The following is a 57671-nucleotide window of genomic DNA, read 5'->3' as shown; positions in this document are numbered from 1 at the left end:
TCGGTTGACGACATGCTGAACGCGCTTGAAGCCCAGCAGCCGCTGACCGTGCACGGATCTTCCAGCGCGGAAGCGGGTCAGACCGTGACCGTGACGCTGGGCGGCAAATCCTACACCGCCACCGTCGCGAACGACGGGACGTGGACGCTGGATGTTCCGGCAGCCGATCTGGCTGCGCTGAGCCAGGGTGCGCTGACGGTGACCGCCTCGGTGAACGACAAAGCGGGTAATAACGGCCAGACCACGCACACCTTAACGGTCGATACCGTTGCGCCAGCCGTGACCATCAGCACCGTGGCCGATGACGATATCGTCAACAACGCGGAGCAGCTGGCGGGCCAGACCATCAGCGGCACCACTACGGCGGAACAGGGCCAGACGGTGACCGTCTCCTTCAACGGGCACAGCTATCAGGCGACCGTCGGGGCGGATGGATCGTGGTCGGTCTTCGTGCCGGGCCGGGATTTCCTTGGCCTGAGCGACGGGGATTACACCATCACCGCTTCGGTGAACGACAGGGCGGGCAACCCGGGCAGCGCAACGCACGACGTGACGCTGAACGGCGATGTTCCAACCATCACCATTAACACCTTTGCGCAGGACGATATCGTCAACGCCGCCGAGCACGGCACGCCGCTGACTGTCAGCGGCACCACCGACGCCCCGGCGGGCCAGACGGTGACCATTACGCTGAACGGTAAAACCTACACGGCGACCGTTCAGAATGACGGCACCTGGAGCTACACGGTGGGCAGCGCAGACGTGGCCGCGCTGGCGGACGGCGGTTCGTACGTGATTAACGCGCAGGTCAGCAACACCATCGGCAACAGCGGCAGCGATAACCACAGCGTCACCGTGGATCTCACCGCGCCGTCGATGGGGATTAGCATTGATTCGCTGCAAAATGACACCGGCCTGAGCGCGAGTGATTTCATCACCAACGACGCTCAGGTTGTGGTCAACGGCTCGCTGACTGCGCAGCTCGGCAATAACGAGAAGGCGCAGATCAGCCTTGACGGCGGTACCACCTGGATTGACCTGACCGTGACCGGCACCACATGGCGCTACACCGATGGCCGCACCCTGACGGACGGTACGTATCAGTACCAGGTGCGCGTGATCGATAACGCGGGCAACGTGGGGGCGACGGACAGCCAGGACGTGGTGATTGACCTGACCATGCCTGTGGCAACGACGATTACGGTCGATTCCATCACCCAGGATACCGGCCTGTCCGGCAGCGACTTTATCACCAGCGATAACCAGATCAGCCTGAAAGGGACGCTCGGCGCGGCGCTGGGCAGCGGCGACCACGCGCAGATCAGCCTCGACGGCGGCGTCACCTGGATCGACGTCAGCATCAGCGGCCTGAGCTGGACGTACGTTGATGGCCGCACGCTGGCCGACGGCGATTACAACTACCAGCTGCGCGTGATTGACGACGCGGGCAATATCAGCGCCACCGCCAGCCAGGTGGTGACCATTGATACGGTTGCACCGGACGCGAGCAAAACCATCGCCATCGACAGCATCAGCGACGATACCGGCCTGAGCAGCAGCGACTTTATCACCAACGATACGTCCCTGACGCTGCACGGCTCCCTCGGCGCGACGCTGGCCGACGGCGAGTATGCCCAGATCAGCATCGACGGCGGCGTCACCTGGCAGAACGTGATTGTCACCGGCAACAGCTGGTACTACGTGGACGGCCGCACGCTGGGTAACCAGACCTATGACTACTACGTTCGCGTGGTGGATGCCGCCGGTAACGTGGGCGCCAGCGCCCATCAGCAGGTGACAGTCGATACGGTCGCCCCGGACGCGGCGATTACGGTGACCGTGGATAACATCACCGTGGATACCGGCTTTGATAATAACGACTTCCTGACCAGTTCGACCTCGTACACGCTGCACGGCACGCTCGGCGCAGAACTCGGCGCGGGTGAATTCGTGCAGGTGAGCATGGACGGCGGCAGCACCTGGGTATACGCCACCGTCAGCGGTACGCAGTGGAGCTACAGCGACACCCGTACCCTGACCGACGGCAGCCATAACTACCAGGTGCGGGTCGTTGACCAGGCGGGGAACGTCGGGGCCACGACCTCGCAGGCGGTGACGGTGGATACCCACGCGCCGCAGTACGGCGTCACCATCGACAGCATCAGCGAAGATACCGGCCAGTCCGGCAGTGATTTCATCACCATGGACACCACGCTGACCATCAACGGTTCGCTGGGCAGCGCGCTGGCAAGCGACGAGCGCGTACAGATAAGCCTGGACGGCGGAAATACCTGGCTCGATACCACGGTCACCAACCAGCGCTGGAGCTACACCGATACCCGCGATCTGCCTGACGGGGATTACACCTACCAGGTGCGGATTATCGACCAGGCAGGTAACGTCGGCTCCACCGCTTCTCAGGTGGTGACGGTGGACACTACGCCGCCAACCACGGTGGGCACGGTAGTGAGCTATACCGACGGCGAAGGCGAGCGTCAGGGGACCTTTGGCAGTGCGGTGGCAACGGACGATAACTCGCCGCTGATCAACGGTACGCTTAACCGCGCCCCGGACGACGGTGAAATTGTGCAGCTCTATCGTGACGGGGTCCTGCTCGGCCAGGTGACCATGAACGGCAGCGCAAGCTGGTCCTTCCAGGACAACGGCCTCAGCGACGGCAATCACACCTACATTGTGCGCGTCACCGATAAGGCCGGTAACTACACGGAGTCGGACGGCTTTGTGCTGAACGTTGATACCAGCATCCCGACCACCACGGCGGCGATTACCGCGCAGACCACGTCGGACACCACGCCGATCGTCAGCGGGACCGTCTCCGCCGATCTGGTGAACGGTGAATACCTGGTGGTAACGGTGAACGGGAAAACCTATACCTCCCAGACGGGCGGTGCGGTGGTGGTCGATCCGGATCACAACACCTGGTATCTGCAGATCCCGGACGGCGATGCGCTGAGCGTGTCGAGCTACAGCGTGACGGCGCAGGTGAAGAGCAGCGCGGGTAACGGCAATACCACCGGTACGGCGACCGGCAGCCTGGTGATTGACACCACCTCGGTGAATACCGACTGGGCGACTACGGCGGGGAACAGCAACAACTCCACCATGACCCTCGGCATGAACAGCAGCGGTCTGTGGAATATCATTGCTAACGGCCAGTCTTACTCCAGCAGCGATAGCTCGACCTATGCCGGAAATACGCTGACCAACACCCGCAGCTACTACGTGGTGAGCCAGACCGCCGCCGACTTTGACCGTAACGGCACGCAGGATATCTTCGCGACGGAAACCACCTACTCGGGCTCTACGCAGGTGATGTGGACCTATGATGGCAGCACCTATAACGCCAGCCAGCTGGCGATGGGGACCACCATCTGGTACGGCGGCGTGATTGCGTACGATAAAACCGGCGATGGCTATCTGGATCTGGCGTACGGCGATGCCGGCATGGACTCACTGACCTACCTGGTGAACAACAACGGCGTTCTGTCGCCGGACGGCACCGGTGGCGAAGGCGGTTTCTACGGTCAGTTCGATTCCGGACGCGAAATCTCCGGCGTCGACCTGAACAACGACGGCACGGTAGATATTGTCCAGCACACCAACCGCAGCGGGGCGTACTCGTTAACCGTGATCAACAACAACGGTAACGGCACGCTCTCTATCGGTCAGAACCTGACCAACGTGTTTGTGGCAAACGCCTCGAATACCACCACGGCGGCGTCCATGACGTGGGCGGACTTCAACGGCGATGGCTACATGGATCTGTACCTGGGCAGCAGCTACAACAACAACGGCGGGGTGATTTACTACAACGACGGTACCGGGAAGCTCTCTGCCACCAAGAGCGCGGTGGAAGCCTCTAACGCCACGGCGGGCTATCTGTCAGTGGCGGTGGACTGGAACGGCGACGGGCAGATGGACATCATCAAGCTCAGCACCTACGGCGGTTCGCAGACGGCGACCCTGTTCACCAACAACGGTTACGGCTCCACCTGGACCTCAAGCCAGCTGGCTTCGGGCCTGGCGAACGTCACCGGCGTGGCGGCAGTGGACTACAACTGGGACGGCGCGCAGGATCTGCTGGTCTCTCAGCAGAACGGCAAGGTGGTGCTGGTGCAAAACAGCAAAACCATTGCTGACGGCACCGCGATGCACCTGCACATTGTCGACAGCGAGGGCATCAACGCCTACTACGGCAACACGGTCAATCTGTACAACGCCGCGGGCGTGCTGGTGGCCTCGCAGATCATCAACGCCCAGTCCGGTATCGGTTCGAACGATACCTCTGCGCTGGTGAGCTTCTACGGACTGGATCCGAATGAAACCTATTCGGCCGAGATCCTGAAAATCACCAACGGCGTGTCGGATAACGTCACCTGGAGCGGTCTGGAAGCGGGCAACGGCAAAGAGGGCTATGTCCTCACCGCCGAAGCAGCCACCGGCGGCCACAGCGGGACGATCACCGGGACCGGGTATAACGACACCTTTATCGCTGAGGATGGCACCTATACCTACAACGGTTCCGGCGGCTGGAATACCCATTCCGACTACGACACCTGGAGCAACACCGGTGGGATGGACGTGGTGGATTACCGCAATGCGACCTCCGGCGTGACCGTTGACCTGCGCCTCTCTACCGCGCAGAACACCGGGTTCGGTACGTCACGACTGCTCAACATTGAGGGGATCAACGGCTCGGACTTCGACGACGTCATTACCGGCAACAGCGGTGATAACCAGTTCGAAGGCCGCGGCGGGAACGACACCTTCAACATCGGCAGCGGCGGTCACGATACGTTGCTCTACAAGCTGATCAACGCGTCTGACGCAACGGGCGGTAACGGTCACGACGTGGTGAACGGCTTTACGGTCGGCACCTGGGAAGGGACCGCGGACACGGATCGTATTGACCTGCGCGATCTGCTCTCCGACAGCGGCTATACCGGCACGGGCTCGGCGAGCTACGTGAACGGCGTGGCCACGCTGGACAGCAGCGCGGGCAATATCAGCGATTACATCCGCGTGGTGCAGAACGGCAGCAATACCGAGATCCAGGTTGATCTGGACGGTACGGGCGGTCAGTTCTCGCCAACCACTCTGGTAACGCTGAACGGCGTGCAGACGGATCTGGCGACGCTGCTGGCGAACCATCAGCTGTTAATTGCGTAGAACAACGCCGCGGGGAGCAATCCTCGCGGCCTTTTGCGTTTCTTTACACGAATAGTCATAACCCTATATTTCACAAGATTATTTTGCGGGCTCGTTTAGAAAGCGTTCGATTTTTAATCATCCCGTAAAGGTATCATTTCAGTGCGAAATTATCGCCCTGGACAGGACGTAGCAATATGAAGACACATCCACAGTACGAACCCTGGCTGCAGGGCATGCTCATTATCGCAAAACACTATCGCCTGGATTTCTCGGCGGAGCATGTTCGGGTCACGATTAACCATGAAAGCCAGTCTCCGCGCCAGCTGGTGCTGGAGGAGATGGCGCGTCAGCTTGGGCTGGGGATGCGTATGGTGGCGGCTGAAGCGGTATCCCTCGATCCGTGGCGCCTGCCGCTGCTGGCGGAATTCACCGGCGGACAAATCGCGGTCATTAACCGCATGGACAGCGAAGGCAACGTCAGCCTGCAGTTTAGCGGCGACGCGGGGCTTGAGACGACGCTGACGCGTGACGAACTCGGGGCGCGGTTAAAGGGGCTGATGGTGTTGCGCCCGCTCGAATCCACGCCGGACGCGCGCGTGGACGATTACATCAAACCCTATGAGAAAAACTGGTTCTGGCAGCTGGCGCTGAAAGACTGGCGACGCTATAGCGACATAATGCTGGTGGCGCTGGTGGCCAACGTGCTGGCGCTTTCCGGCATGGTCTTCTCCATGCAGGTCTATGACAGGGTGGTACCGTCGCAGTCGGAAGCCACGCTGTGGGTGCTGTTTGGCGGCGTGATGATTGCCATCGTGTTCGAATTCATCATGCGCATGCTGCGCGTGCATATTTCTGACGTGGTGGGGAAACGCGCCGACCTGCGCATCTCCGAACGCGTTTTTGCCCACGCGCTGCGGATTAAAAACGGCGCACGCTCCAAATCAACCGGATCGTTTATCGCGCAGATCCGCGAGCTGGAGTCGGTGCGGGAGCTGATCACCTCGACTACCATTGCGGCCATCTCCGATCTGCCGTTCTTCCTGCTGTTCGTCTTTATTCTCTGGATGATTGGCGGCCCGCTGGTGCTGGTGGTCCTGCTCGCCGTGCCGCTGCTGCTCATCCCCGGCCTGCTGGTACAGCGCCCGCTGGGGAAACTCTCCAGCGAAGGGATGCGTGAATCCGCCATTCGTAACGCCACGCTGGTGGAAGCGGTGCAGGGCATTGAAGACATCAAGCTGATGCGCGCCGAACAGCGTTTCCAGAACCAGTGGAATAACACCAACGACGTCGCCGCCAGCGTCGGCATGAAGCAGCGCTGGCTGACGGGCCTGCTGCTCACCTGGACGCAGGAGGTGCAGTCCATCGTCTATGCGGTGGTGCTGCTGGTGGGCTGCTACCTGGTTATCAGCGGCGACATGACCACCGGTGCGCTGGTAGGGACCTCAATTCTGGCATCGCGCACTATCGCGCCGCTGTCGCAGATCTCAGGTGTGCTGTCGCGCTGGCAGTCGGCAAAAGTGGCCCGCAAGGGGCTGGACGACCTCATGCAGCGCCCGATTGACGATCCGCAGCACGGCAAGAAGGTGCACAAAGCCCACCTGCGCGGCGACTATAGCCTTGAGGACGTCGGGTTTTATTACGACGAGGAAGAGAAACTCACCGTGCTCAACATCAGCAGGCTGCAGATCCGCGCCGGAGAGCGCGTGGCGGTGCTCGGGCGTAATGGCTCCGGTAAAAGCACGCTGTTACAGCTTCTGGCGGGCATGCAGGAGCCGCAGCAGGGCAGCATCCTGCTCGACGATATTGCCCTCAATCATCTGGACCCGGCCGACGTGCGCCGCGACATGCAGCTGCTCGGCCAGCAGGCCAGGCTGTTCTTTGGCTCCGTGCGGGACAACATCCTGATGGGGAACCCGTTAGCCACGGACGACGAGATTCATCAGGCGCTGGTCAACAGCGGCGCGCTGGAGTTTGTGCGCAAGCAGAAAATGGGGCTGAACTACATCATCAACGAAGGCGGGGCTGGCCTTTCCGGCGGACAGCGTCAGGCGCTGCTGCTGGCGCGTGCGCTGATCACTTCCCCGAATATCCTGCTGCTGGACGAGCCTACCGCCTGGCTGGACGAAATGAGCGAGAAGCAGTTTATTCAGCATCTCCACAAATGGCTGGGTAAACGCCGGACGCTGGTCGTGGCGACGCATCGTCTGCCGATTCTTGATTTGGTTGACCGCATCATCGTGCTGGAGAACGGCAAGGTGGTGATGGACGGCCCGCGCGATGCGATCCTGCATCAGCACGGTATGGCGCCGCAGAAAGCCGCACAGCGCACCGTGACCATGAAGCCGGCGGCGGTTGCCGAGGAGGGCGCGGCATGAATGATTTGTCTCGTTTCAATAGCCGACTGAAGGAGCCACGCCTGCCGCGCTCGTCACTGGTGGCATGGTCGCTGTTTGCCCTGCTGGCGGTGTTTATCGCCTGGGCAAGCCTGTTCCATCTTGATGAAGTGACGACCGGCAGCGGCAAGGTCATACCGTCTTCTCATGAGCAGGTCATTCAGTCTCTGGAAGGCGGCATTATCCACAGCCTGATGGTGCGCGAAGGTGACATTGTGGAACGCGGCCAGCAGCTCGCGCAGCTAGACCGGACAAAAACCGAGTCGAGCGTGCTGGAGAGCGAGTCTCGTCTGAATGCGGCGCTGGCAACGGCTGCTCGCCTGAAGGCCGAGGTCAACGATACGGAACTTGTGTTCCCGGAAGAGCTGGATGACGACGTTGAGCTGGTTAAACAGGAAACGGCGCTCTACCAGTCCCGTCGTGAAAGCCTCGAAAAAGGGCTGGCCGGACTGCGTCAGGGTGCCGAGCTGGTGCAGCGCGAGCTGTCGTTAACCCGTCCACTGGTGACCCAGGGGGCAGCCAGCAAGGTGGAGGTGTTACGTCTTGAGCGTCAAAAAAATGAGCTTGAGAATAAAATCACCGAGATGAAAAACCAGTATTACGTTCGCGCCCGTGAAGAGCTGGCGAAAGCCAATGCCGAGATTGAAGCCCAGCGTTCGGTAATGAAAGGGCGTGAGGACTCCCTGACCCGGCTGACCTTCAATGCGCCGGTTCGCGGGATCGTCAAGGATATTGACGTCACGACCGTGGGAGGCGTTATCCCGCCGAACGGCAAGCTGATGAGCCTGGTCCCGCTTGACGATCAGATGGTGGTCGAAGCGAAAATCTCGCCGCGCGATGTGGCGTTTATTCATCCCGGCCAGAAAGCGCTGGTGAAAATTACGGCCTATGACTACTCCATTTACGGCGGGCTGGAAGGGGAAGTGACCATGATTTCGCCGGACACTCTGCAGGATGAGGTGAAAAGGGATGTTTACTACTATCGCGTCTATATTCGTACCGACAGTAACCATCTGACCAACAAGCAAGGTCAGGAATTTCCGGTCTTTCCGGGCATGATTGCCACTGTTGATATTAAAACCGGCAGCAAAACCATTCTTGATTATCTGTTGAAACCGCTGAACAAGGCAAAAGAGGCGCTGCGGGAACGATAGGGGAATGGCGTTCGGGACACCGAACGCCTGTTGGATTATACGGTTGACGTCACGTTGTGAGCGTGGCGTCGCTCTTTAGGCACAACGTTAATGTAATGCGTAACATAGGCAAAATATAATCCGGCATAATTTTCGACAAGTTCGATAAACGCCGGGTATATCGACATCCGACCGTCACCACGATCTTTAAGATAACCCGCCTCTTGTGCCGATTTGATAATTCGGTTGACGTGGATACGTGAAACAAAAAATTCTTTTGCGAGCGTGCTGGCTGAGTACTCAATGACTGCGCCGTGAGCGGATTTGTTTTTCATGGCCTGCAAATAAATATAAAGCATAATCATGCGCCCGCCATCCTTATCGATAAATAACCCCACTTCAGGCAAAACCTTTCTGAACGTTAATCCCCGAAACAGATATTCTGCCGCGCGGCGGAAGAAGTTGTTTCTCAAAATATCATTATCCAGCAGGTTAACATTAATATTAAATGCCGGATAAAGAATGCTGACGGGTAAAAAGGCGCCGGACATATATCGCTTAAGTTCATTCAAACCTTTTTCGGTAGGCGCGATTCTCGTTTTGCGTCTGTCTTCCGTGCAGCGCCAGGTCCTGATGCGCCCGGTGGTTCTCAGTATCGTAATGATCGCAATAACGCTGTTGGGGCTGGCTATCTTATATCGAGAGCATAATTCTTTAATTTCTGAAACTGACTCGGCCTGATTTCCAAAAACAAAGCAGCACATGGAGAGGATAATGTTAAATCGTGATTCCTGCAGCATTGTCTTGTAGAACAAAGGTTGTTTTTTGTAGATGGTGTCATTAATTGTGTAGTGCTCTAATATTGCCTCACCGAATCGCGGATTGTTCTTTATAACATCCCTTCGATGTAGCAAGGCCCTGGATGAGATATGATTATCCATAGCGTTTTTCTCGTATTTAAATGAGCCGATAGATGAAGTATCCAGTCTTCTTTTTCGGAATTCTCATTATACCCTGAGAATAAGATGTTTGCCGTTGTTATTTGAAAATAAAAGTATATTTAAATGTCGGTGATTAACGCAAAGATGTTCCTGTGAGTTTGGCTGATAACTGTTTCTTAGCCTGAGGGTCTACTGTAAAATTAATGTTTATAACAGGTGCGTTAAATTTTACGTATTCACAAATGGGAATGGCGCTTTAGTGCCCAGGAGCAGGTTATGACCCACAAAATTTCTCTCAGAAATGGGGCGTGCGATGAACAAAATTTTGTCATCTCCGCCTGCGGTTTTACGTTCCAGGGATATCGCCTGATCCTTAACCAGTACGGTATACAGGCTTCGCATATTCACTTTAACGGGGATGAGGTATCCCAACAGGATGTGGAAAATATCCTTATAAATCAGAACGCTCATATTGTTGTGTTTCTCGGAAAAGGTGTCGTCAATCTCCTGGAGAGCCTGAAGCGCCTGGCATCCGTGCTCAATACTCTTCCCGTTGTTCGACGCGTCACCCTGTATGGTGACATACCGGATGGCTGGCTGTATCGCACCCTGGGCAGTCTTTTAAATAACAGCTTTCAATTATCATTAATTCGTATAGCCCGCGTTTCAGATGTCATAACCTGTTCTCATACGCAACATAACGTTTTTAAGGATCGTTCGTACCTATTACGCGATCGCTGCAGGGATAATTCTTCGCAAGAAAACCTAAAGTGGCTAACAAAAAGAGAGATTGACGTTTTATTAAATTTCTACCGCGGTATGTCCGTAAAAGAAATGTGCGACGAAATGGGGCTTTCTAATAAAACGATTTATACCCACCGTAAAGAAGGCGTATTGAAATTACGCTTGATTAAGCGATGGCTAAACGATCCGCATAATTTTAAAGCGGAAGGGGGGATTAAACACCAGCGTCAAAAACAAGAATTGACGGATAAAGAAACAGAAATATTTAATGCGCTACTTAAAAGAGAGATCTTCCCTGCCTATCAAATTATTACCGATCGTGACAAAAAGGGCGTAGGTTTTGAGGTACTGATCCGCTGGAATAAAAACGGTAAAATTGTCAAGCCAGCCAGCTTTCTCACGGATATCTCAAATCATGAAATATGGTTAAAAATTACCGCATTAGTTATTCATGCCGCCGTGTCGGGGATCAATAAGTATAATGGTAAATACTATTTTTCTGTGAATATTCCACCTCGCCTGGCGTCCGGAAATGCATTGCCTGATATGGCCAGGAAAGCTATCGACATGCTGCTCAAACCGCAGTGGGCCGAAAAGCTGGTCTTTGAATTTGCAGAGGATATTGACGTGACGAAGGACAAAAGGATCCCTGAAACCATGCGGCATTTACGCAATACGGGGTGTCGATTGTTTCTGGATGACTGTTTCTCTAATCATCAAACCATGTTCCCGGTGCGGCAGGTGCATTTTGATGGACTTAAGCTGGATCGTGACATCGTTGAGCATTTTGTGGCAAACGACAATGATTATAACCTGATTAAAGCGATTCAGCTTTATAGCGACATGACCGGAACGGACTGTATTGCGGAGGGGGTTGATAGTGAAGAGAAGTTTGAGAAATTAGTCGCGCTGGGCGTCAAAAACTTTCAGGGATATTATTTATCACGTGCCGTGAAAGAGGAAGAGTTAGACCGTATGGTGAGGTTGTTCAGTTAAGAAAAAATAAAGCCCCGAAGGGCCTTTTATTATTTTCGACCCAGCAACAGGCCGAGAACAATACCGACCGCACCCGCTGCGACGAGGCCGGTGAGGGGGTTATTTCTGACAGCTTCAGTCACGTCGGAAACCGCATCGCTGGCCTGCGCGGCATATTTTTTAGCCGCACCTTTGACCTGATGCTTTGGTGAATCTACGAATTCACCAAACTGCTGCTGCGCTGAGCCTGCGAGTTCATCAAATTTATTTTTTGCCTTGTCTTCAGCAAACTGGGTGTTTTTATCAGTACCGAGATCGGACATTTTTGCCTCCTTTTGTTGATAATTAAAGGATAGCCGCTCTTTGCAGATGTGGGAGACGAAAGGTTAATTTCGGCACCCGACAGGGCTGTTTTCGGATATATCTCTGTGCGGGGGGCTCGCACAGAGAGACGCCGTTATTGGGGTCAGTTTGGATATCGAAAATTATGATAGCGGCACAGTTCGGTTAAATGTTCGCGCCGCGCGGTTTCCCTGTCGGAAAGGTAAGCAGGCCAGAGATCCCCGGTATGTCTTAGCCTGATGGCGATATGCTTCAACAGCGCATCAGAGGGGGAGATTTTTTTATCAGGTGCAAAGCCGACATTTTTCAGATAGCAAAGCAGGACGGCAAAACCAAAACGGCTGGCGGTTTACGGTGGGCATGATAAGTGCCAGATCATGTTCACTAAAATACGCTATTCGTGTCAGCGTTAACTCATCGTCCGGTAATGCAAGTAATGATTCTCTTTCCGATAGAGAAAGAATCTGCCTCCTTGCCATATAGTTTCCCTTATAAATTATTCGGTGCGGTATTTTTAACAAAAATGCTTATCGCATAAGGGTACACCCTGACGCCATAACCAAACCGTGACGGCACACGATGACCTGATGGCCGCGGTGTCGCATAAGGACTGGCTGAGCCGCCGCCAGCGCCAGAAGCAGGGAATTGAGCGGGCGCATACACTGAGTAAATATCGGGGAAAATAGGTCGATCAGGAACGGCATCAGAAAGTCCTGTACTACTGGCAGGTCAAGAAACTGAGCATCCGTGAAACGGCAGATGCGACAGGGTACAGCCCCTCCCATATATGCCGCATTCAGGCACTGTACCGGCAATCAGAAACGGTAAATTTTTGTTAAGTTCTGACTGATGTATGATGGTCCGGTATTTAACCAGAGAAACTAAAAGGATTTTAGTCCATGGCAGACGAGACAGACAATACGACAGTGACCTGTCTGAGTCACAAAGCGAAGTACAAAGAGGTTCCCTGCGGGGAGCAGCTGAAGTACTGGCTGGAACTACAGTTTGTGGATGAGAACAACAACCCGGTTACGGGCCTGAAGGTGCAGTTGGAATATCATCCGCTGGCAACAGCGGCAGAGCTGGCGCTGTGGGCCCGGGGCGGCCACACCCGGTTTAACCCCACGCCGCCGCCGAATCCGCCCGCCGGTGCCACCGACAGCCAGGGTCTGGTGCGGTTCGATGACCTGTACTGGATAGCGGTGGACGTGAAAACGGACGGGCAGCAGCTGACCGACGAGATGGAGCAGCGCCCGCTGGGACTCTGGCGTAACCCTAACTGCCAGCCAGTGAGCGGGAATGCTTTCCGCCGGGAGACGCGGGTCAAAAGCTGGCGCACGGACGTGCAGGAAAAGGCGGAAGCCGCCGGGTACCGGCATCACTATGTGGCCATCGGGGAGCTGTGCGACCGGCTGCCGGAGATCGAGGGCTGGACTGATCCGGAGCCGCCGACGTTTCATTTCCCACCGGGACGGTCACTGAAAGGGACGGAAATCGTGCGAGATGCGCTGGAGCAGCGTCACGTTATCGAAATCTGCCCGTTCCGGGCGTGGGTGCTGTCCCTGCACGACACGAAAGAGTACGACCTGGCGAACGCGCTGAATCTCGGCATCATGGCCGATCTGGTGTATGCCGCCGAGGCGAAGAATCCGTCCATCGATTATTTTTTCCGGCAGAAGTGTCAGGATCTGTCCTGCCTCCCGCAGCTTGCGGAATACCCGAATTATTTTCACACACTGGCGGTAGACGTGCCGTTCCGGGAGCGGTATCAGCCTCCGCTTTACCTGAACACTGGGGAGGGGGCGCAGGGAGAAGGTGATACCCGCCTGTTTACGGTGGAATGTGTCTCTCACGTGCTGGTCGCCTGGTGCGGAACCGACAGCAAGCTGAACGTCCTGAGCGATGTGTCCTTCGGGCCGAAGCGGTGTTCTGCAGAACTGGGCGGGATGGGGAATGTGCACGGCGGTTTTCTGGAAGCCTATCAGCTGGCTAAACGGAAATTCGGGGATAAGTTGGATGCGGTGAAGGATGCTTTAGGTAAGAGAAAAACATTGTTTGTCTGCGGCCACAGCCTTGGCGGGGCGATGGCGCTGCTTTATGCCGCCGAAATGAAAGCCTTTAACCCAGTGCTGAACACCTACGGGATGCCGCGAACATTCAGCCGTCTGGCCGCGTACCTTCAGAGGGACATCACCCACTACCGTCACGCCAATGATAATGATACGGTGACACAGATCCCACCCGCGGTGGATCTGGACAGCGAGCTTTACGAGAAACTGGGGGGGTTGGGTGACAAGCTGGGCTTTGACTGGGTGACCACGTCGGTAATCGGTCTTTTACCGCGAACCTTCGGGGGAAATGCGGGCGTGGATATGGGTATTACACAGGAAAGAGACCCCTACTGGCATCATGGTAAAACAGTTTTATTTTTGCGTGCGGAGCAGAGCGTCATGAAGCCCGATGGACGAAACTCGCTGTGGGTAGGGGGCGGAACGGTAAGCTATACGGAGAAGGCGGCGGTCAAACTGTATCTTGTTCCTTCACTGAATGAAGAATGCCTGACATCCACCGGAGAGCATCAGGCGGCATTCATACAATGCCTGGCGCCTGGCGAGCTGGCGAAGCGGTTCCCTAAGGGGGAAAATACGGCATCATCAGGCTGGTTCAGTAAGCCATCAAACCACTCGATGGCGCACCGCTACCTGCCCTATATTCATAATCAGGTGCTGGAGCTAGCCGATCCGGCGCGGGATATGGATCGGAAAACCATGCGCGCCCTGTTCCGGCAGGGCGTTGTGCAAAAGGCAAACTTCAGTAACCCGGATGAGGTTGAACGTAACCGGGAGTTTCTGGCCCTCCAGGACATGCTGCCGGTCGCTCTGAGGCTGACACAGGCAGAGGAAGCCGGGAAAAATGCCCTGCTGCGCTTTGCGGCGGTAACGGAGGAAGAAGTTGAACTTTCTCAGTAAAACCGCCTTTTTCGTGTCGGTTGCAACGCTGCTTTCCGGGTGTGATAACCCGCCTGACAAGACACTTTACCCTCCGGCGTATGCAAAGTGGGTCGACGTTACTTTCCGGGTCCCAGCAGGGATAACGCTGCAGCCCGCCGAGTTGCTGTACCGTTCTGAACAGTGCAAAACTGTCCGCTACAACTCGAGCAATGAACCGCATGATATACCGGGCTACAACGATATTGAGCGGCCATTCGGTGCGTCTGATGGCGATAATCGCCGCCATCTGCGGGTTGCCGTGGACGGCGGCGGTTCGTGCCAGTGGCAACTGAATTCGCTGAAGGTGAGCTTCAGAATTGGAGACAACATTGCGCTGGTGAAGGGAAAAGAGGTTATCGATACCAGTTATATTTTCGATTTCGGGGACTACGGGCTCAGTGACGGCTACGGGACCGGACGGGCGAAAGTGTTCAGCGAAAAAATATTGGATCTGAATACAGATTTCTTCCCTATGGTCGCTAATCACATCGATAATACGGTTAGCTTGAAGTTATTCGGGGGGGAGACGGGAACAGAAAAGTGGCGCAGGCGTTTTAGCCTAAGTAATACACAATATATAGCTATTGAACCTGTTGTTCATCTAAGGAAAGTTGTTGTACTAAACCCGCCAGATCATCCAGGAAATCTGACAGCAACTTATCCGGATGGCAGTCGTGAAGATATACCGGATATTTCCCCTGATTATGACAAGTTGCTGTCAATGAAATAGGCGATATATGTACCGAATAAAAAGGATCTTCTTGAGATCCTTTTTGACACTTCCAGTCTCTAAATCCACTCGTTTTGTAAAATGTCTGCTTTTACAGCTTCGCTTCCACTACGTTTTCTCACAACAGATGAGTGGTCAAAAATTATCCTTAACGTACAATAATTTTCGATATCCAAACTGACCTCTTATTCGGCAAAACTCAGCAGTGCGTCGCCATCAAGACGATAGCGAACCCATTCGGACTGCGGCAGCGCGCCGATGCTCAGGTAAAAATCAATAGCAGGCTGGTTCCAGTCCAGCACGCTCCATTCAAGGCGGCCGCACTGACGTTTTACCGCGAGCTGCGCGATATGTTTTAGCAGCGCTCTTCCCGCGCCTTTACCGCGATAATCCGGGGAAACGTACAGGTCTTCCATGTAAATACCGTTGCGTCCGAGCCAGGTTGAATAGCTGGTGAAGAACACGGCATAGCCGGCGATCTTACCTTCACACTCCGCGATCAACGCTTCGGTTTTACCGCCGGTGCCAAAGAGCGTTTCCCTGATCTCCTCTGGGGTGGTCACCACTTCTTCCGGCGCTTTTTCGTACACCGCGAGCTCGTAGATCATGGCGTAAATTGTCGCCGCATCTTCGGGGCGGGCCTGGCGAATGTTTATGCTCATTGTTTTTCCTGTTTTTAAGCCTGCGTTTCGATTGATGGCGTTAAGCATACGGAGTATTGTCCGAAGAATTAAGTGCAATGAAATCAACAAATGATGAATATTATGCATCCGGTACTGAGGCGCCTTGATTTAAACCTGCTGCCCGTTTTCGACGCGATTTACCGCCACCGTTCCGTACGGCTTGCCGCTGATGAGTTGGCGATGAGCACATCGGCCCTGAGCCATGCGCTGTCGCGTTTGCGCATCACCCTTAATGACCCGCTATTTTTTCGGGAAGGGCATCGCATGTCCCCCAGCGTGTATGCCTCTCAGCTTGCGCCCTCCATTGCTTCCGCACTGTCGTTCCTGAATCATGAGCTGACTCCGCAGCCGGAGTTTGACCCGACCAGCAGTACCGAAAGCTTACAAATTGGGATTACGGACTTTACCGCGCTGTGCATTTTCCCCGCGCTGATGCACAAACTGCAGCGTGCTGCCCCGGGTTTGCGTTTCGAATTGCGCTATCTGCCGCACAGCCCGGCGCTGACGGAACTGCTGGCGGGCGAAGTGGATCTCGCGCTGGGGTTCAGCACTCAGGATGATATCCGGCACCCGGAACTGGAAGAGATCGGCTGGTTTGAAGATGAGTATGTGGTCATCAGCAGCGCGCGGCGGACGCGTCTGACGCTGGAGGATTATCTCGCAGCCCGACACCTGGTGGTGACGCCATGGAATGAAAAGCAGGGCGTTCTGGACGTGCGGCTCGAACAGCTGGGCTATACCCGACAAATCGCGATCAAAACGCCGTCGATGCTCAGCGCGCCGTTTATCGTTGCGGAAAGCGACCTGCTGATGGCGATCCCCCGTTTTGCCGCTGAGAAGCTGACTGCCGCAGCGGACCTGAGGATTTTTCCTTTACCGTTTTCGATGCGCACGTTTGAAGTGAAAATTTACTCGCATAAACGCAGCGGACAGCGGGGCGCGACCCGCTGGCTTAAGGAGGCGCTGCAAATGCTGGCGCAGGCGCGTCATTCCGGGCTGTCCGGCTCCCAGGAGAGGATGTCGCCGGGTTGACACTGCAGCGCCTCGCAAAATTAGTAGGGCGCAATAGTCAACACAATAAAAAGATATGCGGCCGGGGAGGAAAGTACGATATCGTAACTCTATGATTGAATGAGAAGTTCGCAGAAACGCCGTCGCAACAGGACGATAAATGATTGATGACATCCGTTATCTGATAGTGTTTGCACAGATTGCTGAGGCAGGATCCATTTCAGGTGGGGCAGAAGCGTTAGGGCTTACAACCGCTACGGCAAGCACGCATTTATCAAAGCTGGAAAAAAACCTTGGCTGCGCGTTGCTCTACAGAAACACCCGTAAACTCTCTCTGACTCACGATGGCGCAAATTTGCTGGAAACGGCCAACTTCATCGGGACAAGCTATTACACGACGCGAAAGAAAATTTCAGACCTCACACGCGACATACAGCAGATCGCCCCATGGCTTACAGCAAATGAGGCACGTAAGCGCGTGCGGTGGTGTTTAGAGATATTCAGAGCCTGAGTTTACCTTGCGACGAGAACATATTTATAGGAAAAAGAGGTGCGGCCGGGGGCTCCCGGCCATTTTTTTATAATGGGGAAACCTGAATCATTATACCGTATTCATCAGATCTGCTTATCTGATACTTGTTATCTTCGGTGTTAAACTCCACTGGAGTGGAATCCAATTCGTTATTAATGTAGCTGGTAACGAGTGGTCCCGTATCTTTAAGTATCAAGCTATCATCTAAAGAATCCATCATGGAGCATATTGAGGCTAGTGCATCTGCGGCATTCAACCCTTTGCCGCCGATAAGCCACATCACAGACGTAAGTTTTCCTGATTCGCTTACCCATCCTAATCCTGCAATTTGAGGTGAGATGTGAAACTGGATCATCTTTCCATCTTTTGAACCTTCACTGTTTATAATTCTTGCGGATCTGAATTTTTTCCCTAAGGTGCTGATATCCTTATTATATGCTTTAATGAATTGCTGCGGTGTCAGGTTTGCAGATAATAATTTATCTTGAGCCATTCCTGCGAATGCGTATAACATACAAAAAACGAATATTAATCCTCGAAACATAAGTAAATCCTTCCATGTTGTAAAAATAAATTTTATCTATTATTTAAAACAGAAAGTATGCGATAAGTGCCACTGCATTTAGACATGGGTGTGATAGTACACTCAGTTCTCTTTATTATTTTCAATATGTGTGGCAAGGCGGGGGTGTTAAAAAATTATTAAATGAATGAATCGTGCTCAATTAGTAAAAAAAATTGAGTATAGACCAAGAAGTTCGATAATCCTTTCATGCTTGGTAGAGCTGCGCCGCAACGGCAGCGACGAAAAGCGAACAATTTGAATATAACGAGAACCTCGCACCTGCGGGGTTTTTGCTTTCCGGCGATACGACAGGGTATTCGCGAACGTGCTACGGCACAGTACCCCTGTCATATCATCTGCATAAAACCTCAACATCACTTTGCTCGACTGTATGAGAACAATTATTGAGTAGCGCGCGCTGGTTAAGTCTTACAAAGGGATTCGTGGCGATTATGCTGATCAGCCTGAGGTGCGTAAAGAGGTCTGTTGCGAAACTGGAAGGAGTTACGCAAAAGAGTGAATTTTGGGGGCAATTTTGGGGCAGTAAAAAGTCTTTTTATGTCCGATAGTGCCTTTTGTATATACCGCGTAAATGCCTGATAAACATGTAAAACTTAATGTTTACATAATGTTGCTTTAGAAGATACAATACCCCCCTATAGTATCTTAACGGAGGGCGTATGCCGCATTCACCCGAAGATAAAAAACGTATTCTTACCCGCGTCCGTCGCATTCGGGGCCAGGTTGATGCCCTTGAACGCGCGCTGGAGTCGGGCGACCCCTGTCTGGCCATCCTGCAGCAAATTGCCGCCGTACGCGGGGCTGCTAATGGCCTGATGGGCGAAATGGTTGAAATTCACCTCAAAGATGAGCTGGTAACGGGGGAAACCACGCCGGATCAGCGAGCCGTACGCATGGCGGAAGTCGGCCATTTGCTGCGCTCTTATCTAAAATAAACCCACACACCTGACAAAAAGGGAAGACATATGAAATCTCGCGCTGCTGTCGCATTTGGCCCCGGCCAGCCGCTCAAAATCGTTGAAATCGACGTGGCACCGCCGAAGAAAGGCGAAGTGCTGATCAAAATCACCCATACCGGCGTGTGCCATACCGATGCTTTTACGCTCTCCGGGGACGATCCTGAAGGCGTCTTCCCGGCGGTACTCGGCCATGAAGGCGGCGGGATTGTGGTGGAAGTGGGCGAGGGCGTGACCAGCCTGAAGCCGGGGGACCACGTGATCCCGCTGTACACGGCGGAATGCGGCGAGTGTAAGTTCTGTAAATCCGGTAAAACCAACCTCTGCCAGGCGGTGCGCGCCACGCAGGGGAAAGGGCTGATGCCGGACGGTACTACCCGTTTCTCGTATAACGGCGAGCCTGTTTATCATTACATGGGCACCAGCACCTTCAGCGAATACACCGTTTGCGCGGAGATCTCGCTGGCGAAGGTGAACCCGCAGGCGCCGCTGGATAAAGTCTGCCTGCTGGGCTGCGGCGTAACCACCGGTATTGGCGCGGTGCATAACACGGCAAAGGTCAAAGAGGGCGACACCGTAGCGGTGTTCGGTCTCGGCGGCATTGGTCTGGCGGTGATTCAGGGCGCGGTGCAGGCGAAGGCTGGTCGTATCATCGCGGTCGACACCAACCCGGAGAAATTCAAGCTGGCGGGTGAAATGGGCGCGACCGATTTCGTGAACCCGAAAGATTACGACAAACCGGTTCAGGACGTCATCGTTGAGCTGACCGACGGCGGCGTTGACTTCAGCTTCGAATGTATCGGCAACGTGAACGTCATGCGTTCCGCGCTGGAGTGCTGCCACAAAGGCTGGGGCGAGAGCATCATCATTGGCGTGGCCGGTGCGGGTCAGGAGATCAAAACCCGTCCATTCCAGCTGGTCACCGGACGCGTGTGGCGCGGTTCGGCATTTGGCGGCGTGAAGGGGCGTACCCAGCTTCCGGGTATGGTTGAAGATGCCATGGTTGGCAAGATTCAGCTCGATCCGTTCATTACCCACCGTTTACCGCTGGAGCAGATCAACGAGGCGTTCGATCTGATGCATGAAGGAAAATCCATCCGTACCGTCATTCACTTCGGCGACAAGTAACTCTTCTGCCAGCGGTTTTTCGCCGCTGGCGTTTCTTTAATAATCTTCTCTAAAGTGTGACCAGTGCGGCGTTTTTAGCCGTAATCTAAATCTCTGCCGTGCCGATGACTATTTAACAGGCGTGTTTTTACGCATCTTACCTATAAGAGAGTCGACGGTCATGGACAACACTACTTCGATGCTGGCGCAGCGTAAGCTGAGCTTCTTGCATCACATCAGGCTGGTTCCGCTGTTTTCCTCCATTCTCGGTGGCATTATTCTTCTGTTTGCCTTGAGCTCGGGTCTGGCGGGTTATTTCCTGCTGCAGGCCGATCGCGATCAGCAGGATGTCACATCCGAAATTCAGGTGCGTATGGGGCTGTCGAACAGCTCAAACCATCTGCGAACCGCGCGTATCAACCTGATCCACGCCGGTGCGGCAAGCCGTATCGCGGAGATGGATGCGATGAAGCAGAACATCAGCGAGGCGGAAACGCGCATTAAGCAGTCCCAGGAGAGCTTTACCGCCTATATGAATCGTGCCGTGCGCACCGCTGAGGGTGAAGCGCTGGAGGCGGATCTCAAGGCGCGGTACGACGCCTATATCGCGGGCATGCAGCCGATGGTGAAATTCGCCAAAAACGGCATGTTCGAAGCGATTATCAACCACGAAAACGAAAAGGCGCGCCCGCTGGATGACGCTTACAACGCCGTTCTGCTGAAGGCGATTAAGATCCGTACCGACCGTGCGAATACGCTGACGGCGCAGGCGCACAGCCGCACGCAGCTGGGCCTGATGTTTATGGTGGGCGCGTTTGCGCTGGCGCTGGTGCTGACGGCGATGACCTTTGTTGTGCTGCGCCGTACCGTAATCAATCCGCTGCAGCGTGCAGCGAAACGTATCGAGAATATCGCCAAAGGCGACCTGACGATGCCGGACGATCTGGTCGGGCGCAGCGAAATTGGCCGCCTGGCGCGCGATCTGCAAACCATGCAGCACTCGCTGGAAAACACCGTGGGCACCGTACGTCAGGGGGCGGAGGAGATCTACCGCGGAACCAGCGAGATTTCTGCCGGTAACACCGATCTCTCTTCGCGCACCGAGCAGCAGGCCGCGGCCATTGAGCAGACCGCCGCGAGCATGGAACAGCTGACCGCAACGGTGAAACAGAACGCCGATAACGCCCATCATGCCAGCAAGCTGGCGGAAGATGCCTCCGGTAAAGCCAGCCGCGGCGGTCAGATGGTCTCCGGCGTGGTCAAAACCATGGGCAATATCTCCACCAGTTCGAAGAAGATCTCTGAGATTACCGCGGTGATTAACAGCATTGCGTTCCAGACCAATATCCTGGCGCTTAACGCGGCGGTAGAAGCGGCGCGTGCGGGTGAACAGGGGCGCGGGTTTGCCGTGGTGGCCAGTGAAGTCCGAACCCTTGCAAGCCGCAGTGCGAATGCCGCAAAAGAGATCGAAAGCCTGATCAACGAATCGGTTTCGCTGATTGACCAGGGCTCCGGTGAGGTTGTCGCCGCCGGTAACACCATGAATGAAATCGTCGACGCGGTTAAGCGCGTAACCGACATCATGCTGGAGATTGCCGCAGCGTCCGACGAACAGAGCCGCGGTATTGTCCAGGTGAGTCAGGCGATTTCCGAGATGGATAAAGTGACCCAGCAGAACGCCTCGCTGGTGGAAGAGGCCTCCGCAGCAGCGGCGTCTCTGGAAGAGCAGGGCGCACGCCTGACCGAGGCGGTCGGCGCGTTTCGTCTGAGCGGTGCAAAGTCGGGCCGGGCGGTGATGTCTGCGCCAGCGGCGAAGAACGCGCCGTTGCGCCCGGCGGCGACGGTTTCCGGGGATAACTGGGAGACGTTCTGAGTGGCGTGTTGTGTCGGGTGGCGGCGTCGCCTTACCCGACCTACAAAATCTGACCTACAAAAAAGGGACCTTTCGGTCCCTTTTTCACATCTTATTTCTTATCGGGTAACGCGTACGCGATAACGTAATCACCGCGATCCGGCGACTGGCGAGCGCCCCCGGCGTTGATGATGATGTACTGCTTACCGGTTTTCGGCGATACGTAGGTCATTGGGCCGGACTGGCTGCCTACCGGCAGGCGGTCTTTCCAGATCTCTTTCCCGGTGGCGGTATCAAACGCGCGCAGGTAGAAATCCTGCGTGCCGGCGAAGAACAGCAGGCCGGACTGGGTAGAGAGCGATGCGCCCAGCGTCGGCATGCCGATCGGGATTGGCATGTGCATACGAATGCCCAGCGGGCCGGTATCTTCCACCGTGCCAACAGGGACCTGCCACACCAGCTTGCCGGTTTTCAGGTCAACGGCCGACATGGTGCCGAACGGCGGCTTCTGGCACGGAATGCCCAGCGGAGACAGGAAGCGTTCGCGCATCGCGCCGAACGGCGTGCCGTCCATCGGTACGATGCCCATCTCGATGCCGCTGGCGTTTTTCGCCACGTTAGCGCGCGGAACCATGTAGTTTGCCAGGCCCAGGCGCATATCGTTGACGAACATCAGGCTGTTGTTCGGGTCAACGGAGACGCTGCCCCAGTTCATCCCGCCGAGAGAGCCGGGGAACTGCAGGGAACGGTCGAGACCCGGCGGGGTGAAGACGCCCTGATGACGCATCTCTTTGAACTGAATACGGCACAGCAGCAGGTCAACAGGCGTCGCCCCCCACATGTCGGACTCGGTCAGCGTCTGGTTGCCAATCATCGGCATGCCCACGGAATACGGCTGGGTCGGAGAGTAGCGTTCACCTTCAACGTTACCCGCCGGAACGGGACGTTCTTCTACCTTCGCCACCGGCTTGCCGGTTTCGCGGTTAAGCATGAAGATCATGCCCTGCTTGCTGGTCTGCACCAGCACAGGCGTGGTGCCGCCTTTACCGTCGGGCAGATCGTACAGCAGCGGCTGGGAAGGCAGGTCAAAATCCCACAGGTCGTGGTGGGTCGTCTGGAAATGCCAGCGCACCTGACCGGTGGTCGCGTCCACGGCGACGATAGATGAACTGTATTTATCGTCGAGCGCGGTACGCTCACCCGCCCAGAAATCCGGGGTGGCGTTGCCGGTTGGCAAATAAATCAGATTGAGTTTTGCATCATAAGACATCGCTGACCAGACGTTCGGCGTGCCGCGCGTGTAGGTCTGGCCTTCCGGCGGCAGGCCGGTCAGGTTCGGATTACCCGGATCCCACGCCCACGCCAGCTTACCGGTGTGAACGTCGTAGGCGCGCACCACGCCCGGCGGTTCGCCGGTGGAGAAGTTATCCGCCACGCGTCCACCAACCACAACGACATTGCCGGCGATCAGCGGCGTGGAGGTCTGCTGATAATACCCGGGCTTGATCTCGCCCATGCCGACGCTGAGGTCAACGGTGCCATGGTCGCCAAAGTCTTCGCAGACCTTGCCGTTATCCGCGTTGATGGCAATCAGGCGGGCATCGGTAGTAGGCAGGAACAGACGGCGAGGGCATGCCGCAGGCGGCGTTTCTGTCTGTGACGTTGTCACGCCTGAACGTTCTTCAAAGTAGCCCAGACCACGGCAGCGCTGCCAGTTAGGGGCCGTGGCTTTGGAATCATAACGCCATTTTTCTTTACCGGAATCCACGTCCAGCGCCAGCACCTTACTGTATGGGGTACAGACATACAGCGTGTCGCCAACCTGTAAGGGGGTGTTCTGATCTTCCGCGCCCGAGCCGTTGCTCTGCGGAATATCGCCGGTGTGCGCAACCCAGGCGACCTTCAGATCGCTGACGTTTTGCTTGTTAATCTGGTCCAGCGCGGCGAAACGGTCGCCGTGGGTGGTATTGCCCCAGTGCTCCCAGTTCTTTTGCTGCTCGCCTGGCGCGACGGGTTTAACCGGAACGGGCTCGTTCGCGGCCACGAGGGTTTGTGGCTTAAACATCCAGCCCAGGCTGACCAGCATGGCCACCGCGAGCACGGCCGCGACGCCAAAAGCGGGCGCCTTGTTCGCGGCGCTGTGGTTCGCAGCACGCAGGAAAGGCCAGACGATGGCGCAGAGGAAGGCCAGTACGGCAAAGGTAAACAGGCGAGAGAAGAGCGGCCAGAAATCCCAGCCCGCATCGCTTACCGCCCAGAACAGCGAGGCAATAAACGCGATGCTGTAAAGCACGATCCCGCTGGTGCGATTGAGGAAAATCAGGATCGCGGCAATCACCATGACCACGCCCATTATCAGGAAGTATCCACTTCCGCCTACGGTGGCGAGCTTAAAGCCCAACCCGCCGACCGCCAGACCGATGAGCATCATCAGTCCGGCAAGAAGCCACTGCAGAATACGAGGTATCCCGCGCGGCGCGCTGCCAAATGCCATGTCTTTCTCCTTTCGATCCCCCCGCCGTGTCGGGTGTGTACCAGTTGGGTAATAATGGCGGGAAGAATAATGATTAATACGAATGAATTCGGTTTTATAAAATGATTTGCGAACCATTTGGTGAATTCACCGTTATGATAAAACTGTTAAATTGTTTTACGCAATTGTTAATGGATTATTCCGCATTATTTGATTAACGCACGGGCTAGTCCCCTCGCCCCTAAGGGGAGAGGGTTAGGGTGAGGGGTGAAAAAGGTTTTATACCGGCATTGATTTACGGATAGCGCTCAGCAGCGTCTGCGCGCCGGTAGAAAGTGGGGTATCCACCCGGGTCAAAATGCCTATGGGTTCCCCGGCTCCTGGGGAGGTAATCGGCAGGGCGATCAGCGTTCCCTGGCGTAAATCATCTTTTACCGCCCCGGACGGGACGAACCAGACGTAGTCATAATCCAGGGTGAGCTGGCGCGAAAGCGAGGCCGACAGCGTTTCGATACATCCTGAAGGCAGCGTACATCCCTGCATTTGCAGTAACGTTTCGGCGGTCTGGCGGGGGACGGTCCCTTTCGGGCACACCACAACCGGCCACTCCATCACGCGGCTTAGCGTCACCGTGTCCTGCAGCAGGGGGTGATTGGGACGAACCACCAGCTTCAGGGATTCCAGGAACAGCAGTTCGTAATTGAGGCCGCCCATCAGCTCAGGGTCGGACATTCGACCGATACCGATATCCAGTTCACCTGATTTCAACCCCGCGAGCAGCATGGTGTTATTCATGGTGGCAACCTGAATAGTGGTATGCCGCTGCTGCTTGTGGAACTGGCCGATAACCGGCGGAAGAATGCCCAGCGCCGCGGTAGGCAAGGCGCCCACGCGCACCACCTCACTGGATTGCTCTTCTTTTCGATGCAGGGACTGGCCTGCGGTATTGAGCGCATCCAGCACTTTAACGGCGTGCGTGAGGAACTGTTCGCCCACGATGGTAAGCTGCGCCCCCAGCCGCCCGCGGTCAAAAAGACGGGCACCGGTCAGCTGTTCCAGCTCGTTGAGGGTTTTCGAGAGCGCAGGCTGGCTCAGGTTAAGGGTTTCAGCCGCACGCCCCAGCGTTCCCTGTTGAGCGACGGCCACAAATGTATGCAAATGGCGCAAGCGTATGCGCTGACTGAACAGACCATTTTTTTCCATAGGCGATGTTAAAAACAGAGCGATGCGGGTGACAAGTTAAGTTGTTTAATTTTGATAACCTGATAGCAAAATATTTTTAACATTTGATCTGTTTGAGTTACAACATGTTTTTCGGCAGGGGAATAAAAGCGAACGTCCTTGTTCATTTATTGCTCATTGCGGAGGGCGAGTTGCAATTCGGTTTAGATCACGCCGTCACCGCCGTCAGAGCACCACACCTGGCCGGACGTAAATGAACATTCATCCGAGGCCAGCGTGACGTACAGCGGGGCAATCTCGACGGGCTGACCAGGACGTCCCAGCGGGGTGTCGCCACCGAACTCCTTCACTTTTTCCATCGGCTGCCCGCCGCTGGACTGCAGTACCGTCCAGTAAGGGCCAGGGGCAACCGCGTTGACGCGGATCCCTTTCGGACCCAGCTGTTTGGCTAAGGATTTGGTAAACACCGCCAGACAGGCTTTCGTCTGGGCATAGTCCAGCAAAACGGGGCTGGGCTTCACCGCCTGAACGGAGGAGGTATTAATGATAACGGATGAGGCTTTCAGGTGGCGCAGTGCCGCCTTGGTGATCCAGAAAGGGGCATAGACGTTGGTTTTAAACGTCGCGTCAAAATCCTCAGTGGTCAGTTCTTCAAGGGATTCACGGAACTGCTGGCGCCCCGCGTTATTGACCAGAATGTCCAGCCCGCCCAGCTTCGAGACGGCTTCTTCGACAAGATTCTGACAGAACGTTTCGTCCCGGACGTCCCCCGGGAGCGCGACGGCCTTGCGGCCTTCGGCTTCGATCAGCTCGATGACCTCAGCGGCATCTTTTTCTTCTTCAGGCAGATAGTTAATGGCAACGTCAGCGCCTTCACGCGCATAGGCGATAGCGACCGCGCGACCAATACCGGAGTCACCACCGGTAATCAGCGCTTTTTTTCCGGCAAGGCGGCCATGTCCTTTATAGCTTTTTTCCCCGTGGTCGGGTACGGGCTGCATTTCTGATGCCAGTCCCGGCGGCGTTTGCGGCTGTTCCGGGAACGGGGGCTGCGGGTAAGCGTTCGTACGTTGTTTAGTATCACTCATAGCTGACTCCTTAAGCCAAGGGGTGAGATTTGATGGATAACTGCAGCGTTAACGCTTCGCTGAATTATTTCTGCAAACGATCGACACGGACGACGGCAGGAGATGATTTTTTATCAAGCGAACCGTTGATACTGATCATCTGGTCGGGTTTTACCGTTCTGCCGTCGAAAACTGCCTGGGGAATAATAACGTCGATTTTTCCGGTTTTATCCTGAAATACAAACTTATCGCCGCTACCGTCAATAAGATTACCGCGTAGTGAAATTGTCGCGCCATCGTGCATTTGTTTTGCCTGGTCGATGGTCATAATACGCGCGTCGTCGGTTCCGCGATATCCGCTATCAAGCGCATGGGGCGGCGGTGGGGCTTCGCCTTTTTGTAAACCTCCGTTATTATCTGCCCATGCGGCCGGAACCAGAAATATCAATAAAGCGGAAATAAGTGATAATTTCATCCGATATCCTTCATTTTGGGTGTCTTGACTTATTAAGTATTGTTGCTATTCCTTTATGTGGCAAATGTGATAAGTCCTAAAAACATTCGCGTTAGAAATCAAAATTATCGGTTAATAAGCGAAACGGTGACGACGGCCATGAAGCGTGAAAATGAAAAGTTACCCGGGATAGATGAGCGTTACCGTTTGCTGACGTTTGAATACGCGTTTCGTCAGGTGGGTTTTATTGTTCTGTTGGCTATTATCGTCGCGGCCATTGCCGGTCTGTTTTCCAGCGGAATGGTCAGCGACACGGTCAAAACGAATGCCGCTAAATCACTGACCATAAATTATGAACGCTTTGGACGACGGGAGACGGAGACGCGGATGCAGTTCGCGTTTCCGGTGCAATCCGAGGGGAAGTATACCCTCAGCATGACCAGCGAGAGCAGCGATGTTTATGAGCCCGGCAGCGTCTGGCCGCAGCCGGACAGCATGTTCAGCCGCGGGAAGACCCTCTTTTTTGTCTATAACAACCTGAAAAAGTCAGACAGCTTCTCTGTGTTACTTTTCACGACACCTTCCAGAGCCGGTAAATGGAACACCGTCATCCGCGTCAACAGCGAGCCGGAGATTAAGATCTGGCAATTAATTTACCCGTAGGAGGCAGATATGGATATGGTCTTTCGCGCGCTGGCTATTTATCTGTTCCTCATGGTGGTATTTAAGGTGGCCGGACGCCGCGCGCTGCTGCAGATGACCAGCTTCGATCTCATTCTGCTTTTGATAATTAGTGAGGCCACACAGCAGGCGCTCCTCGGACAAGATTTTTCCGTCACCGGTGCGATGATTACCATTACCACGCTGGTGGTGGTTGATATTATATTTGGGCTGATGAAGAAATATTTTTCCCCGGTAGAGAATATTCTGGATGGCACTCCCGTGATTCTGGTCGAGAACGGCGTGCCGTTAGCCGATAAGCTGAAAAAAGTCGATGTCTCCTGCGATGATATTCTGGTGTCAGCCCGGCAGAATAATGGCATTACGGAAATAAGCGACATTAAATATGCCATACTTGAGTGCAATGGGCATATTTCAATCATTCCTTTCGAGAAATAAGAGGCGGCAAGATGAGCAATCTTTTTCACGACAGCAATAATACCGTGGGTGAACTGACTAAAAAGCTGGCAAGCAAATTAACCGATCTCGGGCTTCGCTTAACCACCGCGGAATCCTGCACGGGCGGCAAGCTCTCGGTGGCGCTTTGCGCAGAGGAAAACACCGCCGAATTTTATGATGTCGGCCTGGTCGTGTTCAGCGACGAAGCCAAAACGCGGATCCTCGGCGTGCGTCCTGAAACGCTTGCGCGGTATACCGCCGTCAGCGAACAGACGGTTACCGAGATGGCCGCCAGTATTCGCGACATCGCCCAGGCGGATATAAGCATCGCCATCAGCGGCTACGCGGGTCCGGAAGGGGGTGAGGATGGCACGGCGGCGGGGACGGTCTGCTTTGCGTGGAATAGACGTGGCGAGACGAAAACCCGCACCGTGCTTTTCTCCGGTGACTGTCAGGACGTGGTGGAAAAAGCGGTGCATTTCTCGCTGGCGGAGCTGCTGGCAGCATTGTCGGACGGGAATAACGGTTAAACTCACGGGGAGGTTCTATGGCTGTCATAGTGATTACCGGCGGAACGGCGGGCGTGGGAAAAGCCACGGCGCTGCACTTTGCAAAGGCAGGTTACGACGTTGGGCTCATCGCCCGCGATGAAGCAAGCCTGCACTCCACCCAGAAGGAGCTGCGGCGCTTTGGCGTAAATGCGCACGCCGTGCAGGCGGACGTCGCCGACAGCCGGGCGGTGGTGGATGCCGCTAACGAAGTTGAGTATCGCCTCGGCGCGATTGATGTCTGGGTGAACAACGCTATGGGGGCCGTCCTGGCGCCGTTTCGAACCCTTACGCCGGATGAGTTCCGTCGCGTGACTGACGTGACGTACCTCGGCTACGTAAACGGCACCCGCGCCGCGCTTGAACTCATGGTGCCGCGCGACAGGGGCGTGATTATCCAGGTGGGCTCCGCGCTGGCCTACCGTTCCATTCCATTGCAGTCAGCCTACTGCGGTGCCAAAGCGGCGATCCGCGGGTTCACCGATGCGGTGCGTACCGAGCTGATGCATGAGAACAGCCGGGTTCAGCTTTCGATGGTGCAGATGCCGGGGCTCAATACCCCGCAGTTCGAATGGGCGAGGAATAAGTTCGCCTGGGCGATGCGACCGGTGCCGCCTGTCTTTGAGCCCGAGGTGGCCGCCAGCGCCATATTCAGGGTGGCGCAAAAGCCGGTGCGCGAGCTGTGGGTAGGCAGCAGCACCATCCAGTCCATCGTCGGGCAGTTTTTCTTCCCCGGCTTACTGGACCGGCTGATGGTGAAAAAGGCCTGGGAAGGCCAGATGACCGACGATCTGAACGCGCCGGACCGCCGGGACTACCTCGATCGACCGGTTAACGACCTGCACAAAATCCATGGCCGTTTTACTGACGAGGCGAAAAACCGCGCGCCATCCGTTACCTCCGGCATGCCGGGTAAAGTGGCGCTGGGCGCCCTCGCGGTAGCGGGGATAGTGGTGACGCGTCTGATAACCCGCCGTAAACCGTAGTCAGCGCAGCGCGCTGCGGTGCGTCCAGAACCAGCGGTAGCCGTAGCCGCCAAGGCCGAGCTGAACGGTTTTACCGCAAATCAGCGCGTCATCGTAGCGTTTGTCCGCGAGACAGGCGGTCCAGGTGGCGTTGCGGATCCCTTTTGCGGTGAACTGCACCGGCTGGTCGCTGAAGTTGACGAAGGTCAGGATGCTGCGCTCGTCGGTCTCGTAATAGATCCCCAGCACCGCGTCGTCATCGATGGTGATAAGGCGAAAGGGCGCAACGGCAATTTCGGGGAACTCCGAGCGGGTATTGGCAATATCGATTATCCGGTGCAGAAGCGAGTTGCGATGAAGCAGCGAATCGGCGACGTTGATTTTCTGATAGCGGTAAGGGCCATGGTCGATAATCGGCGCGATAAATTTTTCAGGGTCGGCCGCAGAGAAACCGCCCCCCTGTGACCCTGCCCACTGCATTGGGGTGCGAACGGCGTAGCGCTCCTCCAGCTCCAGGTCGTCACCCATGCCTATCTCATCGCCGTAGCGCATCACCGGGACACCCGGCAGGGAAAACAGCACCGCGTGACAGAACGCCAGCCGCTTCCGGTCGCCGTTGAGCATCGGCGCCAGGCGGCGGCGGATCCCGCGCTGATAGACGTTCATCTCTTCGTCAGGCGCGAACGTGTCGAGGACAAACTGTTTGTCTTTCTGACTAATGCCTTCCAGATCCAGCTCGTCGTGGTTGCGCAGCCAGTTAGCAAAACAGCAGGCATCAGGCGGGACGATCATCTTTTTCACCGCATTGCGCAGCGGGCGGGCGCTTTTCCTGGCCAGGCTGACGTAGAAATACTTGTTGAGCCAGAAATTGAGCACCAGATTCAGGCGGTCATTATTGCCGAAGTAGTCCTGATAGGCTTCCACCTCGACGTCCACTTCACCCAGCAGGATCGCGTCCGGATTGCGCTGTTCGATAAGACGCCGCATATGTTCCAGGATCCACAGGCCCTTTTTTTCATCACCGTTTCCTGCCTGCGTGGTGAGGTGGGACGCGGCGTCGAGGCGAAATCCCGACACGCCCAGCTTGAGCCAGAAGAGGATGATGTTCTCAATCTCTTTTAGCACCGCGGGCGAGGTGAGGTTCAGGTCCGGCTCGTGGCGATAAAACATGTGCCGGTAGTACTGTCCTGCCTCGTCGTCCCAGCTCCAGATGCTCTTCTCCACGCCGGGGAACATGGGGGGCGTATCGTCCTCGTCGCTATCCGACCAGAGGTAATAATCACGATAGGGTGACGCCGGGCTGCGGCGCGCCTGCTGGAACCAGGGGTGCGCGTCCGACGTGTGCTGGATCAGCAGCTCGATAATCACCTGCATGCCCAGCTCGCGGGCCTGTTCGATAAAGGCGATGATATCGGCCAGCTTTCCGAAGCGGGGATCCACCTGGAGGTGGTCGCTGACGTCGTAGCCTTCATCGAGAAAGGGCGTGAGGTAAAACGGCGTGATCCAGATAACCGTCGCCCCCATGCGGCGAATATAGCGCAGCTTGGCCGCGATCCCGGCGATGTCCCCGCAGCCATCGCCGTTCAAATCATAAAATAGCGCGGTATCAATCTGGTAAATAATGGCTCGTGTATGCCAGTCGGTCATAGCGTTCCTCAGTGATAGCCTTCAGTATCCGACACTTTGCCCCGGAAGACGTAGTAGCTCCAGGCGGTGTACACCAGGATCACCGGAATAATCAGTAATGTTCCTACCAGCATAAACAGCTGGCTGGCAGGCGGGGCCGCGGCTTCCCACAGGGTGATGCGCGGCGGAATAATGTTCGGCCAGAGGCTGATACCGAGCCCGCTAAACCCGAGGAAGATAAGCCCCAGCGTCAGCAGGAAGGGGCGAGAGTGGCTGTCCGGGTTGCGGCTCAGGCGCCAGATCAGCACGCTGAAAAGCCCGACCAGCAGCGGAACCGGCAGGAACCAGAAGAAGTTGGGCAAGGTAAACCAGCGGTCGGCCACGTACTGCCAGCCAAGCGGCGTCCAGATGCTCACCACGGCGATGACGACCATCAGCGCCAGCAGCACGTGGCGTGTCAGCACGCGCATGCGGGCCTGCAGCGCGCCTTCACTTTTCATAATGAGCCAGGTGGTGCCCAGCAGCGTGTAGGCGACGACCAGACCGATACCGCAGAAGAGGTTGAAGGGGGTGAGCCAGTCAAGCGCGGAGCCTACAAAACGTCGACCCTCGACGTCAAAGCCGTTGATCATTGCGCCCACGACGATGCCCTGGCTGAAGGTCGCGAGCAGCGATCCGCCCGCAAAGGAGTAGTCCCAGAACTTTCGGTGTGACGGCGTGGCTTTAAAGCGAAATTCGAACGCCACGCCGCGAAAGATCAGGCCAATTAGCATGGCGGTAAGGGGAATGGTCAACGCATCCACGATCACCGCATAGGCCAGCGGAAAGGCGCCGAATAACCCTGCGCCGCCGAGCACCAGCCAGGTTTCGTTGCCGTCCCAGACCGGCGCGACGCTGTTCACCATCACATCACGCTCTTTGGCATCGCCCACGAAGTTAAACAGCAGGCCGATGCCTAAATCAAAGCCATCCATGATGATGTACATCAGCGTGGCAAAGACGATGATGGCAAACCAGATAACTGAGATATCGACGCCCATCAGGTTCTCTCCTCTTCAGGAACAGACTCGGCGGCAGACAGCGGACGGGCGGGCGTGCCCGAGGTGTTTGACGTCAGCGTATCGACAGGCTGCGGTCCTTTCTTAATCAGCCGAATGAGGTAAACATAGCCTACGCCAAACACCGACGAGTAGACGACGAAGAACGCCAGCAGGCTGATGCTCATCTGCAGGGTGCTGTGCAGCGATACCGCGTCGATGGTGCGCAGATAGCCATAGACCACCCACGGCTGACGGCCCACTTCGGTGGTTACCCAGCCGGCGAGCAGCGCCAGCAGACCGGCAGGCCCCATGAAGAGGGCAAACCAGTGGAACGGACGAGAGTGGTAAAACCGATGACGATAGCGCAGCCAGACGCCAATCAGACCGAGAGTAATCATCAGCAGCCCCATCCCAACCATGACGCGGAACGACCAGAAAACGATGGTCGAGTTTGGGCGATCTTCTTTCGGAAAGTCTTTCAGCGCCGGAACCTGCTTGTCCAGGCTGTGCGTCAGGATAAGGCTGCCGAGCGCGGGGATCTCAAGACCGTATTTGGTGCGCTCCTCGTCCATATCCGGCAGGCCAAACAGCAGCAGCGGGGTGGCCTCGCCGGGCGGGTTTTCCCAGTGTCCCTCAATGGCGGCAATTTTGGCCGGCTGATGCTCAAGCGTGTTCAGGCCGTGCATATCGCCCACGACCGCCTGGATGGGGGCGACCAGCAGCGCCATCCACATCGCCATGGAAAACATGGTGCGAACGGCGGGGGTATCGTTACCGCGCAGCAGATGCCACGCGCCCGACGCGCCGACAAACAGCGCGCTGCTCAGAAACGCGGCGATAGCCATATGAATAAGGCGGTAAGGGAAGGAGGGGTTAAAGACGATCGCCAGCCAGTCCTGCGGAATAACCTGTCCGTTCTCGATAGTGAAGCCCTGCGGCGTATGCATCCAGCTGTTGGACGCGAGGATCCAGAAGGTCGACATCAGCGTGCCGAGCGCCACCATGCAGGTTGAAAAGAAGTGCAGGCCGGGGCCGACCTTATTCCAGCCGAACATCATGACCCCAAGGAAACCAGCTTCAAGGAAGAAGGCGGTTAACACCTCATAGGTCAGGAGTGGGCCGGTGATACTGCCCGCGAACTGGGAGAACCCGCTCCAGTTGGTGCCAAACTGGTACGCCATGACCAGCCCGGACACGACGCCCATCCCGAAGTTAACGGCAAATATCTTGAGCCAGAAATGGTAAAGCGATCGCCAGACGTCGTTTTTGGTGCGCAGCCACATGCCCTCCAGTACCACCAGATAACTGGCGAGGCCGATGGTGATCGCGGGAAAAAGGATATGAAACGAGACGGTAAAAGCGAACTGAATTCTGGCCAGATGAAACGCGTCGAGTTCGAACATGGTCCGTACCTCTGAAACGATGGGGCACGAGAATTGCCGTGCAGTTTATGGCTGCCCGGCAAAACCGATTACGGTTTAGTCTTACCGGCACCCAGCTCGGCACCGGTCAGCGGGTCGGAATGTGGATCGGACTTCGTGCGGGCAGACATCGCCTTGACCAGGGTTGCCTGTTCGGTCGTGAGCGTGACGCTTGCACTGCCATCGCCGCCGTCAACCGCAGGCTGGGGGGACTCAACGTAATCGAAATGTTTATCGCTGTTCCAGCTTCCGCGAACCTCTCCACCTTCAGACATATTGTAGTACTTGTTGGTGAATTCCTCGATTGGCGGCAGTTTCCCCGGCGGGAAATTATTACGGATGGACTGCAGCGCCTTCTCAAAGGAGAGTTGATGCGCCGCCTCGCGCGTCATCAGAAACGCCAGGGCATCCTTTACGCCGGGATCGTCGGTCACGTTGATCAGCCGTTCATAGATGATCTTAGCTCTGGCTTCCGCTGCCACGTTTGAGCGCAGGTCCGCCGTTGGCTCGCCGATGGTGTCGACGTAGGCCGCGGTCCAGGGCACGCCCGCAGAGTTAGTGAGTGGGGTGCCGCCCCCGTAGAGCAGGGAGGTAATATGGCTGTCATTGCCGTTTTCGGTCATGGAGCGATACAGATCGGCCTCGTTTTCCACCCCTTCCGCCAGCGCGCCTTTGGCACCTTTGTTCAGCATACCGACCAGGGTACCGATGATTTCGAGGTGGCTTAACTCCTCGGTGGCGATATCCATCAGCATATCCTTACGGCCCGGATCGTCATCGCTCAATCCTTGCGTAAAGTACCGGCAGGCGGCAGCCAGTTCGCCCTGCGGCCCGCCGAACTGTTCCAGTAAAAGGTTGGCGAGGCCAGGGTTAGGTTCGGCAACGCGAACCGTATATTGCAGCTGTTTAACGTGTCGGAACATGGTGATTCTCCAGGATTATTTTTTTGCTTCGACGCCCGATGCGTCTGAACGCAGCAGGAACTGTTCCGTGGTCTGCGGAATATGACGAATCAGCCAGTCGGCCATTTCGCGTTCTTCCGCCAGAATCGTCTCGATGGCCGGCACCGAGGCGACGTCGCCTGCTTTCTTAGCCGCCGCGAGGAGGGAGGTATAACAGGCAATTTCGAACTGTTCGAAAACATAGCCGCTGATCGAACCCTTAACGATCTCATCAGACGGGAACATGCCGCCGATGGACTGCCCAAGCGCCGCCATTTTGCTCATGGAGTCTTTTAAAACCGAACGAGAAATATCATTCCGGTCGAGGATTTCTTCCAGCAGGGTAATTTGCCGTTTTGTCTCATTAATATGCTGCTCAATTCTGGCGCGAACATCAGGATAATTATCGATACGGCTGGCCATGGATTCCAGCATAGATTCGGCTTGCTTTTCCATCGCATGGGCATCGCGTAGCCAGTCATGGTAGTGTTCTACGTGATTCATCATTGTATCCTCATTAGGGTTCGCTTATTTGGTCTCACTTTCAGCAGCCTGATCGGCACGCGCGGCACTGTAGCCAGATAAATGGCCGACAATATTGGCGTAAATACTGATGATAATGACCCATAGCACGCTGCTCTTCCACCATATTACGGAAGGGATGGCGAGAATGAACCATATTATGGCTGCCGTTAAATGGCACCGTTTAATTGTCCTGGGACTGATGCTCATTTTATTTAACCTGAGTTATTGCGTCATTTCTGCGCTTTTTGGTTAATATTGCCTACGGCCAGGTCGGTGAGTTTAAGATCGGTTTCTTTTTCTTCTTCCAGCGTCTCGGCAAGAAGTTTAACGGCTTTTTTATAGCCCAGCTGTTCTGCTAATGTCGCGAGGGTGCCGTAGCTGGCAATTTCGTAATGCTCGACTTTTTGCGCAGCGGCAATTAACGCGGCATCACGTACTTCATTTTTTTCGGTGCTTTCAATGACTTCATTGGCTTCTTCAATTAAGCCCTCCATCGCCACGCACTTCATGCGCTTAATCCTGATACCGTCTTCTTGTTCGACGATCTGGTCGATACGTTCGATCTGACCCTGCGTCTCTTCAAGGTGTGCGGTAAAGGCTGCGCTCAGCTTCTCACTGGAGGCGGCGCGGGCAAGCTTGCTGAGTGCTCGGGTAAGCTGCTTTTCAGCACTGTAGGTATCCGACAGAAGATGAATAAAAACATCCTCGACGCTTTTCATATTCATAATAATTACGCTCCGGTAAAATAAAGAAAGGTTACTGCGAGCTATTCAGCCCGCAGCATGCTCTCAGGTTTTATTAAAAGAGTTTTAAATAAGATCAGGAGTTATCAGATTTACGGCCTCCGCCGTGACTGTTCTGGCCCCCTTTCTTACCCGCTTCGGATGCGCGTTGCGGATCGTTTTTAAAATTCCCACCGCTTTGCTGGCCGCCTTTACGTCCAGCTTCTGATGCTTTGTCACGGTCTTCAGCGAAATTACCGGAACCACCACGATGCTCTGCCATATTAAACCTCATAGTCATATATTGGTTATGTCAGTACGATACGAAAATATTTCCGTATCACTCGTCGTTCGAGTAATAACTCTAGTCGCTGTGCGTCATCCGTCAAATGCGTTTTGCTATTTGCGGTTGCGTTATTTTTTAAATATCGTGGCGTTTACGCTTCGCTTGTTCGAAAAATAGGGATGAGCAGGAGGGACTTGAAAACAAATGATCGGAATAGTCCTAAGTTTCTGCTAAAAAATTGAAAGATGAGAATAAAAATAATGGTGTGATTAATCTGGGCAATTTGCGGCTGGGATAGAATAAAAAATTACTCCTTTATGACTAGAAAACGGAGCTCAAAATAATTATCAGGAAAATTGTGGTAAAACAGGCGAGGCGAAAGGGCGGTTCTGGCAGGCCTGTCCAGAGGCCGGTAGCACACGGTTTGACCACTGTCGTCTTAAGATCACAAATCAGAAATTCTTCCCCCCGGAAGGAACGGGTTTCTCTACACTCCAGGTAATATTCACTGGAGGCATGACATCATGGCGAACACCATCACGGCTGATGACATTCGGGAACGCTTTTCGCAGGCTATGTCGGCGATGTACCAGCAGGAAGTTCCGCAGTACGGCACCTTGCTCGAACTGGTTGCGGACGTAAACCTGGCGGTTCTGGAAAATAACCCACTATTACATGAACAACTGGCAAACGCCGATGAGCTTGCGCGGTTGAACGTTGAGCGTCACGGGGCGATCCGCGTCGGCACGGCACAGGAACTTTCAACCCTGCGCCGTATGTTTGCCATTATGGGCATGTACCCCGTCAGCTATTACGATCTCTCGCAGGCGGGGGTGCCGGTCCACTCAACGGCATTTCGCCCGATAGAGGATGCCGCCCTGTGTCGAAATCCGTTTCGTATCTTTACCTCGCTGCTGCGCCTTGAGCTGATTGAAAACGTCGCGCTGCGCGAGCGTGCCGCAGAGATCCTGTCTCACCGGAACATCTTTACCCCCCGCTGTCTGGAACTGATCGACCTCCACGAGTCGGAAGGGCACTTTACTGACGCACAGGCTCACGAGTTTGTGCAGGAAGCGTTAGAGACCTTCCGCTGGCACCGCCATGCGACGGTCGATCGGGAGACCTATCTGGCCCTGAGCCACGAGCATCGCCTGATTGCCGACGTGGTCTGCTTCCCGGGCTGCCATATTAACCACCTCACGCCTCGCACGCTCGATATTGACCGGGTGCAGGAGCTGATGCCGAAGTACGGTATTGAGCCAAAAATTCTGATCGAAGGGCCGCCGCGTCGCGAGGTGCCCGTCTTATTGCGTCAAACCAGCTTCAAGGCGCTGGAAGAGCCGGTGCTGTTTGCCGGTGAACATAAAGGCACCCACACCGCGCGCTTCGGTGAGATTGAACAGCGCGGCGTGGCGCTGACCCGGAAAGGCCGTGAACTGTACGATAGCCTGCTCGCCCAGGCCGGTACCGGTAAAGATAACCTGACGCACCAGCTGCATTTGCGGGAGATCTTTAATGCATTCCCGGACAGCGAAATGCTCATGCGCCGTCAGGAGCTGGCCTATTTTCGCTATCGCCTGACGCCATCAGGGGAAGCCCATCGTCATGCGTTTCGTCCGGGAGACGATCCGCAGCCGCTGATTGAGCGCGGATGGGTGGTTGCCCAGCCGATCACCTACGAAGATTTCCTTCCGGTCAGCGCCGCGGGGATTTTCCAGTCCAATCTCGGGAACGAAACCCAGGCCCGCAGCCACGGTAACGCCAGCCGCGATGCGTTTGAAGAGGCGCTGGGCTGCCCGGTGTATGACGAGTTTACGCTCTACCAGGAGGCTGAAACGCGCAGCAAACAGCGTTGCGGTTTGCTCTGAAATCGTTACTCTGCTGGGGTGTGATGGAAAAAATAAGGTTGTTATGCAAAATCCTTCCGCCCCTGTGGTTGAAACGCGCCAGGGCGCACTGACTGGTTTAACCGATGAAAACGTTCACCTCTGGTGCGGTATTCCCTACGCCGCACCGCCCGTGGGGGAGTGGCGCTGGCGCTCACCTCGGCCCCCTGAACGCTGGGATGGCCTGCGCGAGGCCACGGCTTTCTCGCCCTCAAGCTGGCAAAGCAGCGAGTATTGTCAGGAGTTAGGCGGCGGCGATCCGGGCCAGTTTTCTGAAGATTGTCTCTATCTTAACGTCTGGTCCCCCACAGAGCGCGCCGAGCCGCTTCCGGTTATGGTCTGGCTGCACGGGGGCGGGTTTACGATTGGTGCCGGTGGCCTGCCGCCGTATAACGGCAAAGCGCTGGCCACGCGCGGCGTGGTTGTCGTGACCATCAACTACCGTCTCGGTCATCTCGGCTTTTTCGCCCATCCGGCGCTGGAAGGGGAAGAAGATCGCGTGGTGCATAATTTTGCCCTGCTGGATCAGATCGCCGCCCTCGAATGGGTGCGGGAAAATATCGCCGGGTTTGGTGGCGATCCCGCTAATGTGACCCTGTTTGGCGAATCCGCTGGCGCGCGCAGCGTGCTCTCTCTGCTGGCCTCGCCGCTGGCAGCAGGATTGTTCCATAAGGCGATTGTCCAAAGCGGATATACCCTGCCGGACACGCCGCGCGAGCAGGCGCTGCAAAAAGGGGAAGCGTTGGCCGCCCATTTCGGTCTGGAAAATGCGACCGCCGAGCAGCTGCGCGCCATTCCGCCCGACGCATTCTGGCCGCTCACCGCGCCGCTGAACGTTGCTCCGGCGCCCATCGTCGGAGATTGCGTTCTGCCGGAAGCCATGCTGGACGTCTTTTTCGCCGCCCGTCAGCATCCCGTGCCGGTGATGATTGGCTCCAACAGCGATGAAGCCAGCGTGATGGCGGTGTTTGGCATCGATCTCGCCGGACAAATTCAGAAGCTTCGCCGGGAGCGTCGCTTCGGGCTGGGGCTGATTAAGCTGCTCTATCCGGGCGTGAAGGGCGATGAAGAGCTGGGCAGGCAGGTGTGCCGCGACATGGCCTTTACCACCATGGGCTACGTGGTGATGCAGGCCCAGCAGCGCGTGGGTGGGTTGTGCTGGCGCTACTGGTTTGACTATGTCGCAGAGGCGGAACATGGCACGTATATCAACGGCGCCTGGCACGGCAACGAAATTCCCTATGTCTTCGATACGCTCGGCCAGGTGGAGCCTTCACGTCATTATGTCAATGAGCGGGATCTGCAGTTTGCTGCCCAGGTGGCGGATTACTGGGTGAGCTTCGCGCGTGACGCGGGTCGTCGCGACAGCCTGCCCGGGCCAGCGCACTGGCCCGCGTGTCGCAAAGGGCGGGACGTTCTGTTACGCATTGGCGTGAATAAACATGCAGCTTTCAGGCTTGAAAACCGCTTTATGCGCGCCCGCATGAGCCTCTTTAAACGGGTGATGAAGCATCACGTCAGCCTCGATTAAGCAAACAGGCGCGAAACGCCGCGAGACCATTTTCCTCGCCTGGCGTTTCGCGCAGCACCAGCCGGTAGCTTGCGCCGGTTTTTATGCTTGTCTCATAGGGCCGCATCAGCCTTCCTGCGTGAATATCTTCTGCCACCAGCGTCTCGTCGGCGATGGCGACGCCCAGTCCCTGAATGGCGGCCGTAATGGCGAGATCCATCGTATCGAAGTGTTGATTTTTGTGCATGACAAAGCCCGGACCTTCCTGTTTCGTCAGCCACAGCGACCAGTCGGTCTTATCCCTTGTGGGGTGAAGGAACGTTAACGATCCCAGCGCTGCTCCTGTCCGCACCGGGCTTATCACCGGGGTGAGCGCCTCGTCGAACAGCAGATCGCCTGCGCTCATGTGCGTGCCGAACACAATGGCCGCGTCGTAAGATTCGGTTTTGAAATTGACGTTGTGATCGGTGGTGGTGGTCAGCGCAATTTGCAGGTCCGGATGTTCGCGCTCCACCTCCAGCAGGCGCGGCACCAGCCAGCGCATGGCGCAGGTGGGGGCCTTTAGCCGGATCACGGTGTGCTGGCTGCGGGCCTGGTCGGCCACGGACAGCAGCTGCTCGAAAGCGGACTGGAGTTCTGGAAGCAGGGCGCTGCCCTGCGCCGAGAGGCGCAGCCCGCGCGCGTGACGTTCAAAAAGCGGAAAGCCAAACCACGCCTCAAGGGAGGCGATCTTACGGCTCACGGCACCCTGCGTCAGACACAGTTCTGCGGCGGCATGGGTAAGATTGAGGTGACGCGCGGTGACTAAAAATGCGTCAATGGCGTTAAGGGGGAGCGAACGGCGCGACATAGAAAATACCTCAGCTATGCATTTTTCTCATGGCTATTATGACAACAATTCGATTGTCCCGACAGTACAGATGTTGTTTGAATAGTTATGCAATGTCCATGAGAAGGGAAAGAGGATGACTTTACGAACGCCTGTGCAAACGCGCTCCAAACTGCCAGATGTGGGAACCACCATTTTTACCATTATCGGCCAGCTCTCGGCGCAGCATAACGCGATTAACCTTTCTCAGGGCGCACCGAATTTCTCCTGCGACCCGAAGCTGATTGCGGGCGTCACCCGCGCAATGGAGGCGGGGCATAACCAATACGCGTCAATGACCGGTCTGCCGCCGCTAAAAGAACGTATTGCCGATAAAATTGCCACGCTCTACGGCACGCGGTATGACCCTGCCAGCGAGGTGCTGGTGACCGCCAGCGCCAGCGAAGGGCTCTATTCGGCAATAAGCGGGCTGGTGCATCCGGGTGATGAGGTGATCTACTTTGAGCCGTCATTTGACAGCTACGCGCCGATTGTCCGTCTGCAGGGGGCAACCCCGATAGCCATCAAGCTCACCGTGCCGGATTTTGCCGTCAACTGGGATGAGGTTCGCGCCGCGATCACCCCGCGCACGCGGATGATCATCATCAATACGCCGCATAACCCGAGCGGCCAGGTCTTCTCCGCCAATGACCTGCAGCAGCTGGCGGCGCTGACGCGCAATACCGATATCATTATTTTGTCTGACGAAGTGTACGAACACGTCGTTTTTGACGATAAGCCGCACCACGGTATGGCCACGCACCCGCAGCTGGCGGAGCGCAGCGTGATTATTTCCTCTTTCGGAAAAACCTATCACGTCACCGGGTGGCGCGTGGGTTATTGTGTTGCACCGGCGGTACTGATGGACGAGATTTGTAAAGTCCATCAATTTTTAATGTTTTCTGCCGATACGCCAATGCAGCACGCGTTTGCTGAACATATGGTCGACCCGCAAACCTGGCTGTCGCTGTCGGCGTTTTACCAGCGCAAGCGCGATCTGCTGCACAGCCTGCTGGCGGATTCGCCGTTTACGCTGCTGCCGAGCGCCGGTTCGTTCTTCATGCTGGCGGACTACAGCCAGTTCAGCGACGAGCGCGACAGCGAGCTGGTGAAACGGCTGATCGTTGAGTACGGCGTTGCCACCATTCCACTGTCGGCGTTTTATGCGGACGGTACGGATAATAAATTGATTCGTCTCTCTTTTGCGAAAGATGAGGCGACGTTACGGGCAGGTGCCCAGGCCCTGTGTCGGGTTAAACCACGCTGAGATAGGCTCTAAGGAGTTGTAGATGAAATTACGCGCGTTAGTTGTCGGCATGGGATTGCTGTGTACCTTTTCTTCCTTCGCGGCCACCGAGCTGCGTTACGGTCTGGAAGCGGAATATCCGCCGTTTGAAAGCCGCAATGCGGCGGGCGAACTGGAAGGGTTTGACGTTGAGCTGGGGAATGCCATCTGCAAAGCGGCTGCGCTGAAGTGCAGCTGGGTTGAAACCTCGTTTGATGCGCTGATCCCGGGCCTGGTGGCGAAGAAATTTGACGCCATCAACTCGGCGATGAACATCACCGAGCAGCGCCGCAAGAGCATTGATTTTACCCAGCCGATTTACCGTATTCCGTCGCAACTGGTCGGCAAGGCCGGTACGGCGGTTGAGGCAACCCCAGAAGGGCTGAAGGGGAAAACCATCGGCGTGCTGCAGGGATCCATTCAGGAAACCTATGCGAAAGAGCACTGGGAAAAGCAGGGTGTCACCGTGGTGTCTTATAAAGATCAGAATATGGCCTGGGGCGATCTGCTGAATGGCCGTATCGACGCCTCGCTGGTCATGTCCGCGGCCGGGCAGGCAGGTTTCCTCAGCAAGCCGCAGGGGAAAGGGTTTGGCTTCATCGGCAAACCGGTATCTGACGACACTATCCTCGGCAGTGGGATCGGTTTTGGGTTGCGTAAGGGCGACGAGGCCACCAAAAAGCAGCTTGATGCCGCGATTGATAAAGTTCGTGCCGACGGCACGATCGCTAAACTCGCTGATAAGTACTTCCCGGGTATCAATGTCAGCGTAAAATAACCGCCTCATTAGCCCCGGTGAGTGATGTCGCACCGGGGCATTTTTATACACATTTTCCAGGCTTTCTTTACACCACTTTCGGGCCGTTCTGGTCGACAGAAAATATTTCTCACTTTGTTCAGATAATCATCGGCCAACAATTGGATTCTTAACCATTTTTGTTTAGGCTGTGCGTTCTTTCTTGCCGTCATTTCGCCGAGCGCGAAACACATTCACACGACCATAAGGACGTTTTTCCAGGCATGAATCGCAGACGTTTTCTAAAAGGCTCGCTGGCAGTGGCAGCCCTGAGCGGCACATCTGGGCTTGCTTCCCTGTTTTCCAAAGCGGCATACGCTGCCGACTCTGACATTGCTGACGGCCAGAGCCGTCGTTTTGACTTCTCCGTACTGCAATCCATGGCGCATGACCTGGCGAAAACCCCGTGGGGTGGCGCGCCGCGTCCGCTGCCGGACACGCTGGCGACCATGACGCCGCAGGCGTACAACGCCATCCGCTACGATGAAAAACAGTCACTGTGGAACAACATTGAAGGGCGTCAGCTGGACGTGCAGTTCTTCCATATGGGGATGGGGTTCCGTCGCCGCGTGCGGATGTTCTCGCTGGACCAGTCTACCGCCATGGCGCGCGAGATCCACTTCCGTCCGGAGCTGTTCAGCTACGGCGAAACGGGTGTGGATACCAAACAGCTGGAAGGGCAAAGCGATCTCGGCTTTGCGGGCTTCCGCGCCTTCAAGGCCCCTGAACTGGCGCGTCGCGATATCGTCTCTTTCCTGGGCGCGAGCTATTTCCGCGCGGTGGATGACACCTACCAGTACGGCCTGTCTGCCCGCGGTCTGGCGGTAGATACCTTTACCGACACGCCGGAAGAGTTCCCGGACTTTACCTCCTTCTGGTTTGAAACCGTCAAGCCCGGCGACACGACCTTTACCGTCTATACGCTGCTGGACAGCCCGAGCGTCACCGGCGCCTATAAATTCGTGATCCACTGCGAGAAGAGCCAGGTGATTATGGAGGTGGAAAACCATCTCTACGCGCGTAAGGACATCAAGCAGCTCGGCATCGCGCCGATGACCAGCATGTTCAGCTGCGGCAATAACGAACGCCGCATGTGTGACACCATTCACCCGCAAATTCATGACTCCGACCGCCTGGCAATGTGGCGCGGCAACGGGGAGTGGATTTGTCGTCCGCTGAACAACCCGCAGAAGCTGCAGTTCAACGCCTATATGGACAAAAACCCGAAAGGTTTCGGCCTGCTGCAGCTCGATCGCGATTTCTCGCACTATCAGGACGTGATGGGCTGGTATAACAAACGCCCGAGCCTGTGGGTTGAACCGCGTAACGACTGGGGTAAAGGCGCGGTTGGCCTGATGGAGATCCCGACCACCGGTGAAACGCTGGATAACGTGGTCTGCTTCTGGCAGCCGGAAAAAGCGGTGAAAGCGGGCGACGAGCTGGACTTTAAATATCGTCTGTACTGGAGCGCCATGCCGCCGGTGCGTTCTCCGCTGGCCAACGTCTTCGCCACCCGTACCGGCATGGGCGGGTTCCCGGAAGGCTGGGCACCGGGCGAAAATTACCCGAAAGTATGGGCCCGTCGCTTTGCCATCGACTTCGTCGGCGGCGACCTGAAGGCCGCTGCGCCAAAAGGCATCGAGCCGGTGATCACGCTCTCCAGCGGTGAAGCGAAGCAGGTTGAGATCCTCTACGTGGAGCCGTTTGACGGCTACCGCATCCTGTTTGACTGGTATCCAACCTCGGATTCAACGGAGCCGGTGGATATGCGCCTGTTCCTGCGTTGCCAGGGCGATGCCATCAGCGAAACCTGGCTGTACCAGTATTTCCCGCCAGCGCCGGACAAACGTCAGTATGTTGATGACAGGGTGATGCGTTAACCCTTGTGCCGGGTGGCGGCTTCGCCTTACCCGGCCTACGTTTCGATACTGTAGGCCGGGTAAGCGTTAGCGCCACCCGGCAATTGAGAGGCACCATGTCTTCAGAAATCATCCCCGTTACCCAGGATATCGAGCTTCGCGCCGTCGAAGAGCGTTACACCACCGACCTGCACAACCTCGTCATCAAAAACAAAACCTATTTGCAGACTGCCTTTGACTGGGCGCAGCACGTGGGCGGCGAAGAGGATACCCGCCGCAACGTGCAGAGTAACCAGATGCTGCACCAGCGCGGCTACGCCAAAATGTTTCTGATCTTCGCGGGTGATGAACTGGTCGGCGTGCTGTCGTTTAATACGATTGAATCAGCCAACAAGGCCGGGTACATCGGCTACTGGCTGGATGAAGATCGCCAGGGGCAGGGCATTCTCTCCCGGTCACTTCAGGCGTTTATGCGCTACTACGTGGAACGCGGTGAGATCCGGCGTTTTGTGATCAAGTGTCGGGTGGCGAATCAGCACAGCAACAGCGTTGCCGTGCGCAACGGTTTTACGCTGGAAGGTTGCCTGCGGGAAGCGGAGTACCTGAACGGTCGCTTTGACGATGTGAATATCTACGGCAAGATTTATACCCTATAACGCCCCCAGCAGCGGGGTGCGGGTGATGCGCTGGTCGCCATTAATCACCTTTTCGCCGCGCAGGTGAATGCTCTCGCCGGCAAACGCTTCAATGACAGCATCGTCGGTGATTTCAACCCGGTGCTCGATGAGCACATCACCGCTTATCCGCGCGCGCCCCTGGATCACGACCTTATCGTCAAGCATGATTGGCCCGCCGCGCAGCCAGGCCTGACCGCCAATCAGGACGTGGTGCTTGATGACGCAGTTTCCTTCCACCACGGCGTTCTCCGCAATCTGAGAGCTGTAGCGCACCGTCGGGATCGCATCGTCGTCATAGCCGGCAATCACGCGGGCGTTGCCATAGACTTTTGCGCAGTCGCACACCCAGACGTTATTCAGATCGTTGCCTTCGAGGATGGCGTTGTCGAATATTTCGGCGCGGTGCTCAACAAAGGCAAAGTTGACCATCGCCTCGCCGTAGATTTGCGCCTGGTGCACAATGCGCGACTGGCTGACGGTCGCCTTATCGTAGATTTGCAGGATCTGTTCATGGTCCGGCGTTAGCCCTTTGGCAGCAATCACCACGCTGTGATGCAGTACGCGAGCCTCGCCGTAGATATGGCACTCGCCCCGCACGCAGGACTGCTGAATAGTGACGTTGTCACTTATTCGCGCCCCGTGGCTGACCTCCGCGCCGTCCAGCCAGCAGCTGTCGCCGATACGGGCATCATGGCTGACGACGCACGGCAGGGTAAGGCGCGCGTTGCCGGACACGACGGCACCGGCGAACACCACGCTGTTTTCGTCGTAGATCCAGCAGTCGCCGTCCTGCGCGAGGGCGCGCTCGTCGTCAATCCAGCCGCCTTTGGTACCGGCCGTCACGTCGTTAAAATCCACCGTGGCGACGATCTGTCGCAGCGTCGCAGAGTGGGCTGTCTCGCCGCTTTTCCATTGCCAGAGGCGGGTCTCGTCGCTAAGGCGATATTTGGTCATCTTTGTGTCTCTGATAAGCGTCTTAACTAAACGTAGCAAATTTTTCGGTTTTCGAACGACTGGCAACCAGGCGGTAAACGCCTTAAAATGGCATTCAGGATGCACTTTCAACTTATGCAGGCTCAGGAAAAAATAATGACAGTCGATGAGAATTACTTCACAGAGAAATATGGCTTAACCCGCACCCATTCAGAGGTGCTGTTCAGTGCGCAAAAGATTAAACCGGGTAAAACGCTGGATCTGGGCTGCGGCAATGGCCGTAACAGCCTCTATCTGGCGGCCAACGGTTACGATGTGACCGCGTGGGACAAGAACCCGATGAGCATCGATAATATCGAGCGCATCAAGGCGGAAGAAGGGATCGATAACCTCCAGACGGTGGTTAAAGATCTCAATAACCTGAGTTTTGACGGCGAGTACGATTTCATTTTCTCCACCGTGGTGCTGATGTTCCTGGAGTCAAAAACCATCCCGGGACTTATTGCCAACATGCAGCGCTGCACGAAGCCGGGCGGCTACAACCTGATTGTTGCCGCCATGGATACGGCGGATTATCCGTGCACCGTCGGCTTCCCGTTTGCGTTTAAAACCGGTGAGTTGAGCAACTACTACGAAGGCTGGGAGTTGCTCAAATACAATGAAGACGTTGGCGAGCTGCACCGCACCGATGAAAACGGCAACCGCATCAAGCTGCGCTTTGCCACTATGCTGGCGCGCAAGCCCGCTTAACGGGCGGCCAGCAGGCAGATCTGCAGCGCAGTGTTGTAAGACGCCTCGAACGACGACAGCGGCAGGAATTCAAACTTCGAGTGGAAGTTATGCGCGCCGGTGAAGAAGTTCGGCGTGAGCAACCCTTTTGCCGAGAGCGCCGCGCCGTCGGTCCCGCCGCGCATGGGCGTCGGTTTCGGCGTGATGCCGAGCGATTCCATCGCCTCAAACATCAGATCGATGGCGCGTCGGTCTTCGCCAATCGCATTGCTGATATTGCTGTAGGTATCTTCAATGCGATAGTCGACCGTGGCCGTGGGATGTTGGGCGGCAATCAGCGCGGCAACGTCGGCAATCTGCTGCTTGCGGGCGGCAAAGCTGTCCTTGTCAAAGTCCCGGATATTGGCCTTAAGAACGGCCTCGTTCTGCCCGGCCTGAATGCCGTTAAACCAGATATAGCCTTCACGTCCCTCGGTGCACTCTGGCGTTTGCTGGCGGTCAAAATGGTTGATGTAGTCAGTCGCCATCAGCAGGGGATTCACCAGCACGCCTTTGGCGGACATCGGGTGCGCCGTCACGCCGGTAAAGCGGATCTCAGCGGCTGCCGCATTAAAGTTCTCGTAGACAATTTCGCCCAGCTCGCAGCAGTCAATGGTCCAGGCAAAGTCGACGTCGAAGCGCTTAAGATCCAGCGCTTTGGCACCGTTCAGGCCGATCTCTTCATCAGGCACAAATGCCACGACGATATCTCCATGCTGATGTTCAGCCGTCAGGTTTTCCAGCACCGTCATGACGACCGTGACCGCCGATTTATTATCCGCGCCCAATACGCTGGTTCCGTCGCTGAAAATAATCTCCTCATTCGGATAAGCCAGAATTTCAGGATGCTCTTTAACCCGCAGCCAGATGTCTTTTTCTTTATTCAGACAGAGATCTTCACCGGTAAAGGTTAATATTTGTGGATGAATATCCGGTGATAATCCCACGTCCACGGTATCAATATGGGTAATAAAGCCGATGCGCGGCGCACCGGGCACGTTGCCTTTTTTTACCGCCGTCACCGTGGCGAATTCATCAATCACAATGTCGTCTAACCCCAGCTGCGCCAGCTCCTGCGCCAGCTCCTGCGCCAGCTCCCGCGCCATGTCGTGTTGGCCCGCCGTTGAGGGCAGGGTTTTGACTTTGGGATCGCTCTGGCTGGTAATAGCGAGATAGCGGAAAAAACGGTGCGTTAATTGTCTGGAAAGCGGCGAGCCCATAGTGATTTGTTCCTTATTTATTTTTCGGGTGTTTGCCACATCACTTTAATGTTATTTATGAAATGGCAAAAGAATTAATTAGCCGTCGAATTAAAAAGACAGGAATAAATGATGAAAAGCAAACTCACAACTTTAGCGCTGGCACTCGCTGCACTCACGGTCAGTTCCACCGTTGCCGCGAAAACGCTGGTGTATTGCTCCGAAGGATCGCCGGAAAACTTTAATCCTCAGTTATACACCTCGGGAACCAGCGTGGACGCCAGCGCCGTGCCGGTCTATAACCGGCTGGTCGATTTCAAACCCGGCACCACGGAGCTGGTGCCGAGCCTGGCGGAGCGATGGGAGGTCAGCGACGACGGCAAGGTTTATACCTTCCATCTGCGTAAAGGCGTCAAGTTCCAGAGCAATAAATCCTTCACGCCGACCCGCGACCTTAACGCCGACGACGTGATTTTCTCGTTTATGCGGCAGAAAGACGTGAATCATCCCTACCACAACGTCTCTAACGGCAGCTACTCCAACTTCGAAAGTCTGGAATTTGGCAGCCTGATAACGAGCATTGATAAAGTTGATGACCACACCGTGCGCTTTACCCTGGCGCACCCGGAAGCGCCGTTTGTCGCCGATCTGGCATGGTATTTTGCCTCGATCCTTTCCGCAGAGTATGCCGACGCGATGCTAAAGGCGGGCACGCCGGAGAAGGTGGATATGGAGCCCATCGGCACCGGGCCGTTTAAGCTGGCGCAGTATCAGAAGGATTCGCGGATCCTGTTTACGGCGTTCGCAGACTACTGGCAGGGGAAATCGAAGCTGGATCGGCTGGTGTTTAGCATCACACCCGATGCCTCCGTGCGTTTTGCCAAAATTGAGAAGAACGAATGTCAGGTGATGCCGTTCCCGAACCCGGCGGACCTGCCGCGCATGAAGGCGAACAAAGACATCAACCTGATGAGCAAAGCCGGACTTAACACCGGTTTTCTGGCTTTCAATACCCAAAAGCCGCCGCTGGATAACGTAAAAGTCCGTCAGGCGCTGGCGATGGCCATCAATAAACCGGCCATCATTGATGCCGTGTTCCACGGCACCGGCACCACGGCGAAGAACCTGCTGCCGCCGGGCGTCTGGAGCGCTGACAGCGAGCTTAAGGATTACGATTACGATCCCGAAAAGGCGAAGGCGCTGCTGAAAGAGGCCGGTTTTGCCAACGGCGTGAGCGTCGACCTGTGGGCGATGCCGGTGCAGCGTCCGTACAATCCGAATGCGAAACGCATGGCGGAGATGATACAGTCCGACTGGGCGAAAGTCGGCGTACAGACCAAAATCGTCACCTACGAATGGGGCGAATACCTTAAGCGCGTGAAGGGCGGTGAACATCAGGCCGCGCTGATGGGCTGGACGACCGCAACGGGCGATCCCGACAACTTCTTTGGTCCGCTGTTTACCTGCACCTCGGCAAACGGCGGTTCAAATTCAGCGAAATGGTGCTATAAGCCCTTTGATAAAATTATTGCGGAAGCAAAATCAACGACCGACCGCGATAAGCGCGTGGCGCTGTATAAAGAGGCTCAGCAGATGATGCATGACCAGATGCCCGCAGTGATGATTGCGCATTCAACCATTTTCGAACCGGTGCGCAAGGAGGTGACGGGCTATGAAATCGACCCGTTTGGCAAACATCTGTTCTGGCAACTGGATATAAATCAGTAATTTTTCACTGCCCGGCACGCCTCCGGGCAGTCTTTTCGCAATTTGTGCTCCCCGCATCATTTTTTGTCACAACAAACCCGCCCGTCTTTTGCTATAACTTCAAATGCATACTTGCAGATAACATGGAAAACTATCATGCGTACTCAAACTTTTTTTAAAGTTGCAGTGCTTACTGGTCTGTTGGCGCTGGCGGGCTGTTCTTCAAAAGTCGCCGCTCCCGAACAATACTCCGGCTTTTTAAAAGACTATTCAGGATTACAACAGACGACATCTGCGACGGGAAAACCAACGCTGCGTTGGGTTGACCCTTCCTATAACGAAGCGAATTACGACAGTATTCTCTGGACGCCGATTACTTATTATCCAACGCCAAAACCAACCACTCAAATTGGGCAAAAAACGCTTGATGAGCTGTTGAATTACACCAATACCAAAATGAAAACGGCTATTGGTACGCGTAAGCCAATTGTGACCACGCCGGGTAAACACAGCCTGATTTTCCGCGGTGCTATTACCGGGGTGAGTTCGCAGAAAGAGGGTCTGCAGTTCTATGAAGTGGTGCCGGTCGCGCTGGTGGTAGCGGGTACGCAGATGGCAACCGGGCATCGCACCATGGATACGCATCTCTTCTTTGAAGGCGAGCTGATCGATGCGGCCACCAACAAACCGGTCATGAAGGTGGTGCGTAAAGGCGAAGGTAAAGATCTGAACAACGAAAGTACGCCAATGACCTTTGCGACGCTGAAGCAGGTTGTTGATGATATGGCGACGGATGCCACCATGTTTGATGTGAAAAAAACCGCTAAATAAAGTAAAAGACCACCTTCTTAGAAGGTGGCTTTTGAGAATGCCCCCTGTAAGGGGGGCGATTGTCACCTTCCTCATGCTACTCTAGCAATTCCATCTGCTGTTCGTGCGTTTGCTCCATTTTCTCCTGATGCCGCACATATCGTCTGATAATTTCCTCGTTAACACCGACAGTATCTACAAAGTATCCACGTGACCAAAAGTGGTTACCCCATAGCTTCTTTCGTATATGTGGAAAACGATTGTAGAGCCTGATTGCACTGCGGCCTTTCAGATGCCCCATCAGGGTTGATATTGAGATTTTAGGTGGGACGATTACAACAAGATGTACATGATCTGGCTGAATATTTAGCTCCAGAACCTCACAATCTTTTATTCCGCAGAGAATGTAGATTGTCCTGTAAAGCTCCTTACCCAGCTTATCTTTCAGGATCCTGAAGCGGTACTTTGGCGTCCAGACTATGTGGTATTTGCAACGCCAATATACATGTGATGAACTCCTGTAAAGCCCCATGTCGGTCTGTCTCCTTTTACTTGTGGTGAGTAAGCAGAGATATTCCGGCATGGGCATTCTTCAGGCTATAGCCTTACAGGATCAATCACCACCTCCCTAGGAGGTGGTTTAGGGGTGACAATAAAACGGCCTGCGCAATGCAGGCCTTTTTATTTACGCCGTTCGTAAGCGCCTGAACCAGGTTTCCGGTTTGGTAAACATCACCATATTTCCCCCCAGAATCAGCACTAATCCCACAATACCGTTGATATGCCAGACGTAGCCTTCATACACCGTGGAGATGGACAACGCCACCAGCGGGAAGAGCAGCGTGCTGTAGGCCGCTTTGCCCGGACCAATGCGGCCCACCAGCGTGAAGTAGGCGCCAAAGGCAATGACCGAACCAAACAGTGCCAGATAGAGCAGCGCGCCAACGTAGCTGAAGGTCCACTCTGGCGCGAAGCTGTCGCCTCTGAACAGGGCAATGCAGCCCATCACCAGCGTGCCGTAGAGCATCGCCCAGGCGTTGGTGGTCATGGTTTCAAGGCCTCTGCGCTGATGGCGCATGCTGATCATATTGCCCAGCGAGAAGCCGTAGGTGCCGAGCGCGGAAAGACCAATCCCGGTCAGAAGCGACGCGCTCCAGCCACTGGCCAGAAGATCGTCCCAGAAGAGGGTGATGATCCCGACCAGCCCCAGTGCCGCCGCCGTCCAGAACCGTGCCGGCGGACGCTGCCCGAAGAAAATAAAGCTGTTAATGGCGTTATAGAGCACGGCCATGGAGAAGATCACCGATTCCAGCCCGGTATTGATGTGCGAGGCTGCGGTATAAAAACACCAGAAGTTAAAGCAGAAAACGCAGCATCCCTGAAGCATGCAATAAAGGTGATCCCGCAGCGCCAGCTTGCGCAGGCGGCGAAGGGCGATTAACGCCACCATCATCGTGAGGCTGGCGACGGCGAAGCGCCAGAAAATAGAGACGGGCGCGGCTACGGGGCCCTGCTGCAGGAAAATCGCAATCCAGGTGGTTCCCCAGATAACCACCACCAGTCCGTATAATAATGCGTTCATACTTTTTCTCTTCTCAAACCACGGAAGCCCGCAGTATGGCGCTGAGATCCGCAACGGGCTTTCACCGGCTTGCGGGTGACTTGCAAAATCTTGCGCTTTTTTCTTCCGTGGGGGCTGGCAACGGGAGACAACTCTTCTTAGACTGATATTCCAGTCAATCACGCGCTAACGGTTATGTCTCACGCTTACGATACCTTTGAAACGCTTTGCCAACAGAATGCAGTCCTGCGGGAAACCGTCTCGCTGAATTCGGGCATTCAGCTGGCAGCGTGGTACAACAAGCACGATACGATAACGGTAAAAAGCAACCATCATACCCTCAGCCTGTACGTGGCAGACGGCTACGAAAGCTATCAAAAAACGCCGGGCGGCTGGAAGAACGGCGGGGGACCGGACCGTTTCTGTTTGATGCCAAAAGAGAGCGAATCGACGTGGGATATCCGTGATGACCTGTCGTTTGTGCATCTCTACTGCACCGATGAACACCTGCGCGACGTGGGGGAAAAGATCTGGGACAAGCGGCCGCTTTCGCTGACGCTGGACGAGCGCATTTTTGGTAGCGATCCGAAGATCACCGCGCTGTATCGCCAGTTTTTGCTCGGCTGCGACTGGCAGCAGAATGCCAACCAGCTCACCCTGAGCACGGCCTCTACGCTGCTTCTGACCCATCTGCTGCAAAACTACTCTAACGTTCAGTGGAAGCTGCCGGTCGTCACCGGCGGGCTATCGCCGTTCGTGCTGCGCAACGTGCTGGCCTTTATCGAAGAGAACCTGGGCCAGCCCCTGACGCTGGCTGAACTGGCGGCGCAGGCCGCCCTCAGCGAATACCATTTTGCCCGCATGTTCCGCCAGTCGACGGGGCTGGCGCCGCATCAGTACGTGATGCAGAGGCGAATGGAAAAAGCGAAGGCCCTGGTGCAGCACACCTCGACGCCGCTGACGGACATCGCCCTTGCCTGCGGGTTTAACTCCGCCAGCCACTTCAGCAACCGCTTTCGCAGCGCGACGGGCATGACGCCTTCGCAGCTACGCGCGGCGAGCGCGTGAAAACAGGGCATAGCATACGCCGCCCAGCACCAGCCCCCAGAATGCCGAACCGATGCCGAGGATCGTGACGCCGCTTGCGGTCATCAGGAACGTGACGATAGCCGCGTCGCGCTCCGCTTCGTGATTCAGCGCCTGATATAAACTTCCGCTGATGGTGCCCAGCAGCGCCAGACCGGCGAGCGTCTGGATCCAGCTGAGCGGCAGAGCGGCCATCAGCCCGGTAATCGAGCCGCCGAAAATCCCCGCCAGCAGATAAAACCCTCCGGCTGCGATGGCCGCCAGCCAGCGTTTATCGGCGTCCGGGTGCGCATCCGGGCTTTGGCAAATGGCGGCCGTAATGGCCGCGATACAGATAGAAAAGACGCCAAAAGGAGAAAGCAGCAGCGCCAGCGCCCCCGTAACGATGATGAGCGGAGAGACCGCCAGCGGGTAACCGGAGGCCTTCATCGTGGCGAACCCCGGCGCGTTTTGCGATGCCATGGTGACCAGGAAGAAGGGCACGCCGATACTCACCAGGCTGGTGAAGGTGAACGTGGGGGCAATAAACTCGGGCATCACAAGAGAGAGGGTGAGCTTATCAGTGACAACGTCACCTCCAGCCCTTGCCACGATACCGCCGACCAGCAGCGTAACTACGATGGCATAGCGCGGCGCCAGCGCTTTTGCTATCAACCACGCCGCAATCATGCTGCCGCACAGCAGAAAGTGTCCCTCAAGATGCGCAAACGCGTGCAGGCCAAACTGCAGCAACACCCCAGCCAGCATGGCGGCAGCCAGCGAATGGGGGATCAGCCTCATCAGACGGGCGAAGAGCCCGGTGATGCCGCACAGTAAAATGAGCACGTTAGCAAAGATGAACACGCCGATCGTTTCAGCCAGCGTCACGCCGTGCAGGCTGGTGGCGAGCAGCGCCGCGCCGGGCGTCGACCAGGCGGTCAGCACCGGCGCTTTGTACCACCAGGAAAGCGCCAGCGTGCTGACACCCATCCCAATCCCCAGCGCGGTCATCCAGCCCGCAATCTGCTGTGCGCTGGCGCCTGCCGCAGCGGCGGCCTGCCAGATGATGGCGGCCGAGCTGGCGTAACCGACCAGCACGGCGACAAAACCAGCCAGTGCGACTGGAACAAGGTGAGAGGAAGGGCGCATGGAAACTCCGTTGTGCGTTATAACGTCCGACATAAGGTAGCACTGTGCGCTATAGCGTACAAGTGGTATGCTGATCGCCATCAGGAGGGAACATGGACATCACACTACATCTTGCAACCACGCTGAAAACGCTGCGCCAGGCGCGCGGCTGGAGTTTGTCGAAGCTCGCAGACGAGACCGGCGTGTCAAAAGCCATGCTGGGGCAAATCGAGCGCAATGAATCCAGCCCGACGGTGTCGACGCTGTGGAAAATTGCCACAGGACTGAACGTTCCGTTTTCCGCCTTTATCACGCCGGAGGCGGATCGGCATGCGGTGTTTGACCCGCAGCAGCAGGCGATGGTGGTTAAACCGCTCTTTCCGTGGGACGAGACGCTCGGGTTTGATTATTTCTCCATTACGCTGGCGCCCGGCGCGCTGAGTGAATCCACGCCGCATGAGGCCGGGGTGATTGAACATGTGGTGGTGGTCAGCGGCGAGCTGGAGATGAAGCTTGACGGCAAGTGGCAGACGATTTCTGCCGATTCGGGCGTCCGTTTTGCCGGTGATAAACCGCACGCCTACCGCAACAGCAGCGACCGGACGGTGCATTTTCACTCCCTGATTCATTATCCCCGCTGAGGCTACGCAAAACTGTTTCGCTGACGCATACTTCTGACTACAATAGCCGCCATTTTGACCATAACGGATAACGACGAAGTATGCGCCTGCAATCCCATCATCTTGAACTTTTAAGCCCGGCCCGCGACGCCGCCATTGCCCGTGAAGCGATCCTTCACGGCGCTGACGCCGTCTACATTGGTGGCCCTGGCTTCGGTGCCCGCCATAACGCCAGCAACAGCCTGAGCGATATTGCTGAACTGGTGCCGTTCGCCCACCGTTTCGGGGCGAAAGTGTTCGTGACCCTGAACACCATTCTTCATGATGATGAGCTGGAGCCTGCGCAACGTCTGATTACCGATCTCTACCAGACCGGCGTTGATGCCCTGATCGTTCAGGACATGGGCGTGCTTGAGCTGGATATTCCGCCTATTGAGCTGCATGCCAGTACCCAGTGTGATATCCGTACGGTTGAGAAGGCGAAGTTTCTCTCCGACGTCGGCTTTTCGCAGATCGTTCTGGCGCGCGAGCTGAACCTGAATCAGATCCGCGATATTCATCAGGCGACCGACGCGACGATTGAATTCTTTATCCACGGCGCGCTGTGCGTTGCCTATTCCGGTCAGTGCAATATTTCCCACGCGCAGACCGGCCGCAGCGCCAACCGCGGCGACTGTTCTCAGGCCTGCCGCCTGCCGTATACCCTGAAAGACGATCAGGGCCGCGTCGTGGCGTTCGAAAAACACCTGCTCTCCATGAAGGATAACGATCAGACGGCCAACCTGGGCGCGCTGATCGACGCGGGCGTGCGTTCCTTCAAGATTGAAGGACGCTACAAAGATATGAGCTACGTGAAGAACATCACCGCGCACTATCGCCAGATGCTGGACGCCATCATCGAAGATCGCGGCGACCTGGCGCGCGCGTCGGCCGGTCGCACCGAGCATTTCTTTATTCCGTCGACGGACAAAACGTTCCACCGCGGCAGTACGGACTATTTTGTGAATGCCCGTAAAGGTGATATTGGGGCGTTTGACTCACCGAAGTTTATCGGTTTACCGGTCGGTGAAGTGCTGAAAGTGGCGAAAGATCACCTGGATGTTGAAGTGACGGAACCGCTGGCAAACGGCGATGGCCTTAACGTGATGATTAAGCGTGAAGTCGTGGGCTTCCGCGCCAATACGGTGGAGAAAACCGGCGAGAACCGCTACCGCGTATGGCCGAATGAAATGCCCGCCGATCTCTACAAGGCGCGGCCGAACGCGGCGCTTAACCGTAACCTCGATCATAACTGGCAGCAGGCGCTGCTGAAAACCTCCAGCGAACGTCGTATCGCCGTGGATATTGAGCTGGGCGGCTGGGAAGAGCAGCTGATTCTGACCATGACCTGTGAAGACGGCATCAGCGTGACGCATACGCTCGATGGCCTGTTCGAGGTGGCAAACAACGCGGAAAAAGCGCTTAACAGCCTGAAGGATGGCGTGGCGAAGCTGGGCCAGACGATTTACTACGCGCGCGCAATCGACGTGAATCTGCCGGACGCGCTGTTCGTGCCAAACAGCCTGCTTAACGCGTTCCGCCGTGAAACGGCAGAGATGCTGGACGCCGCGCGCCTGGCACAGTATCCGCGCGGCAGCCGTAAAGCGGAAGCCGTCCCTGCGCCAGTCTACCCGGACACCCATTTATCCTTCCTTGCCAACGTCTACAACCATAAAGCCCGTGAATTCTACCATCGCCACGGGGTGCAGCTGATAGACGCAGCCTATGAAGCGCATGAAGAGAAGGGCGATGTGCCGGTGATGATCACCAAGCACTGCCTCCGCTTTGCGTTTAACCTGTGTCCTAAGCAGGCGAAAGGGAACATTAAGAGCTGGAAGGCCACCCCGATGCAGCTGGTCAACGGTGACGAAGTGCTGACCCTCAAGTTCGACTGCCGTCCATGCGAAATGCATGTGATTGGCAAGATGAAAAACCACATCTTCAAAATGCCGCAGCCCGGCAGTATCGTGGCGTCCGTGAGTCCTGACGACCTGATGAAAACCCTGCCAAAACGCAAGGGCAGCTAATTACCGAACGTGCGTGTCCGGTTTGCGCGATTTCTGCCACAGGTGGTGTTCGCGCAAACCCTCCGCCGACTCTTCCGCAGCGCTTCGTAACTCATCGCTGTCGGCTTCATGACGAAGCTGATGCCCCACATTCTTTACCCATACATATTCATGTCCTTTGTGCCCGGCCATCAGCTGGCCTGAAAACAGCGCACAGATAAGCATAACGAGAGATAACCCTTTTTTAATCATGGATTCACCGCTATAAAATAATACGGGATAATCATGATGATTATTTTATGGTGTTATTATTCAAAAAATAAAATTCACGCAAAGAAAATGTCAAAAAATGTGGTTTTTTAATAATGATTAAGATATTTCCTAAAAATCATTAAGGACTTTGTAAACTCCCATTTCTTGTCCACAATGGATATTCAT

General features: G+C 55.8%; 50 protein-coding genes and 3 pseudogenes (1 of these 53 running past the window's edge). 28 read left to right on the top strand and 25 right to left on the bottom strand.

The annotated features are described in order from the left end of the window. From AB8846_RS15690 to AB8846_RS15680, 3 genes are all read left to right on the top strand, one after another. A protein-coding gene (locus AB8846_RS15690; RefSeq protein WP_370733099.1) for an Ig-like domain-containing protein crosses the window boundary here: on the top strand, positions 1-5190 show its 3' portion. It extends 12816 nt beyond the left edge of the window; 5190 of the gene's 18006 nt are visible here — the last part of the coding sequence; its start codon lies off the left edge, out of view; the stop codon is at positions 5188-5190. A 176-nt stretch (positions 5191-5366) separates the two neighbouring features. Next, positions 5367-7547 carry a type I secretion system permease/ATPase gene (locus AB8846_RS15685; protein WP_370733098.1) on the top strand — a complete coding sequence of 727 codons (2181 nt, stop codon included), beginning with the start codon at positions 5367-5369 and terminating at the stop codon, positions 7545-7547. Next, entirely contained in the window at positions 7544-8719 is a 1176-nt protein-coding gene (locus AB8846_RS15680) for an HlyD family type I secretion periplasmic adaptor subunit (protein ID WP_063142834.1), read from the top strand. The genes AB8846_RS15685 and AB8846_RS15680 overlap by 4 nt, the downstream gene beginning before the upstream one ends. Before the next feature lie 35 nt (positions 8720-8754). Here the strand turns inward: AB8846_RS15680 and AB8846_RS15675 are convergent, their stop codons facing one another. Next, positions 8755-9639 (bottom strand): hypothetical protein, encoded by an 885-nt coding sequence (locus tag AB8846_RS15675; RefSeq protein WP_063142833.1) that lies wholly within the window; start codon positions 9637-9639, stop codon positions 8755-8757. A gap of 276 nt (positions 9640-9915) precedes the next feature. On the opposite strand from AB8846_RS15675, the gene AB8846_RS15670 reads away from it, so the two are divergent. Continuing rightward, positions 9916-11379, top strand: a complete 1464-nt coding sequence (locus AB8846_RS15670; RefSeq protein ID WP_370733097.1) for an EAL domain-containing protein — start codon at positions 9916-9918, stop codon at positions 11377-11379. 29 nt (positions 11380-11408) lie between these two features. On the opposite strand, the gene AB8846_RS15665 is transcribed toward AB8846_RS15670, so the two are convergent. Together AB8846_RS15665 and AB8846_RS15660 are read right to left on the bottom strand one after the other, a co-directional pair. After that, on the bottom strand, positions 11409-11681 hold the full coding sequence (locus tag AB8846_RS15665; RefSeq protein ID WP_032657256.1) for a YqjD family protein: 273 nt from the start codon (positions 11679-11681) through the stop codon (positions 11409-11411). Positions 11682-11848: 167 nt separating this feature from the next. Further along, positions 11849-12179: pseudogene (locus AB8846_RS15660) on the bottom strand (DUF4158 domain-containing protein); the annotation flags it as partial. Positions 12180-12281: 102 nt separating this feature from the next. On the opposite strand from AB8846_RS15660, the pseudogene AB8846_RS15655 reads away from it, so the two are divergent. The 3 genes and pseudogenes from AB8846_RS15655 to AB8846_RS15645 form a co-directional block, all read left to right on the top strand. Next, a pseudogene (locus AB8846_RS15655) lies at positions 12282-12539 on the top strand (resolvase); the annotation flags it as partial. A 60-nt stretch (positions 12540-12599) separates the two neighbouring features. Then, a complete protein-coding gene (locus AB8846_RS15650) occupies positions 12600-14669 on the top strand; it encodes a lipase family protein (RefSeq protein WP_370733096.1) in 2070 nt (689 codons plus the stop codon). Next, positions 14653-15420 carry a hypothetical protein gene (locus AB8846_RS15645; RefSeq protein ID WP_370733095.1) on the top strand — a complete coding sequence of 256 codons (768 nt, stop codon included), beginning with the start codon at positions 14653-14655 and terminating at the stop codon, positions 15418-15420. Before AB8846_RS15650 ends, AB8846_RS15645 begins: the two co-directional genes overlap by 17 nt. A gap of 185 nt (positions 15421-15605) precedes the next feature. On the opposite strand, the gene AB8846_RS15640 is transcribed toward AB8846_RS15645, so the two are convergent. Next, positions 15606-16082 carry an N-acetyltransferase family protein gene (locus AB8846_RS15640; protein ID WP_370733094.1) on the bottom strand — a complete coding sequence of 159 codons (477 nt, stop codon included), beginning with the start codon at positions 16080-16082 and terminating at the stop codon, positions 15606-15608. Positions 16083-16172: 90 nt separating this feature from the next. On the opposite strand from AB8846_RS15640, the pseudogene AB8846_RS15635 reads away from it, so the two are divergent. Beyond that, positions 16173-17096, top strand: a pseudogene (locus tag AB8846_RS15635) (LysR family transcriptional regulator); the annotation flags it as partial. Here AB8846_RS15635 and AB8846_RS15630 read toward each other — a convergent pair. Then, complete coding sequence (locus AB8846_RS15630; RefSeq protein WP_370733176.1) at positions 17090-17143, bottom strand: hypothetical protein; 54 nt, start codon at positions 17141-17143, stop codon at positions 17090-17092. The pseudogene AB8846_RS15635 and the gene AB8846_RS15630 sit on opposite strands and share 7 nt — an antisense overlap. A gap of 131 nt (positions 17144-17274) precedes the next feature. On the opposite strand from AB8846_RS15630, the gene AB8846_RS15625 reads away from it, so the two are divergent. Then, entirely contained in the window at positions 17275-17625 is a 351-nt protein-coding gene (locus tag AB8846_RS15625; protein WP_370733093.1) for a LysR family transcriptional regulator, read from the top strand. 67 nt (positions 17626-17692) lie between these two features. Here AB8846_RS15625 and AB8846_RS15620 read toward each other — a convergent pair whose 3' ends face one another. Then, positions 17693-18190, bottom strand: coding sequence for a hypothetical protein (locus AB8846_RS15620; RefSeq protein WP_370733092.1), 498 nt, complete (start codon positions 18188-18190; stop codon positions 17693-17695). 701 nt (positions 18191-18891) lie between these two features. On the opposite strand from AB8846_RS15620, the gene AB8846_RS15615 reads away from it, so the two are divergent. The 3 genes from AB8846_RS15615 (at position 18892) to AB8846_RS15605 (ending at position 22168) form a co-directional block, all read left to right on the top strand. Then, positions 18892-19167: a metal/formaldehyde-sensitive transcriptional repressor gene (locus tag AB8846_RS15615; protein WP_003857256.1), complete on the top strand. Its 276-nt coding sequence runs from the start codon at positions 18892-18894 to the stop codon at positions 19165-19167. 30 nt (positions 19168-19197) lie between these two features. Beyond that, complete coding sequence (locus AB8846_RS15610; protein ID WP_331412337.1) at positions 19198-20316, top strand: S-(hydroxymethyl)glutathione dehydrogenase/class III alcohol dehydrogenase; 1119 nt, start codon at positions 19198-19200, stop codon at positions 20314-20316. 160 nt (positions 20317-20476) lie between these two features. Next, complete coding sequence (locus AB8846_RS15605) at positions 20477-22168, top strand: methyl-accepting chemotaxis protein (protein WP_063142828.1); 1692 nt, start codon at positions 20477-20479, stop codon at positions 22166-22168. Between the two features lie 91 nt (positions 22169-22259). On the opposite strand, the gene AB8846_RS15600 is transcribed toward AB8846_RS15605, so the two are convergent. The 4 genes from AB8846_RS15600 to AB8846_RS15585 all read right to left on the bottom strand — a co-directional run bounded on the left by AB8846_RS15600 (position 22260) and on the right by AB8846_RS15585 (position 27344). Beyond that, a complete protein-coding gene (locus AB8846_RS15600; protein ID WP_370733091.1) occupies positions 22260-24641 on the bottom strand; it encodes a glucose/quinate/shikimate family membrane-bound PQQ-dependent dehydrogenase in 2382 nt (793 codons plus the stop codon). A 258-nt stretch (positions 24642-24899) separates the two neighbouring features. Beyond that, the gene (locus AB8846_RS15595; protein ID WP_023335657.1) at positions 24900-25823 is read right to left on the bottom strand and encodes a LysR substrate-binding domain-containing protein; all 924 of its coding nucleotides are present in this window, start codon (positions 25821-25823) and stop codon (positions 24900-24902) included. Between the two features lie 182 nt (positions 25824-26005). Then, positions 26006-26890 carry an SDR family oxidoreductase gene (locus tag AB8846_RS15590; RefSeq protein ID WP_370733090.1) on the bottom strand — a complete coding sequence of 295 codons (885 nt, stop codon included), beginning with the start codon at positions 26888-26890 and terminating at the stop codon, positions 26006-26008. A gap of 64 nt (positions 26891-26954) precedes the next feature. Continuing rightward, entirely contained in the window at positions 26955-27344 is a 390-nt protein-coding gene (locus AB8846_RS15585; RefSeq protein WP_063142825.1) for a YdeI family stress tolerance OB fold protein, read from the bottom strand. Positions 27345-27482: 138 nt separating this feature from the next. Between AB8846_RS15585 and AB8846_RS15580 the strand changes: the two genes are divergently transcribed. The 4 genes from AB8846_RS15580 to AB8846_RS15565 are packed head-to-tail and all read left to right on the top strand — an operon-like array spanning position 27483 to position 29976. Then, on the top strand, positions 27483-27986 hold the full coding sequence (locus tag AB8846_RS15580) for a hypothetical protein (RefSeq protein WP_370733089.1): 504 nt from the start codon (positions 27483-27485) through the stop codon (positions 27984-27986). 9 nt (positions 27987-27995) lie between these two features. Then, positions 27996-28442, top strand: coding sequence for a DUF421 domain-containing protein (locus AB8846_RS15575; RefSeq protein ID WP_370733088.1), 447 nt, complete (start codon positions 27996-27998; stop codon positions 28440-28442). An 11-nt stretch (positions 28443-28453) separates the two neighbouring features. Next, positions 28454-28972 (top strand): 2-oxo-tetronate isomerase, encoded by a 519-nt coding sequence (locus AB8846_RS15570; protein ID WP_331412331.1) that lies wholly within the window; start codon positions 28454-28456, stop codon positions 28970-28972. A gap of 17 nt (positions 28973-28989) precedes the next feature. After that, positions 28990-29976, top strand: a complete 987-nt coding sequence (locus tag AB8846_RS15565) for an SDR family oxidoreductase (protein ID WP_370733087.1) — start codon at positions 28990-28992, stop codon at positions 29974-29976. Here AB8846_RS15565 and AB8846_RS15560 read toward each other — a convergent pair whose 3' ends face one another. From AB8846_RS15560 to AB8846_RS15525, 8 genes are all read right to left on the bottom strand, one after another. Then, entirely contained in the window at positions 29977-31602 is a 1626-nt protein-coding gene (locus AB8846_RS15560; RefSeq protein ID WP_370733086.1) for an alpha-amylase family protein, read from the bottom strand. A gap of 8 nt (positions 31603-31610) precedes the next feature. Then, positions 31611-32621, bottom strand: a complete 1011-nt coding sequence (cydB, locus tag AB8846_RS15555; RefSeq protein WP_370733085.1) for a cytochrome d ubiquinol oxidase subunit II — start codon at positions 32619-32621, stop codon at positions 31611-31613. Beyond that, positions 32621-34024 carry a cytochrome ubiquinol oxidase subunit I gene (locus tag AB8846_RS15550; RefSeq protein ID WP_063142818.1) on the bottom strand — a complete coding sequence of 468 codons (1404 nt, stop codon included), beginning with the start codon at positions 34022-34024 and terminating at the stop codon, positions 32621-32623. The genes cydB and AB8846_RS15550 overlap by 1 nt, the downstream gene beginning before the upstream one ends. A gap of 68 nt (positions 34025-34092) precedes the next feature. Continuing rightward, on the bottom strand, positions 34093-34965 hold the full coding sequence (locus tag AB8846_RS15545) for a manganese catalase family protein (RefSeq protein ID WP_063142817.1): 873 nt from the start codon (positions 34963-34965) through the stop codon (positions 34093-34095). 15 nt (positions 34966-34980) lie between these two features. Next, the gene (locus AB8846_RS15540) at positions 34981-35487 is read right to left on the bottom strand and encodes a ferritin-like domain-containing protein (RefSeq protein ID WP_024908416.1); all 507 of its coding nucleotides are present in this window, start codon (positions 35485-35487) and stop codon (positions 34981-34983) included. 24 nt (positions 35488-35511) lie between these two features. Next, complete coding sequence (locus tag AB8846_RS15535) at positions 35512-35715, bottom strand: hypothetical protein (protein ID WP_023335667.1); 204 nt, start codon at positions 35713-35715, stop codon at positions 35512-35514. A gap of 23 nt (positions 35716-35738) precedes the next feature. Continuing rightward, positions 35739-36233, bottom strand: coding sequence for a ferritin-like domain-containing protein (locus AB8846_RS15530; protein ID WP_063142816.1), 495 nt, complete (start codon positions 36231-36233; stop codon positions 35739-35741). Between the two features lie 94 nt (positions 36234-36327). Then, positions 36328-36513 carry a general stress protein gene (locus tag AB8846_RS15525; protein ID WP_063142815.1) on the bottom strand — a complete coding sequence of 62 codons (186 nt, stop codon included), beginning with the start codon at positions 36511-36513 and terminating at the stop codon, positions 36328-36330. Positions 36514-37040: 527 nt separating this feature from the next. Here AB8846_RS15525 and AB8846_RS15520 point away from each other — a divergent pair. Both AB8846_RS15520 and AB8846_RS15515 read left to right on the top strand, forming a co-directional pair. Further along, positions 37041-38384 carry a VOC family protein gene (locus AB8846_RS15520; protein WP_063142814.1) on the top strand — a complete coding sequence of 448 codons (1344 nt, stop codon included), beginning with the start codon at positions 37041-37043 and terminating at the stop codon, positions 38382-38384. Between the two features lie 43 nt (positions 38385-38427). Further along, positions 38428-39933 carry a carboxylesterase/lipase family protein gene (locus AB8846_RS15515; protein ID WP_370733084.1) on the top strand — a complete coding sequence of 502 codons (1506 nt, stop codon included), beginning with the start codon at positions 38428-38430 and terminating at the stop codon, positions 39931-39933. On the opposite strand, the gene AB8846_RS15510 is transcribed toward AB8846_RS15515, so the two are convergent. Beyond that, positions 39920-40762, bottom strand: coding sequence for a LysR family transcriptional regulator (locus AB8846_RS15510; protein WP_370733083.1), 843 nt, complete (start codon positions 40760-40762; stop codon positions 39920-39922). The two genes, AB8846_RS15515 and AB8846_RS15510, sit on opposite strands and share 14 nt — an antisense overlap. 115 nt (positions 40763-40877) lie before the next feature. On the opposite strand from AB8846_RS15510, the gene AB8846_RS15505 reads away from it, so the two are divergent. The 4 genes from AB8846_RS15505 to rimL all read left to right on the top strand — a co-directional run bounded on the left by AB8846_RS15505 (position 40878) and on the right by rimL (position 45376). Next, entirely contained in the window at positions 40878-42047 is a 1170-nt protein-coding gene (locus AB8846_RS15505; RefSeq protein ID WP_370733082.1) for a pyridoxal phosphate-dependent aminotransferase, read from the top strand. Between the two features lie 22 nt (positions 42048-42069). Beyond that, positions 42070-42843, top strand: a complete 774-nt coding sequence (locus AB8846_RS15500) for a transporter substrate-binding domain-containing protein (RefSeq protein WP_370733081.1) — start codon at positions 42070-42072, stop codon at positions 42841-42843. 242 nt (positions 42844-43085) lie between these two features. Continuing rightward, positions 43086-44741 carry a glucan biosynthesis protein D gene (locus AB8846_RS15495; protein ID WP_063142809.1) on the top strand — a complete coding sequence of 552 codons (1656 nt, stop codon included), beginning with the start codon at positions 43086-43088 and terminating at the stop codon, positions 44739-44741. 95 nt (positions 44742-44836) lie between these two features. Further along, entirely contained in the window at positions 44837-45376 is a 540-nt protein-coding gene (rimL, locus tag AB8846_RS15490; RefSeq protein WP_370733080.1) for a 50S ribosomal protein L7/L12-serine acetyltransferase, read from the top strand. Here the strand turns inward: rimL and ydcK are convergent. After that, entirely contained in the window at positions 45371-46351 is a 981-nt protein-coding gene (gene ydcK / locus AB8846_RS15485) for a YdcK family protein (protein WP_370733079.1), read from the bottom strand. The genes rimL and ydcK overlap by 6 nt on opposite strands. Before the next feature lie 114 nt (positions 46352-46465). Here ydcK and tehB point away from each other — a divergent pair, with 114 nt between their 5' ends. Next, positions 46466-47080, top strand: a complete 615-nt coding sequence (gene tehB, locus AB8846_RS15480) for a tellurite resistance methyltransferase TehB (RefSeq protein WP_370733175.1) — start codon at positions 46466-46468, stop codon at positions 47078-47080. Here the strand turns inward: tehB and pepT are convergent. Next, positions 47077-48318, bottom strand: a complete 1242-nt coding sequence (pepT, locus tag AB8846_RS15475; RefSeq protein WP_370733078.1) for a peptidase T — start codon at positions 48316-48318, stop codon at positions 47077-47079. The genes tehB and pepT overlap by 4 nt on opposite strands. Before the next feature lie 111 nt (positions 48319-48429). Between pepT and AB8846_RS15470 the strand changes: the two genes are divergently transcribed. Together AB8846_RS15470 and AB8846_RS15465 are read left to right on the top strand one after the other, a co-directional pair. After that, positions 48430-50025 carry an ABC transporter substrate-binding protein gene (locus AB8846_RS15470; RefSeq protein WP_370733174.1) on the top strand — a complete coding sequence of 532 codons (1596 nt, stop codon included), beginning with the start codon at positions 48430-48432 and terminating at the stop codon, positions 50023-50025. A 135-nt stretch (positions 50026-50160) separates the two neighbouring features. Then, entirely contained in the window at positions 50161-50835 is a 675-nt protein-coding gene (locus tag AB8846_RS15465) for a DUF3313 domain-containing protein (protein ID WP_111964626.1), read from the top strand. A 76-nt stretch (positions 50836-50911) separates the two neighbouring features. Here AB8846_RS15465 and tnpA read toward each other — a convergent pair whose 3' ends face one another. Continuing rightward, positions 50912-51346 carry an IS200/IS605 family transposase gene (tnpA, locus tag AB8846_RS15460; RefSeq protein WP_370733173.1) on the bottom strand — a complete coding sequence of 145 codons (435 nt, stop codon included), beginning with the start codon at positions 51344-51346 and terminating at the stop codon, positions 50912-50914. A 153-nt stretch (positions 51347-51499) separates the two neighbouring features. After that, positions 51500-52396, bottom strand: coding sequence for a DMT family transporter (locus AB8846_RS15455; protein WP_370733077.1), 897 nt, complete (start codon positions 52394-52396; stop codon positions 51500-51502). Between the two features lie 174 nt (positions 52397-52570). Here AB8846_RS15455 and AB8846_RS15450 point away from each other — a divergent pair, with 174 nt between their 5' ends. Further along, positions 52571-53443: a helix-turn-helix transcriptional regulator gene (locus AB8846_RS15450; RefSeq protein ID WP_032642978.1), complete on the top strand. Its 873-nt coding sequence runs from the start codon at positions 52571-52573 to the stop codon at positions 53441-53443. Here AB8846_RS15450 and AB8846_RS15445 read toward each other — a convergent pair. Continuing rightward, positions 53423-54589: a benzoate/H(+) symporter BenE family transporter gene (locus tag AB8846_RS15445; RefSeq protein WP_370733076.1), complete on the bottom strand. Its 1167-nt coding sequence runs from the start codon at positions 54587-54589 to the stop codon at positions 53423-53425. The genes AB8846_RS15450 and AB8846_RS15445 overlap by 21 nt on opposite strands. A 92-nt stretch (positions 54590-54681) precedes the next feature. On the opposite strand from AB8846_RS15445, the gene AB8846_RS15440 reads away from it, so the two are divergent. Continuing rightward, positions 54682-55209, top strand: a complete 528-nt coding sequence (locus tag AB8846_RS15440) for a helix-turn-helix domain-containing protein (protein ID WP_370733075.1) — start codon at positions 54682-54684, stop codon at positions 55207-55209. An 80-nt stretch (positions 55210-55289) separates the two neighbouring features. Then, positions 55290-57254 (top strand): U32 family peptidase, encoded by a 1965-nt coding sequence (locus tag AB8846_RS15435; RefSeq protein ID WP_023335684.1) that lies wholly within the window; start codon positions 55290-55292, stop codon positions 57252-57254. On the opposite strand, the gene AB8846_RS15430 is transcribed toward AB8846_RS15435, so the two are convergent. After that, entirely contained in the window at positions 57255-57485 is a 231-nt protein-coding gene (locus AB8846_RS15430) for a DUF2554 family protein (RefSeq protein ID WP_331412303.1), read from the bottom strand. Between the last annotated feature and the right edge of the window lie 186 nt (positions 57486-57671).

Origin of the sequence: Enterobacter sp. KB-221C9 (assembly GCF_041320715.1) — a bacterium.
In the GTDB taxonomy this organism is placed as follows: Bacteria; Pseudomonadota; Gammaproteobacteria; order Enterobacterales; family Enterobacteriaceae; genus Enterobacter; species Enterobacter asburiae_D.
The sequence above is the reverse complement of the archived record's forward strand: the minus strand, read 5'-3'. Positions and strand labels throughout refer to the sequence as shown.

Bases quoted from the DNA above. Each gene is read 5' to 3' on its own strand.
- AB8846_RS15685 (WP_370733098.1), top strand. From the start codon at position 5,367: ATGAAGACACATCCACAGTACGAACCCTGGCTGCAGGGCATGCTCATT.
- AB8846_RS15680 (WP_063142834.1), top strand. From the start codon at position 7,544: ATGAATGATTTGTCTCGTTTCAATAGCCGACTGAAGGAGCCACGCCTG.
- AB8846_RS15675 (WP_063142833.1), bottom strand. From the start codon at position 9,639: ATGGATAATCATATCTCATCCAGGGCCTTGCTACATCGAAGGGATGTT.
- AB8846_RS15670 (WP_370733097.1), top strand. From the start codon at position 9,916: ATGACCCACAAAATTTCTCTCAGAAATGGGGCGTGCGATGAACAAAAT.
- AB8846_RS15665 (WP_032657256.1), bottom strand. From the start codon at position 11,681: ATGTCCGATCTCGGTACTGATAAAAACACCCAGTTTGCTGAAGACAAG.
- AB8846_RS15650 (WP_370733096.1), top strand. From the start codon at position 12,600: ATGGCAGACGAGACAGACAATACGACAGTGACCTGTCTGAGTCACAAA.
- AB8846_RS15640 (WP_370733094.1), bottom strand. From the start codon at position 16,082: ATGAGCATAAACATTCGCCAGGCCCGCCCCGAAGATGCGGCGACAATT.
- AB8846_RS15625 (WP_370733093.1), top strand. From the start codon at position 17,275: ATGATTGATGACATCCGTTATCTGATAGTGTTTGCACAGATTGCTGAG.
- AB8846_RS15620 (WP_370733092.1), bottom strand. From the start codon at position 18,190: ATGTTTCGAGGATTAATATTCGTTTTTTGTATGTTATACGCATTCGCA.
- AB8846_RS15615 (WP_003857256.1), top strand. From the start codon at position 18,892: ATGCCGCATTCACCCGAAGATAAAAAACGTATTCTTACCCGCGTCCGT.
- AB8846_RS15610 (WP_331412337.1), top strand. From the start codon at position 19,198: ATGAAATCTCGCGCTGCTGTCGCATTTGGCCCCGGCCAGCCGCTCAAA.
- AB8846_RS15605 (WP_063142828.1), top strand. From the start codon at position 20,477: ATGGACAACACTACTTCGATGCTGGCGCAGCGTAAGCTGAGCTTCTTG.
- AB8846_RS15600 (WP_370733091.1), bottom strand. From the start codon at position 24,641: ATGGCATTTGGCAGCGCGCCGCGCGGGATACCTCGTATTCTGCAGTGG.
- AB8846_RS15595 (WP_023335657.1), bottom strand. From the start codon at position 25,823: ATGGAAAAAAATGGTCTGTTCAGTCAGCGCATACGCTTGCGCCATTTG.
- AB8846_RS15590 (WP_370733090.1), bottom strand. From the start codon at position 26,890: ATGAGTGATACTAAACAACGTACGAACGCTTACCCGCAGCCCCCGTTC.
- AB8846_RS15585 (WP_063142825.1), bottom strand. From the start codon at position 27,344: ATGAAATTATCACTTATTTCCGCTTTATTGATATTTCTGGTTCCGGCC.
- AB8846_RS15580 (WP_370733089.1), top strand. From the start codon at position 27,483: ATGAAGCGTGAAAATGAAAAGTTACCCGGGATAGATGAGCGTTACCGT.
- AB8846_RS15575 (WP_370733088.1), top strand. From the start codon at position 27,996: ATGGATATGGTCTTTCGCGCGCTGGCTATTTATCTGTTCCTCATGGTG.
- AB8846_RS15570 (WP_331412331.1), top strand. From the start codon at position 28,454: ATGAGCAATCTTTTTCACGACAGCAATAATACCGTGGGTGAACTGACT.
- AB8846_RS15565 (WP_370733087.1), top strand. From the start codon at position 28,990: ATGGCTGTCATAGTGATTACCGGCGGAACGGCGGGCGTGGGAAAAGCC.
- AB8846_RS15560 (WP_370733086.1), bottom strand. From the start codon at position 31,602: ATGACCGACTGGCATACACGAGCCATTATTTACCAGATTGATACCGCG.
- cydB (WP_370733085.1), bottom strand. From the start codon at position 32,621: ATGGGCGTCGATATCTCAGTTATCTGGTTTGCCATCATCGTCTTTGCC.
- AB8846_RS15550 (WP_063142818.1), bottom strand. From the start codon at position 34,024: ATGTTCGAACTCGACGCGTTTCATCTGGCCAGAATTCAGTTCGCTTTT.
- AB8846_RS15545 (WP_063142817.1), bottom strand. From the start codon at position 34,965: ATGTTCCGACACGTTAAACAGCTGCAATATACGGTTCGCGTTGCCGAA.
- AB8846_RS15540 (WP_024908416.1), bottom strand. From the start codon at position 35,487: ATGAATCACGTAGAACACTACCATGACTGGCTACGCGATGCCCATGCG.
- AB8846_RS15535 (WP_023335667.1), bottom strand. From the start codon at position 35,715: ATGAGCATCAGTCCCAGGACAATTAAACGGTGCCATTTAACGGCAGCC.
- AB8846_RS15530 (WP_063142816.1), bottom strand. From the start codon at position 36,233: ATGAATATGAAAAGCGTCGAGGATGTTTTTATTCATCTTCTGTCGGAT.
- AB8846_RS15525 (WP_063142815.1), bottom strand. From the start codon at position 36,513: ATGGCAGAGCATCGTGGTGGTTCCGGTAATTTCGCTGAAGACCGTGAC.
- AB8846_RS15520 (WP_063142814.1), top strand. From the start codon at position 37,041: ATGGCGAACACCATCACGGCTGATGACATTCGGGAACGCTTTTCGCAG.
- AB8846_RS15515 (WP_370733084.1), top strand. From the start codon at position 38,428: ATGCAAAATCCTTCCGCCCCTGTGGTTGAAACGCGCCAGGGCGCACTG.
- AB8846_RS15510 (WP_370733083.1), bottom strand. From the start codon at position 40,762: ATGTCGCGCCGTTCGCTCCCCCTTAACGCCATTGACGCATTTTTAGTC.
- AB8846_RS15505 (WP_370733082.1), top strand. From the start codon at position 40,878: ATGACTTTACGAACGCCTGTGCAAACGCGCTCCAAACTGCCAGATGTG.
- AB8846_RS15500 (WP_370733081.1), top strand. From the start codon at position 42,070: ATGAAATTACGCGCGTTAGTTGTCGGCATGGGATTGCTGTGTACCTTT.
- AB8846_RS15495 (WP_063142809.1), top strand. From the start codon at position 43,086: ATGAATCGCAGACGTTTTCTAAAAGGCTCGCTGGCAGTGGCAGCCCTG.
- rimL (WP_370733080.1), top strand. From the start codon at position 44,837: ATGTCTTCAGAAATCATCCCCGTTACCCAGGATATCGAGCTTCGCGCC.
- ydcK (WP_370733079.1), bottom strand. From the start codon at position 46,351: ATGACCAAATATCGCCTTAGCGACGAGACCCGCCTCTGGCAATGGAAA.
- tehB (WP_370733175.1), top strand. From the start codon at position 46,466: ATGCAGGCTCAGGAAAAAATAATGACAGTCGATGAGAATTACTTCACA.
- pepT (WP_370733078.1), bottom strand. From the start codon at position 48,318: ATGGGCTCGCCGCTTTCCAGACAATTAACGCACCGTTTTTTCCGCTAT.
- AB8846_RS15470 (WP_370733174.1), top strand. From the start codon at position 48,430: ATGAAAAGCAAACTCACAACTTTAGCGCTGGCACTCGCTGCACTCACG.
- AB8846_RS15465 (WP_111964626.1), top strand. From the start codon at position 50,161: ATGCGTACTCAAACTTTTTTTAAAGTTGCAGTGCTTACTGGTCTGTTG.
- tnpA (WP_370733173.1), bottom strand. From the start codon at position 51,346: ATGGGGCTTTACAGGAGTTCATCACATGTATATTGGCGTTGCAAATAC.
- AB8846_RS15455 (WP_370733077.1), bottom strand. From the start codon at position 52,396: ATGAACGCATTATTATACGGACTGGTGGTGGTTATCTGGGGAACCACC.
- AB8846_RS15450 (WP_032642978.1), top strand. From the start codon at position 52,571: ATGTCTCACGCTTACGATACCTTTGAAACGCTTTGCCAACAGAATGCA.
- AB8846_RS15445 (WP_370733076.1), bottom strand. From the start codon at position 54,589: ATGCGCCCTTCCTCTCACCTTGTTCCAGTCGCACTGGCTGGTTTTGTC.
- AB8846_RS15440 (WP_370733075.1), top strand. From the start codon at position 54,682: ATGGACATCACACTACATCTTGCAACCACGCTGAAAACGCTGCGCCAG.
- AB8846_RS15435 (WP_023335684.1), top strand. From the start codon at position 55,290: ATGCGCCTGCAATCCCATCATCTTGAACTTTTAAGCCCGGCCCGCGAC.
- AB8846_RS15430 (WP_331412303.1), bottom strand. From the start codon at position 57,485: ATGATTAAAAAAGGGTTATCTCTCGTTATGCTTATCTGTGCGCTGTTT.